This is a genomic window from Citrobacter sp. wls757 (genome assembly GCF_005280935.1).
In the GTDB taxonomy this organism is placed as follows: Bacteria; Pseudomonadota; Gammaproteobacteria; order Enterobacterales; family Enterobacteriaceae; genus Citrobacter; species Citrobacter portucalensis.
On the sequence record NZ_SZWU01000049.1, the window covers coordinates 31,447 to 89,041 of the forward strand.

A 57,595-nucleotide genomic window follows, 5' to 3' on the forward strand; every position below is an offset into this window, starting at 1 on the left:
CGCCAACCCCAGCAATCCATCCGCTCAGCGATTTATGAAATGAAAACAGAAATGCCAGAACCGCAGCCGCTGTAAACCAGGCTACGCCGCTGTTAATCAGTGAAATTGCGCTCATTTTGCATCCCCACTCTGAGCCTGCTGAAACAAGGTGAGATCGCCGAAATCGGTATTGAAAGTCAGCTCTCGCTTACGTTTGCTGGCGCGGGCGATATCCATGTTGCTCACCAGATGCAGGGCTTTGGTCGGACACATGCGCACGCAGGCAGGACCTTGCTCGTCAAAACTACACAGATCGCATTTCACCGCGATGGCACGAACGCCAGGAACCCAGTCCAACAGCGAACTCACGCGAGCAGGCGCTGGCGGAGCCGGAGGCGCTTTTGGCGTATTGGCGTTTGCCGGAATGTGTAGCGGACGGCTACCGGAAAACTCTATCGCGCCAAACGGACAAGCGATCCCGCACAGTTTGCAGCTTACGCACAGGCTTTCGTTCAGCTGTACGGCGCCATCAACGCGGTTAATGGCATTAACCGGACACACGGTGGCGCAAGGCGCATCTTCACACTGGTGGCAAAGCTGCGGCGCGGATTCTTTTTCATTTAACATCACTTTCAGGCGCGGCATTGACTGCAGGCCATGCTGGCGATGTGTCTCTGAGCAGGCGGCTTCACAGGTGTGGCAGCCAATACAAAGAGTGGAGTCAGCAATTACAAAACGATTCACCAGGCATTCCTCAGGTGATAGTCATTTTTGACGAAAACATGTCTACCAAATGTCATTTCGACATTTTTCGACATGCCCATTCCCTAAAACGTCGTGACGCAGTATGTAGACCGCATCATGACAAAGTGGGCAGCACCCGAGGCTTAAGCCGGGCTGTGTCCCTCAACCAGCTGGCTTAAATTCACCGGCATATTGTTCTCAACCGCGGTGTACAGGCTGTCGTAGACGGTGGCGATTTTTTCGAGATAGTGCTCCAGCACCTGCTCGCGATCGCGGTTGCTAATACGCTCATCGACCTTACCGTCGATAGTCAATTCTGCCTGTGCAATCAGCTGCTTATCATCACCGTCTTTCGTTTCGACGTAGTATTCGATGGTATGGCTATTAAAGCCGTCCGCCAGCGTGACGTAGATAGTGAAGTGTTCAAAAAGGACGAAGCAGAGATCCTTGTCCGGTGCGCAGCTCATCGCATGATGCAAACGCGCTTTTGACAGGGTGATCCCCTGAACCAGCGAGTTGCAGTAAATACGCCACTGGTCCTGTAGGCGACGATGCCGTTCAGCGATGTAATCGGCTTTTTCGCTTATTTCCCAAATAGTCATGTCAGGTTACCCGTTTAGCAGAGATGAACAGCCTTAAGCACATTTCATGCCAAAATTAAATTACTTAATTTTCATATAGATAAAAAATCAAAGGCGGGTGACGACATGTCATTTCGTCATCGTCGTCATTGTCACGAATGAAAAAATTCAACCTGGCATGCTTATTGCTTTTAATACGGCAACTTCACAGGAGGCGGTATGCACGAAATAACCCTCTGCCAACGGGCACTGGAATTGATTGAACAACAGGCCACGCAACACGGTGCTAAGCGAGTAACTGGGGTCTGGCTCAAAATTGGCGCATTTTCTTGCGTAGAAACCAGCGCTCTCTCCTTTTGTTTTGATCTGGTATGCCGCGGGACCCTTGCAGAAGGTTGTAAACTCCACCTCGAAGAACAAGAAGCCGAATGTTGGTGCGAATCTTGTCAGCAATACGTCACGTTACTGACGCAACGCGTGCGCCGATGCCCGCAATGCAACAGCGATATGCTGAGAATTGTGGCCGATGACGGCTTACAGATTCGACGTATTGAAATAGATGAAACTCCAGCGCCGGATGGCGACGCTTAAGCGTCTTATCCAGCCTACAGAAACAGCTCGTTTGTAGGCCGGATAAGGCAACGCAGCCATCCGGCAACAGATGTATCGCAAGTAAAAAGATCAGGAGTGAGCGATGTGTACGACATGTGGTTGCGCTGAAGGCAACCTATATATAGAGGGTGATGAGCATAATCCCCACTCGGCGTTTCGCAGCGCGCCATTTGCCCCGGCGGCTCGTCCGGCGCTGAATATTACCGGTGTGAAGACCTCAAATTTCACCCCGAGCCAGACTGAAGAAGGCGATTTGCACTACGGTCACGGTGAGGCCGGAACCCACGCACCAGGTATGAGCCAACGCCGTATGCTGGAAGTGGAAATTGACGTACTGGACAAAAACAACCGCCTGGCCGAGCGCAACCGTGCCCGCTTTGCGGCCCGTCAGCATCTGGTGCTGAACCTAGTTTCAAGCCCGGGCTCTGGTAAAACCACCCTGCTGACCGAAACGCTGATGAAGCTGAAAGATAGCGTGCCGTGCGCCGTTATTGAAGGTGACCAGCAAACGGTGAACGATGCCGCCCGTATTCGCGCTACAGGCACACCCGCCATTCAGGTCAACACCGGTAAAGGTTGCCACCTTGACGCACAAATGATTGCTGACGCCGCGCCGCGTTTGCCACTTGACGATAACGGTATTCTGTTCATTGAAAACGTCGGCAACCTGGTCTGCCCGGCCAGCTTCGACCTCGGCGAGCGCCATAAAGTGGCCGTGCTTTCAGTAACCGAAGGTGAAGACAAACCGCTGAAATACCCGCATATGTTTGCCGCCGCATCGCTGATGCTGCTCAACAAAGTGGATCTACTGCCGTACCTCAATTTTGACGTTGAAAAATGCATTGCCAGCGCCCGGGAAGTGAACCCGGGGATTGAGATTATCCTAATTTCCGCCACCAGTGGTGAAGGGATGGATCAATGGCTCTCCTGGCTGGAGACGCAGCGATGTGCATAGGTGTTCCGGGTCAAATCCGCACCATTGATGGCAACCAGGCCAAAGTCGACGTCTGCGGTATTCAGCGCGACGTCGACCTGACGCTGGTCGGTAGCTGTGATGAACATGGTCAACCGCGCCTCGGCCAGTGGGTACTGGTCCACGTCGGTTTTGCCATGAGCATCATTAATGAAGCTGAAGCGCGCGATACGCTCGACGCGCTGCAAAACATGTTTGACGTTGAGCCGGATGTCGGCGCGTTGCTGTACGGCGAGGAAAAATAAATGCGTTTTGTTGACGAATACCGCGCACCAGAACAGGTGATGCAGTTGATAGAGCACCTGTGCGAACGTGCCGCCCACCTCTCCTACACGGCTGAACGCCCGCTGCGGATCATGGAAGTTTGTGGTGGTCATACCCACGCTATCTTCAAATTCGGGCTCGACCAGTTGCTACCGGAAAACGTGGAGTTTATTCATGGTCCGGGTTGCCCGGTTTGCGTTCTGCCGATGGGCAGAATCGACAGCTGTGTAGAAATTGCCAGCCATCCAGAAGTGATTTTCTGCACCTTTGGCGACGCTATGCGCGTCCCGGGTAAGCATGGCTCCCTGCTGCAAGCCAAGGCGCGCGGTGCGGATATCCGCATCGTCTATTCACCGATGGATGCACTGAAACTGGCGCAGGAAAACCCAACGCGTAAAGTGGTGTTCTTTGGCCTGGGTTTTGAAACCACAATGCCAACGACCGCTATCACCCTGCAACAGGCAAAGCAGCGTGACGTGCAGAACTTTTACTTTTTCTGCCAGCACATCACGCTTATCCCTACGCTGCGCAGCCTGCTGGAACAGCCGGACAACGGTATCGACGCCTTTTTAGCACCGGGCCACGTCAGCATGGTGATTGGCACCGACGCCTATAATTTCATTGCTTCAGATTTCCATCGCCCGCTGGTGGTCGCCGGTTTTGAACCGCTTGATCTCCTGCAAGGCGTAGTGATGTTAATTGAGCAGAAAATTGCAGCCCAAAGCCAGGTAGAAAACCAGTACCGCCGCGTGGTACCGGATGCCGGTAACGCGTTAGCGCAACAGGCCATTGCCGAGGTGTTCTGCGTCAATGGTGACAGCGAATGGCGTGGTCTGGGCGTTATCGAATCCTCTGGCGTTCACCTGACGCCGGACTATCAGCGCTTTGATGCCGAAGCACATTTCCAGCCAGCGCCGCAGCAGGTGTATGACGATCCGCGCGCGCGTTGTGGGGAAGTGCTGACGGGCAGATGTAAACCACATCAGTGCCCGTTATTTGGCAAAACGTGTAACCCGGAGACCGCGTTTGGCGCCCTGATGGTCTCCTCAGAAGGCGCATGTGCCGCCTGGTATCAGTATCGTCAGCAGGAGTGTGAAGCATGAGCAGCGTACAACTCGCCCACGGTAGCGGCGGTCAGGCTATGCAGCAGTTGATCAACAGTCTGTTTATGGAGGCTTTTGCGAATCCGTGGCTGGCGGAACAAGAAGATCAAGCGCGTCTGGAACTGGCACAACTGGTGGCAGAAGGCGATCGTCTGGCGTTTTCAACTGACAGCTACGTTATCGATCCGTTGTTCTTCCCCGGCGGCAATATCGGCAAGCTGGCCATCTGCGGTACGGCTAACGACGTAGCGGTCAGCGGGGCTATTCCACGCTACCTCTCCTGCGGTTTTATCCTCGAAGAGGGTCTGCCGATGGAGACACTGAAAACCGTTGTTAACAGCATGGCAGCAACCGCGCGCGAAGCAGGCATCGCCATCGTGACTGGCGATACCAAAGTCGTGCAGCGTGGTGCAGCAGACAAGCTGTTCATTAACACTGCCGGAATGGGGGCAATTCCCGCCAACATTCACTGGGGTGCACAGACTCTCAGCGTGGGTGATGTGCTGCTGGTCAGTGGCTCTCTTGGCGATCACGGGGCAACTATCCTTAACCTACGCGAGCAATTGGGTCTGGATGGCGAACTGGTCAGCGACTGCGCGGTGTTAACACCTCTTATCCAGACGCTGCGTGATATTCCTGGCGTGAAGGCGCTTCGTGACGCCACCCGTGGCGGCGTGAATGCGGTCACGCATGAATTTGCCGCTGCATGCGGATTTGGTATTGAGCTGTCGGAAGCTGCTCTGCCCGTGAAGCCCGCGGTGCGTGGCGTTTGCGAGCTGCTGGGTCTGGATGCGCTCAACTTTGCTAACGAAGGCAAACTGGTGATTGCCGTTGAACGCCAGGCCGCTGAAACCGTACTTGCCGCGCTGCGCGCGCATCCTTTAGGGTGCGATGCTGCAATGATTGGTGAAGTGGTTGAACGCAAAGGTGTTCGTCTTGCCGGACTCTACGGCGTGAAACGAACCCTCGATTTACCACACGCCGAACCATTACCTCGTATATGCTAGCAGCCGGTTGGCAGCATGCTGTAGGCCGGATAAGACGCATTTGCGTCACTATCCGGCATTAACGCTGCATAACGCCTGATGGCGCTTTGCTTATCAGGCCTACGGATTGCGTGACCAGCGAGTTTGCGGTCAGCCATCCGGCAATAATTTACGACTTATACCTATAATTCATTTACCGTTTTCGCACCGTTCTGCGGTGCTTTCCCTGGAAAAGCAATATGTCGTATACACCGATGAGTGACCTCGGACAGCAAGGCCTGTTCGATATTACTCGTACATTATTACAGCAGCCCGATCTCCCGTCTCTTAGCGAGGCGCTTTCGCAGCTGGTCAAGCGTTCAGCGCTGGCCGACTGCGCGGCTATTGTCTTATGGCAGGCACAAACGCAACGTGCGCGTTATTTTGCAACGCGTGAAAATGGTAAACCCATCGATTATGAAGACGAAACGGTGCTGGCACATGGTCCGGTACGCCGTATTTTGTCTCGCCCTGATGCGTTGCACTGCAACTATCATGAGTTTACGGAAACATGGCCACAATTGGCTTCAGGTGGACTGTATTCTGAATTTGGCCACTACTGCCTGCTGCCACTGGCGGCAGATGGGCGCATCTTTGGCGGTTGCGAATTCATCCGTAACGAAGACCGTCCGTGGAGTGAAAAAGAATATAACCGTCTACAGACCTTCACTCAGATAGTCGGCGTCGTTGCTGAACAAATTCAAAGCAGAGTCAGCAACAACGTCGATTACGATCTGCTGTGTCGTGAGCGTGACAACTTTCGCATCCTGGTCGCCATCACCAATGCCGTGCTCTCCCGACTGGATATTGATGAGCTGGTCAGCGAAGTCGCCAAAGAGATCCACCACTACTTCGACATCGATGCCATCAGCATCGTGTTACGCAGCGATCGCAAAAATAAACTCAGTATCTATTCCACTCACTATCTGGATGAACATCATCCGGCACACGAACAGAGTGAAGTGGACGAAGCGGGCACGCTCTCTGAACGGGTCTTCAAAAGCAAAGAGATGCTGCTGATCAACCTGAGCGAACGTGACATCCTTGCCCCTTACGAACGGATGCTGTTCGAAACCTGGGGCAACCAGCTACAAACCCTGTGTCTGCTACCGCTGATGTCCGGCAATACTATGCTCGGCGTACTCAAGCTGGCACAGTGCGAAGAGAAAGTTTTCACTACCGCCAACCTCAAGCTATTGCGCCAGATTGCCGAGCGTGTGGCAATTGCCGTGGATAACGCCCTTGCCTATCAGGAGATCCACCGCCTGAAGGAACGTCTGGTCGATGAAAACCTGGCGTTGACTGAACAACTCAACAACGTAGAGAGTGAGTTCGGCGAAATCATTGGTCGCAGCGAAGCGATGTACAGCGTACTCAAGCAGGTCGAAATGGTGGCGCAAAGCGACAGCACCGTCTTGATTCTGGGTGAGACCGGAACGGGTAAAGAGCTGATCGCACGAGCCATTCACAACCTGAGCGGACGTAACGCCCGTCGGATGGTGAAGATGAACTGCGCGGCAATGCCTGCCGGATTACTGGAAAGCGATCTGTTTGGTCATGAGCGTGGCGCGTTTACCGGTGCCAGCACGCAGCGGATTGGTCGTTTCGAGCTGGCAGATAAAAGTTCGCTGTTCCTCGATGAAGTTGGCGATATGCCGCTGGAGCTTCAGCCTAAGCTACTGCGCGTTCTGCAAGAGCAGGAATTTGAACGTCTGGGCAGTAATAAGCTGATCCAGACCGACGTGCGCTTGATCGCCGCTACCAACCGCGATCTGAAGAAGATGGTTGCCGATCGCGAATTTCGTAACGATCTGTACTACCGGCTGAACGTCTTCCCGATCCATCTGCCGCCGCTGCGTGAGCGCCCGGAAGATATTCCGCTGCTGGTAAAAGCCTTCACCTTTAAAATTGCTCGTCGGATGGGACGCAATATCGACAGTATTCCTGCCGAGGCTCTGCGCACGCTGAGCTGTATGGAATGGCCGGGTAACGTGCGTGAGCTGGAAAACGTGGTAGAACGTGCGGTTCTGCTTACCCGGGGCAACGTGCTGCAACTATCCCTTCCGGATATTGCCCCTTTGACGCCGTCTACGCCTCCGGTGGCAACCGAAGTCGCGCAGGACGGTGAAGATGAATACCAGTTGATTATGCGCGTACTGAAAGAAACCAACGGGGTGGTTGCCGGTCCCAAAGGCGCGGCACAAAGGCTGGGGTTGAAACGTACAACGTTACTCTCACGCATGAAGCGATTAGGCATTGATAAGGATGCACTGGTTTAGCCAGTGTGGCTATACTGGGTGATATCTCAACGAAAGGAGGCAGTATGGCGGTATCAGCACGTAATCAATTAACCGGTACGGTGAGCGCAGTCGCTACGGGCGCAGTGAATGATGAAGTTGAACTGACGCTGGCTGGCGGCGCAAAACTGGTCGCGATTGTAACCCATAGCAGCCAGCAGGCGCTGGGTCTGGCGAAAGGGAAAGAAGCAATTGCCCTGATTAAAGCGCCATGGGTGACGCTGGCAACTGAAGACTGTGGTCTGAAGTTCTCTGCCCGCAACCAGTTTGCTGGCAGTGTTTCCCAGGTCACAGAAGGCGCAGTCAACGCCACGGTACATATCAAAACTGACGCAGGCTTCGAGATTGTTGCCGTCGTCACCAACGAAAGTCAGCAAGAGATGAAACTGAGTCAGGGAAGCCGTGTTGTTGCGCTGATCAAAGCCTCAGCTATTCTGATTGCCACCAAAGCGTAGTCGCCATTCATCACCACATGGCTAAGTTGCCCGATGGCGCAATGCGCATCGGGCCTACGCGACAGATGCACTTATTCTCTTAGGCCAGATAAGGCGCAGCCGCCATCCGGCGCACAGCGACCTTATTTTTTCCGCTGGTACTTCTCGGGTAACTCCGGCACTGGACGTTTGTCATCAATCAGGTGACGTACGGTCAGAATCGGGTGACGCCAGAGCATTCTCGGCCCAGCCCAACGCATAATTTGCTTCATCTCTTCGCGTTTAGCAGGTTGATAACAGTGCACAGGACACTGTTTACAGGCCGGTTTTTCCTCACCAAATACGCACTTGTCGAGGCGCTTTTGCGCATAGGCAAATAACGCATCGTAATGCCCCGGTTCGTCTGAAGCCTGCGGGCACTGGCTCTCGTAGAGCGAAATCATTCTCTGGATCGTCATTTTTTCACGTGCAATGCGTTTGCCGGACATGATGCCTCCACAATTAAGTTGCATAAATAATACACCTTAACTAAGCACAGAACTATTACCTGAAGGTGATACATCCTTAGCACCCTACGCAAATAAGAATTATTTTCATTTGTTTATGCCATGTGCTATATAACATAGCAAAGGCTATATTCGATGATAAATTAACCACTTTGTTGCGAGGGATACTATGCCGCATCTGCCCCATCTGAAGTCATTTCTCCTTGCCAGCGTGTTAACAGCGCTGACGCTGTCACCCGCCTGGGCGAAAGAAAAATTCAAAGTGGTAACCACCTTTACGGTGATTGCCGATATGGCAAGCAATGTAGCAGGTGACGCGGCGGACGTTAGTTCTATCACCAAACCGGGTGCTGAAATTCACGAATATCAACCAACCCCAGGCGATATTAAACGGGCGCAAGGCGCACAGCTTATTCTCTCTAACGGTCTAAACCTCGAACTATGGTTTTCCCGCTTCTACCAAAATTTGTCCGGCGTACCAGAAGTGATGGTCTCAAACGGCGTGCAGCCAATGGGCATCAGCGAAGGGCCGTACAACGGTAAACCAAACCCGCATGCCTGGATGTCAGCAGAGAACGCGCTTATCTACGTGGATAACATTCGCGATGCGCTGATCAAATATGATCCGGACAATGCCGCAACCTACCAGAATAATGCGCAGAATTATAAAGCGAAAATCCAGCAGACCCTGGCGCCACTGCATACAGAACTGGCAAAGCTCCCTGCTGATAAACGCTGGCTGGTCACCAGCGAAGGCGCATTCTCTTATTTAGCTCGTGATAACAATCTCAAGGAGCTGTATCTGTGGCCGATCAATGCCGATCAGCAGGGTACGCCCAAGCAGGTACGCAAGGTTATCGATGCCATCAGAGCGCATCATATCCCAACGGTATTTAGCGAAAGCACCGTGTCCGACAAACCAGCGCGTCAGGTTGCCCGTGAATCTGGCGCGCATTACGGCGGCGTGCTGTATGTCGATTCGCTCAGTGCAGCCGACGGTCCGGTACCGACCTATCTGGATTTACTGCGCGTCACCACGCAAACCATTGTTAACGGCATCAACAAGGGTCTGGAGAGCCAACCATGAGTCACTCTGCGATTACCGTAAATCAGGTTACGGTGACGTATCGCAACGGTCATACCGCATTGCGGGACGCCACTTTTCAGGTTCCGGGCGGCTCAATTGCCGCGTTGGTCGGCGTAAACGGTTCGGGAAAATCAACGCTTTTTAAAGCGCTGATGGGTTTTGTCCGCCTGGCGCAGGGGGAAATCTCAATTCTGCAACAGCCGGTAAATAAGGCGCTCAAACAGAATCTGATCGCCTATGTCCCCCAGTCAGAAGAGGTGGACTGGTCGTTTCCGGTACTGGTGGAAGATGTGGTGATGATGGGACGCTTTGGCCATATGGGCTGGCTGCGTCGACCAAAACAAATTGACCACGCCTGCGTAGATGCGGCGCTGGCGCGAGTTGATATGCTGGATTATCGCCATCGTCAGATAGGTGAACTGTCCGGTGGGCAGAAAAAGCGTGTTTTTCTGGCAAGGGCTATCGCACAGGACGGACAGGTTATTTTACTGGATGAACCCTTTACCGGCGTGGATGTAAAAACCGAGGCCCGGATCATCGACCTGCTGCGTGAACTGCGTGATGAGGGTCGAACCATGCTGGTCTCTACCCATAATTTGGGATCCGTCACCGAGTTTTGTGATTACACGGTGATGATTAAGGGCACGGTGCTGGCAAGTGGACCCACCGAAACCACCTTTACCCCCGAGAATCTCGAACTGGCATTCAGCGGTATACTGCGTCACGTTGCGCTGAGCGGCGGTGAACAGCACGTAATTACCGATGATGAACGCCCGTTTATTTCGCGACGCACGGCAAACGAGGGGGAATAACCATGAACTGGCTAACGGAGCCGTTTGGCTACCAGTACATGCTCAACGCCATGTGGGTCTCGGCAATGGTCGGCGGCCTGTGTGCGTTTCTCTCCTGCTATCTGATGCTCAAAGGCTGGTCGCTGATTGGCGATGCGCTGTCGCACTCTATCGTGCCGGGCGTGGCAGGCGCTTATATGTTAGGGCTTCCCTTCGCGCTTGGCGCATTCCTTTCCGGCGGACTGGCGGCGGGCAGTATGCTGTTTCTTAATCAACGTTCGCGCCTGAAGGAAGATGCGATTATCGGACTGATTTTTTCGTCTTTTTTCGGTATCGGGCTGTTTATGGTGTCGCTCAATCCGATGTCGGTGAATATTCAGACCATTATTCTCGGCAACGTGCTGGCGATTGCGCCAGAAGATATTCTGCAACTGGCCATCATCGGGGTTATTTCGCTAACCATCCTGTTTTTGAAGTGGAAAGATCTGATGGTGGTTTTTTTTGATGAAAACCACGCGCGCTCTATCGGTCTGAATCCGGGCCGGTTGAAGCTGTTATTTTTTACGCTGCTCTCCGTTTCCACGGTCGCCGCGCTGCAAACCGTCGGCGCATTTCTGGTGATTTGCCTGGTGGTTACGCCCGGTGCAACGGCCTGGCTGCTGACCGATCGTTTTCCACGCCTGCTCACTATCGCCGTAGCTATTGGCAGCCTGACCAGCTTTTTCGGCGCCTGGCTGAGCTACTGGCTGGACGGTGCAACCGGCGGAATTATTGTCATTCTGCAAACGCTGCTGTTCCTGCTGGCATTTGTCTTCGCACCAAAACACGGTCTGCTGGCGAATCGCCGCCGCGCCCGTCTGGTGAACAAGGAGTCAGTATGATCTTAACAACGCTGCTGGAACCCTTTCAGTTTGGTTTTATGGTCAATGCGCTGGTCATCTCCACCATTGTCGCCGTGCCCTGCGCGCTGCTGTCTGTATTTTTAGTACTCAAAGGCTGGGCGCTGATGGGCGATGCAATGAGCCACGCGGTTTTCCCGGGAATTGTACTGGCGTGGATTGCGGGCATCCCACTGGCAATTGGCGCATTTATCGCCGGGCTGTTCTGTGCGGTGGCGACGGGTTATCTCGACGATAACAGCCGCATCAAACGCGATACCCTGATGGGAATCGTCTTTTCTGGCATGTTTGGCGCAGGGCTGGTGCTGTACGTCTCTATCCAGTCAGAGGTCCATCTCGATCATATTCTGTTCGGCGACATGCTGGGCGTATCGTTCAGCGACATCATACAAACCGCGGTTATTACGCTTGGGATAGCGCTTATTATTGGGCTTAAGTGGAAAGATCTGCTGCTGCATGCGTTCGACCCGCATCAGGCAAAGGCCAGTGGGCTTAACACTGCACTGCTACATTACGGCCTGCTGTGCATGATCGCCCTGACGATTGTCGCCACGCTAAAATCAGTAGGGATTATTTTGTCGATCTCCTTACTGATTGCGCCTGGCGCCATTGCGATTTTAATGACACGGAAATTTTCCCACGCCTTGTGGCTGGCGGTGATTATGTCGGTCGTTACCTCGTTTATGGGCGTGTACCTGTCTTTTTTCATCGACAGTGCACCGGCCCCCACCATCGTCGTACTATTTTCGCTACTGTTTGTGATGACCTTTATTTATTCCACCCTGCGCGATCGTCGTTTAGAACGGCGACGCCAGCAATACGACCTCTAACGGAGTGGGCAGTGATATGCCCACTATCGTTATTAGAATACGTAATGACAATATTCCCAGCGTCCTGAACAAATGCCCCGTTCTGAAACCATGCCATATTTACCAGCGCTATTTAATAATCAGATAGTCACTATCACATTAGATAAAAATACAGGTAAATTTTATGAGCAAGATGAGCATGTCAGAAATCTATTCTGAACCAGAGGCCTATGGCTTACCACGCAAAGGTATAACACTTAATAATAAGGAAGCTGCGTTGGTGGTAGTCGATCCACAGATCGATTTTTTAAGTCCTCAGGGTATTGGCTGGGAGGTTTTTAAAGACAGCATTATTGAAAATAATACTGTAGAAAATCTCGAGACGTTGTTCAAAATGGCAAAAGAAGCACAAATGCCTGTTTTTATTTCTCCACATTATTACTTTCCGCACGACCATAAATGGCAATCTACCGCACCGGGAGAAACATTTATGCACGGCACTGGAATGTTCAGTCGTAAAGGTCCACTGACGATGGAGAATTTTGAAAATTCCGGCGCAGACTTTTTACCGCAGTTTAAGCCATATATTTATGATGGCGAAACGGTCATTGCCTCACCGCATAAGATTTTCGGACCAGAAACCAACGACCTGGTACTGCAATTAAGAAAACGCGGTGTCTCACAGGTCATTCTCGCCGGTATGGCTGCCAATCTGTGTATTGAATCCCATATGCGTGAATTGATTGAGCAAGGTTTTGAAGTTGTCGTCGTTAAAGATGCGACAGCGGGTCCGCGCATTCCGGAAGGTGACGGTTATCTCGCCGCTCTAACCAACTACCGCATCATTGCCAATGATTTATGGGACACCGACACCACGGTTGAAAAGGTAAAGGCAGCAGCTAAGTAATAGCTATGAGTACGGTTACCGAGGGTAATTGTATGTACAACATCGCTCATCCATTAGCCATCAAAATAAATTTCATTAAGCGCGGAGCTTTTCCATGAATCTTAAGTTAAAGGTTATTTCGGCATGTATTTTACTTTCCATGTCTGTTTCAGCTACTCAGGTATTGGCCGCTGCCAGTACAAATGAGACTACTTACTTAGTTAACCGTGGTGATCCACAATTAAAGGTCAACGGCAAATATATCGATCAGATCATTGCCGAGGTAATGGCGAAAAATAATCTGCCGGGTTTATCCATGGCGATTGTTCAGGCGCCTTATATTCCGCGCTCAGCGGGATACGGTCTGGCAACGGCAGCCAATGATGAGCTTGCTTCCACCAAAACCATGTGGGGAATTGGCCCTATCACGCAAGCTTTTACTGCAGTCGCAGTAATGCAACTGGTAGAGCAAGGTAAATTGGATCTTAATACTCCTGTGAGTGTTTATTTGCCTGGCCTGCCGGAAAGCTGGCATAACATTACGATTCTGGAATTAATGCAGCACTCATCCGGGATCCCTGATTTCAGATCTTTCGGCTATAAACAAGAGCAAAAATATACACCTGCGCAGCTGGTGGATCTTGTTAAAGATAAACCGCTCGAATTTAAAAACGGCACGGATATCAACTCCAGCGCAACTGACTTTATCCTGTTAGGTTTGGCTATCGAGAAAGTCAGCGGAATGAGTTACGTAGACTTCGTCAACAAATACCAAATTGCGCCGTTAGGTCTGCAAAGCACCATGTTCGCAAAAGACATGCCAACGAAAGCATTCCTTGATCGCCCGACGCCTGATAAGCAACACAATCAGCATTCGAAATTTAAGTCAGAAATTGACTGGATCAACCCTGTTGAGCCTGCAACAGGTTACGTCGCAGCGGGTGACAAACTGGCGCCTGTCAGCGCGATCGCCACTGATAATCTGTTCGCCTACGGTGGTCTGTGGTCGTCAGCGGAAGACATCAGTAAGTGGGATATCGGTCTTGCCGGCAGCACGCTGGTTAAAGACAAAAAGCTACGCGACATTATCTATAGCCCGGCAAAACTGAAAAATGGCAAAGTCGTGCCTGCCATGGCCGGCTGGGAATTTACCCGCCATCCTGGTTTTCTGGAAATCAAAGGAACCACAGGTGGCTTTAGTGCCTATCTGAGCCGCTTTACCGCCGGTGATGAACTGGTTTGCGTGACAATGCTGACCAACAAAGAAGGCGTAGACATGACTCAGGTGGCTCGTGATATCGCTGAAGCCTATAAAATCGGGCTGGGTTCTGGGTTAAATTCAGAGAAGATCAAAAACCAGGAAAGTAAATTCTCAGTCGATGAGACGGTCTCCCGACTGAAAGCCATTCTGAAAAGCGAAGGCGTTCCGGTATTCACCGAAATTGATCACGAGAAAAATGCCGAGGGCGCGGGAATGAACCTGAGGCCAACGAAAGTCCTGGTATTTGGTAACCCTAAAGTCGGCACAAAACTGATGCAGGATAAACAGGGTGTCGCGCTGGATCTGCCGTTACGTGTCTCCGTATGGCAGGATAAGATCGGGCGAGTTTGGGTCGGTTATGAAAACCTGGATGACGTAGCAAAAACCTACGATCTTCAGGACAAGCAGACCATTGATAAGATTGACAACTTTATGACTAAGCTGGTCAGTCGGGCTGTTGATGCTTATATCCAGTAACGGGATTTAGCACTCCCAGCCTTCTCATGCTGCGGGACCGTTAAAGCTCCCGCAGCGTGTCAGCGCCAGCTTAATAGCGGGCTAAACGCCTCACGTCCCACCAGGGCACGAAGCGCAGGCAGATGACAGTTACGCGCCAGAAGCGGAGGTACGGCAAAAATAATGTCGCCGGAGAGCATCACATTCTCAAGTTGTCCCCATAGGTACCAGCCGGTTTCAACGCCACTGTCCGGGACGCGTAAATGCAAATGCCATCCCTCCTGCGGCTCATCCGCAATCCCCAGCCACTGGCTAAATCGAGGGATTTCAGGCACAACCTGAGTCACTAACGAACACACACCAACCTGGTTTGCCGGTATATACAACGTTAGCGCTCCCAAAGTAATACGTACCGCCGCCAGATTAGTGGGTGCCGTCATAACCGCTGGTCTCCTGATAACGCTCAAAGACCAGATTCAGATCGAGCAGCGTGTACCAGGTTTCTATCACGTTAACCACCCCCACAGCGATGCTTTGTAACGCCGGGGGCAACGAATCTCCTGGCAAATGAATCTGGCTTTCGGCGACTTCCAACACATCAATCAGTTTATCTATCAGGATCCCACTTTGCATTTTCTCGGCGCAACCAATCAGAATAGTGCGCTTACCTGCCGAATTAACGGTAGGTTTATCGATCAGGCTGTCCAGTCTCATAACCGATTCCACCCGTCCACGATAGTTGATGACCCCTTCAAGCATTGGCGCGCAACAGGGAACCCAGGAGATCGGGCGCTCAGCAAGGATCTCTTTAATTTGCGCCCCATAGAAGGCAAAATTTTTACCCGCCAGTTGAAATAACACCAGCGTACGCTGGGGTTCATCAACGTTTTCACACTCCGGTTTTTCACCATGGTTCAGCGCAAGAATCTGCTCCAGCTGTTGGCTCATATTGACTCCTTTTACTCGGCAATGCAGAAAGTATTACGGCCATTTTGTTTCGCGGCATACAGCGCCTGATCGGCGCGTTCGCGTAGCGTTTCAATCCGATCGCCAAACTGCCACTGGGCAATGCCCGCGCTGAAGGTACTGTGAAAACTGGCGTCGTTAACGGAAAACGTGACCTGCTCGTAATCCCTGCGCAATCGTTCGACCACGCGCGCAGCCTTGTCACTGCTGGTATTGGGCATAATGATGACAAACTCTTCACCACCGTAACGGCCAACGATATCGGTGCTGCGTAATCGATGGGAGAACAACTGCGAAATACCGACAATTACCTGGTCACCGACCGCATGACCGTAGGTATCGTTAATACTTTTAAAGCGATCCAGGTCCACCATTACCATACAAAATGGGTTGCCGCTGTAGTTCGACTCGGTAATCGCGCTTTTGAGAAAATGGGTGGTCGTTGAGTGGTTATATAACCCGCTCAGACTGTCCTGCGACATGCGGGCACGCAGGACGCGCATTCTTTCCGCGCGAATCGATACGGCGCGGATCAGCTCCTCAGGGTCGCTCTGTTTGAGGATAAAATCCTCCGCGCCAATGCTCATTGCTCCCAACTGCGCATGCTTATTGGTCTCACTGGAGAGATAGGCGATAGGCAGGCCAATATGCTGCGGTATTTGGCGAATCAGTTTTGTCAGTTCCTCACCGCTGAACTCCGGCATGTGATAATCCATCAACACCAGATCGATCGGCTGCGCATTCAGTACATGCAGTAGATAGTGAGGTTTTTCCAGCACATGCACTTCCATACCCGCCATGCGCAGCATCTCTGCGTTGTATTCCGCCACCGCGGGTTCGTCATCAATCAACAATACCTGGTAAGGCTTTTTCAGCGACGGTTGAGTCAGGCGATGAAGTTCCTGGACTAAATCGGTGATAGACGCAGGCTTTACGTAGTAGCCATCACAGCCGGATTTGATGGCGTTGACGCGGGCATTGAAATCGCTATGACACGAGAGGAACAGTACAGGGAACGGTTTGCCCACTTTTTGTTTCAAATCCGACATTGCCAGCGGTCCACCGTAGGCGTTGTCCGGAAAGCTAACATCCATAATCACCACGGCGGGCGGTTGCGACAATACGGCCTGAGTGAAATCCTGCGTGTTCGCGAACACATGGCAGGTAAAACCAAAACAGCGCAGTTGGGTCGCGAGCAGCTCGACCTGGTCAATATCATCATCACACAGGTAGATAGGCTTACTGGCCCGCCGAACATATCCCTCTTCCGGGCGCTGCGCGGTGATCGGTAATGTGAACTCCGTATCGCTGATACGATGTTCAAGATTGAGCTGCTCCTGAGTCAGGGTGTACAACCACCTGATGATTCGCCGTAGCTCATCGTAATGCAATGTGCTTTGCTCTGTTTCCGGTTCTGTTAGTAAACGCTCACCTTCTGCTGAGGCATTCGCCAGCGGGCTAAAGCCAAAGGACCCTGCCGAACCGTGAATACTGTGCAGCAGGATATGTAGCTGTTTGCGACAGGCTTCGCTAGGCTCTGCGACCAGTTGAACGAGTAATCTTTCCGCTTGTGCCAGCATGTCGGGAATTCGGCGTAGAAACCCCTGCCGCAAACGCGCTATTTTTTCCTGCGCTGCCGCCATCGCTATATGCTTATTTTCTTGTTTCATCAAACACGTAGGCTTATTCAGTTAATCGCAGATGGTTGCAGTAGCGCATTGACAGCAGCCCCCAGATTTTCCGCGAGGTTTTCATCTTTTTTCACCCATCGGTCGTACAGAGCGTCGCTGCCCGTTACTTCATTGGCACTTAGTAAAATAAAAGGCTTAGCCCAATCCTGAGCGCGTAACAGCGCCAGCAAATCCAAACCACTGATCTCTGGCATATGCAGATCGCTAATCACCAGGTCGATGTTGTTATCCGAGTCCAGGCACGCCAGGGCGGAAATCGCGCTTTCCACAATCACCACATCGTAGCCGTCCATTTGCAAAAATATGGATGCCAGTTCAGCCGCAAAAAGATCATCATCAACTAATAAAATTCGCATTTTCTCTCTCGATTTTGCGCCATCAGCACAAAAGCATTTTTAATGTTTTTATCAAACTGTCCTGCTCGAAATCGCCCTTGGCGATGTAGGCATCCGCGCCCACCTGAATCCCCCGTCGCCGGTCCTCTTCCTTCGCGCGGGACGTCACGATGATGATTGGCGTATGCTGGTAGTTTTTCTCCCCACGCAACGATTTGGTGAAGGTGAAACCATCCATAAACGGCATTTCGACATCCGTCAGTACGGCATCAAACTGGGTCAGTTTCGCTTTTTGCAGCCCCGACAGCCCGTCTTCTGCCAGAGTCACCTGATAGCCGTGCGCTTCCAGCACGTTCTTTTCTATCTCACGGGTATTCAGTGAGTCATCAACCACCAGCACATGCCAGGCATCCTGCGTTACATTCGTGGCGGGCGCTGGTGTACTGGTTTGCCGTGATTGTTGCGCCATCGCCATCAGCGCAGGAACGTGCAGGATGCTGACCAGTTGGTTATCCGGTGTTTGTACCATCCCGGAGACCAGCGACTGCTGTTGCATATGCTTCGGTAACGGTTTAATCATCATCTTGCGTTCATCGAGGAGCTTATCCACTTGCAGCGCCATTTTGCTGTACTGGTTCTGCACCACGATTAATCGCTGTCCAGGCGTTGAAAAGCTACTCTGGCGTTCATGAATGCCCAGCAAGCTGCCTACGCAAACCACCGGGATAAACTCGTTATGCAAGATAATGGCAGGACGTCCGGCGATATCGCTGATCCCCTGTGGCGTGCATTCCACCACCTCAACCACATACTGTGCAGCCAGTCCAAACAGATGCCCCTGCTCTTCAAATTGCAGAATCCGCATCATGGTTAACGAAACAGGCAACCGCAGATTAAAGCTGGTTCCGACTCCCGGACGGCTATAAACCTGCAAATCGCCTTGCAGGTCGGTCACCACCGTTTTGCGCACCACATCAAGACCAACGCCGCGACCAGAAAGCTCGGAGACTATCTTGCTGGTCGAAAAGCCGGGATGAAAAATCAGCTCATTACATTCCTGCTCGGAGAGCTGCCCGGCCATTGAAGCGGGAACAAGACCTTTACTGACCGCCTTCGCGCTGATGGCCTCATAGTTCAGACCACGGCCATCATCTTCGATACGCAGTAGTATCCCGCTGCCGTCCTGCTGAGTAGTGATGGTAATCGTGCCGCGAGTGGATTTACCGAGCGCCAGACGTTCGTCGATCTCACCAATCCCGTGATCGACGGCATTACGCAGTAGATGCGTCAGCGACTCCGAAAGCCGATCAATGAGCTGGCGGTCGATTTCCACTTCTCCGCCAACAAAGCGGCACACCACCTGCTTGTTCAGTGTGGAAGCCAGTTCGCTGACCTGCAGCGAAATGGGTTCAAACAATGTTGAAAGTGGCAGCATACGGATCCGCGCCGCCACATCGTATAGTTCAAACATCTGCAAATGCTGGAGCTGAACGCTTTCTTTTAGCTGGGCGCTAAAGTCGTGGATCTGCTGGCGAAGCTGTTCAGCGCTTAATCCCGGTAACCGTGGTACCAGTTGACTCAGGTTTTGTATCTGCTGTTCCAGGCGATCATGTCCGGCGAGCACCTCCCCCAGAATGTCGATCAGGCCATCGAGCTTGTTCAGCTTTACCCGAACGAAATCCGCCTGCTTAATACCGGCATCCATGCTGGCTGGCGTCGCGGGCGCAGGGACTACCGGTTTTTCTGTTGCCCCGGCAGTTTCGACAGTCAGCGTGATATCCTCTCCCCGACTGGCGCGGGCAAGGCGTTCGCACAGCCCGGCATCCGCCGGTGGCAACTGATTATCCCCTTCGCTGACAAAAAGCTGGGTAAGCTGACCAGAAAGGTACTCCACAGACTCATGGATCAGATTGCCCAGCGACCTGTCCGGCGTCAGTTTGTTATCACGCAGTTCACTCAATACATCTTCAAGATGATGCGTGACATCGGCAATACTTTGCAGCTTCAGCATCCGCGCCCCCCCTTTCAGGGTATGCGCAGCGCGAAACATCTCACCTATCCAGGCGTCGGTATGCTCATCAGCGGAGAGGAGAAAAGCCCCTTCGCTGATCGTCTGCAAATGACCTCTCCCTTCATCAATAAAGCGCAGAACGAATTTTTTCAGATCGATAGCCATAATCGCTCTTATTAGCCACTTTGGTGGGCGAATTGCGCCAGTTGATGTTCACACAAGAAACGAAACGTATTGCCAGGAAATACCATTGGCAAACGCAGACGACAAACCGAGGACGGATTGTTTATCTCGTCGTTCAGTAACTGCATCACCACACGATAAGTCCGTTGAGCAGGCTGGTATAACTCGCTTTGCCGGTACATTTCAGCCAGATAATAGTGTGCAGGCCAGTAGCCAGGTTCCTGATAAACCACCTGTTTGAACCAGGCGATGGCCTGCTGGGTCTGGTGTTGCCACATCATCGCCAGGCCGAGCAGCATTTTGGCCTCTGCCGACCACTCATCCTGCGCGAGGATCTGCTGTGCGTTTCCGGCTGTTTGAGAAAATTCACGCTGCTCGAGGGCAATAACGCCCTGGATCAAAAGCGCATCCTGATTACGGGGATCGTCACGTAACACACAGGCGATACACTTTTCAGCTTCAGAAAAACATTTTTCATCCAGGCTGGCGCGTGCTTTCTTCAGCCAGTCATTACTCTGCTGCGCCGTGGGCACCAGAGGAACCTGTTCAACCACCGCTCTCGACTGCGGAATGCGCACCGCAACTCTGGGGACAGGCACAACCCTTGCCGCTTCACGATGGTGGCAAAAATAGAAAATCCCCTCTTCCTGCTCCAGCTTCAGAATGTCGAAATTGTTAGCCAGCGTTTCCGCATTGCCAAAAAATAAGGCTCCCTGCGGTTGCAACATCTTCAGCAAATTACCGTGCAGCTCGCGACGCGTTGGCGTATCAAAATAGATGGACACATTGCGCAGCAAAATGATGTCCACTTCCGGAAGTAACTGTTCTTTTATAATGTTGGTGCGATGGAAGGTGACCTTCTCACGGATCTCATCATGCAGCCGGTAGAGGTTTCCCGAGCGGGTAAAGTAGCGTTGCTGAATACTCGGGTCGACGCCACGAAACGAGTAGCTTGAATAGCAGGCGTTGCGGGCTTTTGCCAGGATTGCCGGGTCAATATCACAGCCGTAAATTTCAATGCGCTGGGCCATCCCGCCGAGGTATTTCTCATGCAGCTTGATCGCCAACGAGTAGGCTTCCTCTCCGGAAGAGCATCCGGCACTCAGAATTCGCACCGGGCCGCTGCGCTGTTGCAACAGACGCGGGATCCATTTATCGCAGATTAAATCCAGCGTATCGCTTTCACGGAAAAAATAGGTTTCGTTAATCGTAATCAGCGTGATGAAACTATCAAACTCATTCTGCGAGCTACGCAATTGTTCATAGTATTCATAGTAATCATTGATTTTTCGCTCGGCCATTCGCCGACCCAGCGCCGTTTTCAGCAATGCTTCCATGGCGTTATCGAAGTGCAAACCGACCCGCTCTTTGATCAGGCGAGCATAGTCAGGAAGATTAGGGATCATGGCAATTTACTCTCAACATGCCCGTGGCAAGCCATCGAAAGCAGTACTGCAGCAAGACCATCCAGGGGGATCGTGCGGTGTATCAGTTGCTTGTCGATCGCGTTCTTATTCATACCGAATACCACCGAACTTTCTTCGTCCTGCGCCAGCGTTGTTCCGCCACGGCGGACAATAAGCTCAATGCCGCGGCAGCCATCGCTGCCCATGCCGGTCATAATCAGTCCGACGGCTTTTTCGCGAAACACCTCAGCCACTGACTCCAGCAACAGGTTGCAACTGGGATGGTAAACATCGCTTTCCTGTCTTGGGATCGCCGCTAAACGCTGGTTGCTTTTGACGATCAGGTGCTGCTCCGGCGGCAATATATACACATACCCCGCTTCCACCCGATCGTCCTCCTGCGCCAGTCGCACCTTCAGATCGGTCACGCTATCCAGCCAATGCACCATATTTTTCGCGAAGCCATCGGCAATATGTTGGGCAATAAGTACCGGGCACGGGAACGTACCGGGCAGCTTCTGTAACAGTTTACTGAGCGCCTGCGGCCCACCCGTCGAGCAGGCAATCGCCAGCACAAAAGGCCAGTCCTGTGGCGTTTTTACAACGTCTGTCATCGGTCGTGCAGTGGGGATTACCGGTTCGCCTGGGTAGCGTAATCCCTTGATATGTCGAATGACTTTTACACCGACCAATAATTCTACTTTACGATGCAAGGCATCCGTTGAGAGTGGTGAATCACTGCTATGGTGCAACACCGCCAACGCACCACGGGAAATGTAGTCATCATCCCATTGATTCTCTGGATAAAATCTCATGACAAGGATCGGGATTGCGCTGGTTGCCATGATCGTTTCCACGATCTCGACGTTATCGGCGCTCGAAATATCCAGCGTCAGAATCAGCAGATCCGGCATCAGCTGTTGCAACAGTCGGATCGCCTGTCTGCGATGGGCTGCTTGCCCCACCACCTTAATGTGCGGGTGATCCTCCAGTTGCCTGACCAGCTCATTACGCGATGCGCTGCCCAGGTCGAGGATCAGCACCCGAATGTTGCTGCTATTCATGCATCTGTTTCCGTCAGTGTGAATGAGGACGAAGCCTCTTTCAGCGCTTTCGACAGTTGTGTCATATCCTGACTGACAACCAGAATGTCTTTGATAGATTGCGAGGTATAGTTACTGGCAACAACGATCTCACGTAGCGCCATGACCACCTGATTACTCGCCGTTTTCTGTTGCTGTGTTGATAGCGATATTTGTAGCGCCGCCGTCGAGGTTTGCTCAGCCGTAACAACGATATCGTTCAGATGTTCAGCACTGACTTTACAGGCTATTGCGCCCGCTTTAATGCTCTCGCCGCCTTTTTCCGCGTTCAGCACCAGACGATTAATCGCGTTTTGGATCTCGTTGATCTTATTTTCAATTTCAACCGTCGATTCCGTCACCGAATCCGCCAGACGGCGGATTTCAGCCGCCACCACCGAGAAACGCTTACCGGCTTCCCCGGCGCTGGCAGCTTCGAGCGCTGCGTTAAAGGCGATAAGTTTCGTCTGATCCGCGACGCTGTTAATGATCACCATCACGCGACTGATTTCCGTCGACTTATTACCAAGCATCATGATTTCACGCATATTTTGCTGATTGTCGGTATCAATATCCGTCATACGCATCAGCAATTGCGACATCGACTCGGAGCCTTTATTGCAGTCCTCGAGCGTCTGGTTGGCAATATCCACAACCGCCCGTGAGTGTTCGGCTATCTGTGTCGATGAGGCAGACAGCTCTTCCATGGTGGAGGTAATTTCAGCCACTGAAGATGAGGTTTCCACGCTGGTTGATGCCTGCCCATCGACCGCTTCGGTAATATGCAAAGATGCCTGATGTACCGAATTTGCATGAGAAACCATACCGCCTACCAACGAGTGCAGACGCTGACGCATCATCTCCACCGCACTCAGCAGTTCGCCGATCTCATCGTGGTGATCGACCTGAACATCCACCGTTAAGTCGCCTTCGGCAATGGTTTGTGCAATCCCCAGGACACGATTTAAGCGCCGGGAAATCAGGAAACGGCTGGCCACAGCAATCAGCAGTAAAATGATGGGCAGCAGCAGCGCGGTAAACAGCAGCAGACCGTTACGCACCAGATTGCTGCTCTTGGCGACATCATCAACATAGTTGGTGGTGGCGATTATCCAGTTTATCCCTTCAACGTATTCATAAACGGCAACTTTGGTCTTCGGCAATGCGCCATAACCGCTCACCCAGTTGTAGTAAGTGATGCCATTCTTGTGTTCGAGCATGTCGGCAAACAGCTTAAAACCATTGGCATCGGTAATATTAATTGCCTGCTGGTTGCTCAACGAGGGGTGGACCAACATACGACCAGGTTCAAATCCGGCATCCAGCACATAGGCGTAGCCATCTTTACCAATATGCACATTCAACAAACGCTGAATGATCGGTTGCAAACTCTGTTTGACGTCGAAACCCACCGCGACGGCCCCCACGACCTGACCATATTTGTCGGCAATCGGTTCGTAGTGACTAATAAACTGTTTACCGAACAGTGTGACCACACCGGAAAAGGGTTTATTTTTCAAAAGCAGCGGCAACGCAGGATTATCATGCCCTAGCGCTGTTGCTGTTGCCGTATTGCCTGAACTCGCCAGTAACGTACTGCTGACACGTACAAATTGCTCGCCTTGCAGAATAAACGTACTGGCAAATACGCTGGTTAATTCGGTGAAGTGCGCGTTGGTGTTCGGGTTGCTCAGCACCGCTTTTAATTCAGTAGAGTCCATATAACGCAGCGGTTTATTGGCAACGTTTTGATAATTATTAATATAAACATTGCTGTAATGTTCCGCATCACGAGTCACACGCTGAAACTCGTTAGAAATACTGTTGTGGAATATCCGCGTGTTGGTTTTAATCATCTCCAGCGCATTGACCTGCAATTCTCTGGAAAGATACGACGATAATATAAAAGAGGCGCCAATCAGCAACGTTGCGATACAAACAACCAAAATCATACCGAGCTTCATCGCCACACCGGGATGGATGTTGTGCAGCCAGGACAATAGTCGAGCGCGCGGTCCCTCACTGGTGGTATTCGCCGTTCGATTTTTTACTTTAATAATGTCACTCATGATTTTTATTCTCTACCTGAGAAGAAATTACTCTTTTTTTGGTCATCAGGAGCTAGCGCCCTGTGATTCGAGCGTGAACAGCGGCGTAGGTTTGCCAATGTGATATCCCTGTAACCAGCCCACATTCATTTTTTCCAGACAGGCCTGAATAGTGGCGTTCTCGACAAATTCAGCGACCACCTGCATTTTTTTCATTTCAGCAACGCGGCAGAATGACTCAACGATGTAGTAACTAATTTCACTTTCGGTAATCCGTCGAATAAAAGAGCCATCTATTTTCAGGATATCTGCTTCGATGTTCATCAAGCGCGCATGACTCGCAAACCCGGTGCCAAAGTCATCAATTGCCACCCGACATCCCAGCTGACGTATTAAACGTAGCGTTTCCACGGTTTGTTCTTTGTCTGATAACGTATCTGCTTCCGTTATTTCAAAAATAATCCGCTGTGGCTCCACCGCGTAGTCGTGCAGGAGTTGGGTGATCTTCATGACAATATTTGAACGACACACCGTCACCGGTGCCAGGTTAATAGAAAAACAATGCTGTGGGTGGTTACGCATAAATTTGAGGGTATTTTCGATAACCCAGAGATCGATATCCGGTGCCAGCCCCGCATCATGAGCAACCGGCAGAAAACTGTTCGGTGGAATAAATTCTCCCCGTTCGTTAAGCATACGGATCAATATTTCATGATACGGCGCTTCACCGTGGGTACTGACAATCGGCTGTGCCATCAGGACAAACGCATTGTTATCCAGCGCATTTTGCAGCGCAGTGCGAATTTCCGTTTTATCAACAATGTGGTTGCCAAGGATCCGGCTATGCTGCGCCTCAAGGTTTTCCGGCCTGCCGTTGGTGAGTGATAAACCCGCCACCATGCCCAGTTTCCCCACCAACTGATAAATGTCATCGCTCAGATCGTTAATCAGGCAATAGCCCAAACCACTGCGAAAACCCAACCGATGGTTGTTGTAAAAGAGACGAAAACTGTTGGCGGCCTGATACAGATCGCATAGCCGCTCCCAGGTGCCATTTTCCAGCCGGATGAGCAGATCATAACCCGCGTGGTAATAGACTTTCTCGCTTTTCACCAGATGTCTGCGCAAATGCTCAGCAAGGATCTTCTGGTAGCGGGCGCGGAAATGAAAACCATAACGACGCGAAAAAAGCTCCAGCTCGGGGATCTGTATCAGACATACAGTCGCGCGTTCAGTGGTAAATAGCTCCGTCTTCAGCGCCCGTAAATTTGCCATGCCTGTCATCGGGTCAGTCAGCCCCAACAGCAGCGCCTGGTTAAAGCGCTGACGGGTAAATTTTGCCAGTACCCCCATGATCACAATGGTGAGTGAAAAGACAAAGATCAACGTCGAAACTAGCGCCTGATGCAGCATGAAGTTAACATCGCTGGCGATATAGCTGTCGTTATGTTTGCCTAAGATGATTAATACGATCGTCCACACCAGCATTGTGAACAAGTGGCCAATCTTGATTGCTCCCCACAACATCAACGGAAATAACAGGATCAGGCTATAGATAGAGAAAAAAACATCCAAATTATCCGGTGATGTTAAGAAGAACATCAGAAAAAACAGCAAGATGCACCAGGATATAACGCCGTAGACACCGATATTGCCTTTACACTGTTCGGCAATGGCCCGCAGAAAGGTCAGCAGGAAAGACGGTCGACGAATGATGCGGTAAATCTTGTAAAATAAAGGGATCCCCGTCAGGCAACCGTTGATGATCCCCTGAATACGTACCAGCATGCCCAGACTCAACGCCGGAATGTTATCCACATCGGGGCGTTGTCCGTGGGCGACAAACATTGCAAAGAGTTTGCTGAACACCAGATACAGCAGGACGTTGTAGCCACAAAGCCAGAGCAGACGATTAAAGCTAATTTTGATGCGACCAAAGCTAACGCAGCTGCGTCTGCCGGTGAATTTGCGGTACGCGGCATAACTTAAGGTCGACGCGATGATCAGGCACAACGCATCTACCCGTTCATTTTGCGGACCGACCACAAACATGACCGTCAGGAACAGAAGAAACCCCGGCAACACCCGAAAACCAAACAAGACCAATGCGGCAGAAAATACGGCTAGCTTGAGATCGTAAACTGTTAAAATAGTATTATTGAGAATGCTATAACCGTTAAGATATTGTGCCAGCGGGTAAAAAAGGCCAGGTAAGACAAGTGGCAGGCACCATTCCCGAATGTTTTTTATCGTGTTTGAGTTTATTATTGCGTCCAAATCAATTTATCCGCTATGCACTATACCAATAGGACTTTAATCCAGACTCGAATGTCACAAACAAATCCTTTTGGGTCAGCCGATGAACCATAGCAAAATTGTCAACATTGACCGCGCACTGAGAAAATAAAATAAGGTTCTATAATGAAGAGAGCATGTTATTCATATCAAATCAGGAAATAAATACCCATTTATAGACAAAAATGGACATCCGGTGGGGATGAAATCACTAAAATGCCTGTCCAAAAAACTGCTAATTCATTGATGTTTAGTAAAAAACAAAAAAGCCTTTGTCAGTTTCCCAACACCTCCAACCAGTACGTATAAAAAATCTTCTCAAGCACCATGAATGTCAACATTAATATCCTGAAAGGGGCATTCAGAAAATGTATTTTTATGTACACTTTTGCCTATTGACGAAAAGAGCAGCGTTATCTATATTCGCATACCGTTATTTTTGTCATTACTCACCATGGTTCAATGTTAGTTATTTGTTACGTCATTACGTTTCACGTCTTTCATCTACTTATTTGCAACAATAATATTCCATCAAGTAATAACAGAAATTAATTTTAGCACCGAACAATCTTTTCAGGAATTAACATAATCCGTGGCAAAGTCTCTGTTTTCCCTTAAAGCAATAAAAGGGTGGCAACATTCAATCACTGGCAAAATAACGCAATTCTTGCTGGCGGGTATCGTTATTGCGTTTAGTGCTGGCGCGTTTACCAACTGGAGCCTGATAGATAACTTTTCTTATCAGCAGTGGGTACAGCGGGCTGAAGCGAATGCACAGATTATGACCTACATCATCCGCAACGTGTATACCACCGTTTCGGTCGAAACCAGCGATGCAGGGCAGATATCCCGCATTGTCTCCGACAGACAGATTGGTGACACCGACTCTATTATGCAAACCGGTTATAACCCGGTTGACGTTCTGGCACTGGCATCAGTACAGACCCATAGCCCCACCTGGTTGTTTCTGTATACGCCGGAGAAAGGGTTTGTTGGCATCAACAACAAGTCAGAAGAGGGTGATGGGATCATCTCTTTCCCCGGTCGTCTGCCGCGCGATGTGCTGGGTAACTACTATGTTGGCTTCGCCCAAATTAATGGCGAAGAGTGCTTTATCAGCGCCGTTCCTATTTTGACGCCTTCAGGTGAGATCCTCGGTAGCCTGATTAGCAGCATTGGAAAAAAAAGCGATCTCTACGCCACCTACGATGCGATGCTGAAAAAAAGCAGTATCATTTTTGTCCTGATTTTGCTGGTAACGCTGGCACTGGTCACGATGTTTATGCGCCGTTTATTCCGTCCGGTTCCGCTGCTGATTAACTCCCTTACCCGCATCGCCCATGAAGAGACGGACTGTATAACGCCCTATCTTGATCAGGACGATGAGATTGGACATCTGGCCGGGGCGATTGAAAAATTGCGCGTCGCCATGAAAGAACGCGGCTATCTGCAACGAATGCATGAAATGTCGCAAAAGATGGAGCATATGGCCCATCATGATTCACTGACCGGATTGCCCAACCGCGTTTCGTTTGGCCAGGCGTTAGATAAACGCGTCAGTGAAATCCATCAGGACGAAAAACCATTTAACCTGCTGTTGATTGACCTCGACAACTTCAAACCAGTAAACGACACCTTTGGTCATAAAGCGGGCGATGAGCTGTTAATCAGCGTTGCCCAGCGCCTGCAGCTCTTGCTGGGACCTAACGATATCGCAGCGCGTCTGGGCGGTGATGAATTCGCCATTCTGCAACATGTCAGCGATAACTCCATCAAAGAAGCGAATCGGCTGGCGAAGCGGATTATTCGTGCGCTGAGCACCCCGTTTACCTGGAGTACGCATACTTTTTCCATCAGCTGCAGTATCGGTATCACCACCGCGCCGTATCAGGGCAATAATACCTCGACGTTGATGATCAATGCCGACCTTGCCATGTACGCCTCAAAACATCATGGCCGGGGTTGCTTCCATTTCTTCGAAGACGGCATGGTGATGAAGCATACCCACAGCCTGTTTATTAATCAGGAAATCATCGATGGTATTGATAACAAGGAATTCGAGCTTCATTACCAGCCAATCATCAATCTGGAAGATGAAAGCGTATATGGCTACGAATCGCTGATACGCTGGAATCATCCCACCAAGGGTCTGATTTACCCTGATTATTTTATCAACATCGCCGAGAACTCCGGTCTGATTGTCCGTTTGGGCGAATGGATTATTCGTCAGTCCTGTGAAGCCGCTGCCAAATGGCCGGAGCGTATCAGGGTAGCCGTCAATATATCGGCCTACCAACTGCACAGCCCAGGACTGGTTGACGTTATCAAAGATGCGTTACGCATCAGTCAACTTTCAGCCGAGCGCCTTGAAATAGAAATTACCGAATCCGAAAAGCTGGATAAGTCGATTGCCTTGCCCGTGCTGCAAGAGATCCGCTCACTGGGCATTGAAATCGCGATGGATGATTTAGGCACCGGCTACGCGGCGCTGGATTATCTGCTGATCTATCCTTTCACTCGCATCAAGATTGCGCGCACGCTGGTCGATAAGCTCCAGCAAGATAATGCCAGTCAGTATTTGATTGTGATGCTGATTCAGTTTGCCCATAAGTACAATATGTCGGTCACCGCTGAAGGGGTAGAAACCGCGCAGCAGCGTGACATTCTGCGCGACATTGAGTGCCAGAATGTTCAGGGCTATTTCTTTAGCTATCCGCTGCGCGAGCGTGAAGTGCTTTCCGCATTTGCCAAAGAGGTCATTGAAGAAGGACTGTGCAATGTCTGACTTCTTTCGCCCGGTAAAGCGCATGCTGACGATTTTTGCCCTGTTAATTGTTTCAGCAACGCCATGCTTAGCAGGCTCAGCCCTGCCGTTGCACACGCTGGAGCAAATCGCCAGCAAGAAAAGCATTACCCTTGGTTATCAGGATGATGCGTTTCCTTTCTCCTGGCAGAATGGCAACGTACCTGCCGGCTATTCCATTGATATTTGCAACAGTATCGTCAGCGCGCTCAAGACAAAACTTCAGCTTAAAAACCTGAAGGTCGAGTGGGTAAAAGCTAACTCGGCCTCGCAGTTTGTCCTGATTAAAAATCACATGGCAGACATCATGTGTATCCCGGCCTTTTATTCGAAAAGTCGCCACAGCATTAGCGAGTTCTCGCTGCCGTTTTATTTTTCAAGTACCCGCTTCGTCATGCGTAAAAATGAAAGCAACGACAATCTGGCAGAGCTTTCCGGACATAGCGTACTGGTAAAAAGCGGCACGATTTACGTTGAGCAACTGCAAAAAGTGAATGCCGCCAATGACCTGGATATTAATATTCAACTCGATACCAACAACATTACCGCCTTTAATGAACTGAAGAATGGTGAGTATTCTGCACTGATCTCCAGTACGGTTTTACTCAAAGGGATGATCGCGCAAACGCCTAATCCTGAAGACTATAAACTTTCCGACATTGCGCTCAGCGCCCCGCTACCGGCCGGCTTGTTACTCCCGTTACACGATAAAGAATTTAAAGAATTTGTTGATGACACTCTCTCCTCGCTGATGGCCAGCAACGAATTTACTGTGCTGTACAATAAATGGTTTCAGTCACCGATCCCGCCGAAAGCCATTAATTTAAACATTCCCATGTCAGATAACCTGAAAGCATTAACGTCTGCTAAAAAGAAGATCAGTTTTGATTATGAAAAATATAATTAATCGTGAGATGACAAGGGTGAACCGCATAGTGCAATGGCTGTTTTTACTGGCAGGCATCGGTATCACCCCCGCGCTGATGGCGCAGCAGAACGCCGCGACGCTCGATCATATTCAGAACAGCAGCGTGCTCAACGTGGGTTATCGCCAGCTGCCACCGTTTTCTTTTACTGACCACAATGGCAAAGTCACGGGTTATACCATCGCGGTATGTAACATGATTGCCGATAAGTTGCGCCAGTATTTGAAGCTCAACAGCTTAACCATTCATTATATTCCCGTGAATTTTGCAGAACGCTTCTCCGCATTAAACACACGGAAAATAGATATGGACTGTGGTGTAAATACTAACGCACCGGAGCGGACCTCCAGCGTTTCATTTTCGCTCAACTACTACACCGCGAAAATGCGCATCATCTCTTTGCGTAAAAATAATATAAATTCAATTGCCGATCTAAAAGGACGCACGGTAAGTCTGACCGGTAGCTCTAAAGATTTGCTGGAATTTAATAAAGCCAACAGAGAGCAACACCTTAATATTTCAACGATTACCACCACCACTATAAACGGCGCATTTGAGAAAATGGCGCATAATGAATCCGCCGCTTTCTTTGTCGATGACATTCTGGCCTGGCCGCTGATTAATCATAGCGAGCAACCTGAACTGTTCAGCGTCTCTTCTGAGAGCATCGGTAATGATATGCACTATGCCATTATGATGAGGAAAAACGATCCGCAGTTTGTGACGTTTGTTGACAGTACGCTGAAAGATTTTTTTGCCTCGCCGGCCAACGTGCAATTACGTAAAAAGTGGTTGTCTCCCTGGTCCTGCGAAAAGCTGAAAAACCCGTCACCGGGCAGTTGTCAGCATAGCCATTGAACATTATCCGCCGCTGCTTACGCCACCGCCTGCTACGCCTATGGAAAATCCCCGGGGCGCTGCTGCTATTGCTGTCAGTCCATTCGCTACGCGCGGCCTGGGATTTTGCCAATATTCAACAAAAGTCCGATGCGCTATATGGCCCGGCAACACCAGAAGCACAGCAACGGATCCGCGCCTGGCAACAGCTTCTGCTCCAGTTGCGTAATGCTGACGAGCAAACGCAATTACGCGCTGTAAACCAATTCTTTAACGAGAAGATCCGCTATACCGAAGATATTGATGTCTGGCATAACGTCGATTACTGGGCGACCCCTATCGAGTCGCTGCGCAAAGGTGAGGCGGATTGTGAAGACTACGCAATCGCCAAATATTTCACCCTCCGCCAGTTGGGCGTGTCAGAAGACAAACTTCGCATCACCTACGTTAAAGCCCTGCGTTTAAATCGCGCGCATATGGTGCTCACCTGGTACGCCACCCCTGGGGCGATTCCTCTGGTGCTCGACAGCCTGACCAGCACCATTTCGCCTGCTACGCAGCGCATGGACTTATTACCCGTCTACTCCTTTAACAACACTGGCCTTTGGCTTCCCGGCAATCAAAACAATAAACGCGTTGGGGACAGCAAGAGGCTTTCTCGCTGGCAGCAAGTTTTCACCAAAATGCGGGAAGAAGGCTTCCCGATGGATAAATAGGAATCGCCCGTGTCTCTTTTTAAACAGTTACTTCTGGCAATCTCTCTCTTTATGATGGTTGTGTTCAGCGGCAATTTTATTGTGACGCTGGAGAGTTCTCGCAATCAGTCCAATAACCAACTCCTTTCACATGCCCAGGATGCCGCAACGGCGCTAGGCGTTTCGCTGACGCCCAACGTCAACGACCCGGCAATGATCGAGCTGATGGTCAGTTCCATTTTCGATAGCGGTTACTACAAAAAAATCCGCATCGTCGATCTGGCAAACGGCAAAATAATGCTTGAGCGTAGCGCGGTAGCGACAATTCCCAACGTTCCCGGTTGGTTCGTCGATCTGGTGGATGTCACCCCGCAAACCGGTGAAGCAACGATTATGCGCGGCTGGCAGCAGGCAGCTCGCGTGGAAGTGACCAGCGATCCTATCTTTGCCGTGCAGCGTCTGTGGGACAATACCTTAGGCAATCTGTTGTGGATGCTGTCCTGTAGTCTTGCCTGCTTAATCGCCGGTATTCTGCTGCTGCGCAAACTGCTGCGCCCACTCAATTACATGGCAAAACAATCCGAAGCTATTACCCGTCGCGAGTTTCTGACACTCCACGAGTTACCCAAAACGCCGGAATTACGCCGCGTTGTAGGCGCCATGAATTTAATGGCAGCTAAGCTTAAATCGTTATTTGAAGAACAAGCTATCTACAGCGAACGCCTGCACAATGAAGCTTATCTCGACAGCCAGACCGGGGTAGCCAACCGCCGGGCATTCGATATGCAGCTCCAGGCGCGACTGAGTGATGCCGATACGGCACCAGGATATCTGATGCTGGTTCGCGTTCAGGATTTAGGTGGCCTGAATCAGCGCTTTGGCGGACCGCATACTGATAAGCTGTTACTCAACATCGCCAACCTGCTGAACGCGCACAGAGAAAAGTATGCCCCTCTCGACAGCACGCTCGCCCGCATTCGCGGCGGTGAATTCGCCCTACTCTGCCCTGGCGTGACGCACGGAGAAATGCTGGAGCTGTGTAATTCATTGTCTCAGAAACTCACGGCCTTTTACGCTACTGGAATGTCAGACCAACAGCCGGTTGCCTATACCAGCATGGTGCCATTCAGCGCCGGAGAAAATGCCCAGTCATTGCTGATCCAGGCCGATCGCCTGCTGGTTGAAGCGGAAACACACACCAACCATCAGGTCGTTCCTACCACCGAAATACCTGCAGCTACAGAAGATCAGCATTTGTGGTTTGTTCGTCTGGAGCATGCGCTGACAAATCAACAGTTTCAGTTGGTTTATCAGCCGGTGGTCGATTGCCGCCAGCCGGACAAAATCCTGCATTACAAGGTACTGTCGCGCATTATTGATGAGCAGGGTAACGCCATTACCGCGGGGCGGTTCTTGCCCTGGATCCACCGCTTTGGCTGGAGTCATCGACTCGATAAAGTCATGTTGAAGCTCACATTGAACCAGTTGAAAACCGCGCCGGGAAAACTAGCGTTGAGTATTTCTGGCAGTTCTGTCGCCAGCGCTACCGCCATTGCAGACCTGCTCAATCCGTTACGGTACTCACCGAAATTAGCCAGCAAGCTGATTCTGGAACTGGATGAAAATCAGTTACCAGGCCCCCATCAGATGGCGGCATTTGTTAAAGCCGTAGGTCAGCATCGCTGCGCGCTGGGACTGCAACACTTCGGTAGCCGTTTCGATATGATCGGTCATCTGTCGCAATGGGGTCTTGCCTATCTGAAAATCGACAGCAGCTATATCCGCAAAATTGATGAGGAAAATGATAAGCGTTTGTTTATTGAAGTATTGTGCAGTGCCACGCGCAGTATTGATTTGCCGCTCATTGCCGAGCGAGTTGAAACGGAAGGTGAGCTTATGGTGCTGCAAGAATTAGGGATTGATGGAGCAATGGGGCAATTATTAGGTGAGCCCGCACCATTGTGATAAAACTGGCGTCTTGATACGCCTTTGTATAGCCGGATGGCGCTACGCTTATCCGGCCTACAAACTGCCTGCATCAGCTAAAATATACGATCATCGTTGCCAAGCAGTTGTTCTAACCCGCCAAGTTCCTGGCGCGCGTTCGCGCGATTCATTAATTTAACCTGCGCCATCGCTGGAAGATCGGTAATAGCAATCACGCCTTTACGGATCAACAGGTAAATCAAATCGTCGAGCACGCGAACCATCTCCAGGTCGCTTTTTTGCAGCATCGCTAAAGCCTGCTGGTTGTCATTTTCAGGACTTTTTGCCACGCCTTCTGTCTGCACGTTTGCAGCAGATGAATCAGAGTTCATATCAGTGCCTTTTCATTTTGCATGATGCTGCTGCCCTGTTTACACAGGGCAGCAGGCAATCGTTAGTGAGTGTGGTTTTGATCGGGTTTAGCAATCAGGTGATCCAACGAGTAGGTCGGAGAATGCAGATCGCCGCTTGCCGGAGTAGACAGCGCGGTATCTATTCCATGCGCCACTTTTGCCGGACTGGCGATCAGGTGATGATCGCCGCCACTTTGAATGTACTTCGCAATATCCACACCTTCATGCAGTTCACGCGCCAGATCGCTGAGATCGACTTTTTCAAGCACCCCCTTCGCCTTATCATCGGCGCTGAGTACCGCTGTCGCCTGACCGTGTCCGGTCGCTGCTGGTGCATAAGACAGAGATAATGCGTTGTCGTCGAACAGGTTATGCAGCGCATGCTGCATCGCAGCATGATTCCCTTTATCCACCGTATGCCCTTTCACTGGTGCAGGATCGTCCATCGTCACGTTCAACGTTTGGCTATAAGGCGTAATATTACCGTGGTTATCATGCGCCTCGACCAATACGTTCACGCGGTTATGACCGGCACGGAATGCGGAGGTATCGGCCTCAATGTCATAGGTCAACCCATTAATGCCCTGATGAAGAATGGCATCGTACTGATGACCATTTACCAGCGCTTTAATATGATCGCCATCATTCACATCACCGCTCACGCTGCCGGTAATATGCGTGACGGCATCGTGTGATTCGGCACGCGAGATGTGGTTATCACCGGCGATCTTATCTACCACGATACTGGCGTCAGCGTGTGTATCAAGGACGATGGTTTTGTGATCGCTCACATCGATTGTATTACCCGCGTCGTCGTGTAACGTCGTTTTCACATCAATATCATTGATACCTTCCTTCAGATATGCGCTCTGGACAGCAACCTGATAAACCGTTGATGATCCAGGTGCCAGCGTAGCCTTCATAAGGTGACCGTTGATATTCACTTCAACAACATCGGTAGAATGGGTATCCCCAGAGACCGTAAAGCGAATCACTGTGTCTGACTGCGATTCTTTCAGGTTAACGACGTTATCTGCTGCGATGCCGTCATTGATAGTAATCGCACCATCGGCATGAGTATCCAGCACCACGTTTTTCTGATCGTGCACGTCTAACGTATTCCCTGCGTCATCGTGTAACGTCGTTTTCACCTCAATCTTATTATCGCCCTCATTCAGATACGTTCCCGGAACCGCAACCTGATAAACCGTCGTGGAACCAGGCACCAACGAAGCCTTCATGTTGTTGCCGTTGACGCTAACATCAACGACATCGGTCGGGTGCGTGTCGCCGGAAACCGTAAATTTAATCACCGTGTCTGACTTCGATTCATTCAGGTTAACGACGTTGTCGCCTGCGATGTGGTCATTAATGGTAATTGCACCGTTGGCCTGCTCATCAACGGAATAGGTATGTGTCGATTTTGCGGTGAACGGGTTCCCCGGTGCGTCATGGCCGGTAAGCTCAACGTCAATAACCTTGTGCGCATCACTACGTAGAACCGCCGAATCCACGTCAATCTGATAGCCCAGACCGCCGCCGCTCAGGGTGATGACGCTCCCTTGATACTTATGCCCGCCGATGGTCAAGGTAACCGGATCATAAAGCTGCGCGTCACCGCCGACATGGCCGGTGATGGTCACCTTCTGCCCCGACAGCTCCTGGTGGTTGAGGACGTTATCCGCCGTGACGCTGTCAATGTCGACGGTACCTGAAGCCACGCGGTCGATGAGGATCGTCTTATCGGTATCAATCTGCTGGCGGTTACCGGCATCGTCATGGGCGACGACATGGGCAGTAATATGCTGGTCATGAACCAAATCAACCGTACTGACTTCAACGCGGAACACTTTCTTACCACCGCTGTCGGAGACTATCGCTGGCAGGTCTTTGCCATTGACGGTGACGGTAACCTGATCGCCGACCTCAACGTCGCCGGTCACAGAACCGGTGATGATGGTGGTCGGCTGCCCGGCTTCAACGTTATTCAGCACGTCATCATTGGACACTGGGTCCAGGACAATTGTCGCATCCACGCGCTCGTCAATTATCACGATTTTGTCATACGTCGCAGTCTGGATATTGCCTGCCGTATCATGACCCGTCACGCTGACATGAATAGTCGGATCGGCCTGAAGATCCGTGGTACTCACGAATGCTTTATACCCCAACTGCCCGTTCATATGCGGCAGCTCAATGACAGTGGCCTCAACCTGGTTGCCATTAACGGTGATATAGACCTTGTCGTTTTTGTGTACGTCACCATCCACGGTACCGCTGACTTCGACCGTACCGGCTTTTATCTCATCAGCATTGATCACATCATCGCCGCCCACGGTATTAACCGTTACCGCAGCCGTCGCGGTGGTATCAACAGAAAACGCTTTGGTGATACTGGTGTCCTGGACGTTGCCGTGATTATCGTGGCCAGTCACCGTAGCCTCGATGGAATGGTCAGCCACCAAGTCTGACGTATTTACATCAACTGTGTAGTGATTACTTGCATTAATAACGGCATTGTAATCATGACCATTGACCGTCAAGGTCACGTTTTCACCGGGTTTAACATCGCCGGAAACGGAACCACTCACCGTGGTCTTTGCTTGTCCAACTTCTTGCGAGTTCAGTACGTTATCAGTGGTGATGTCATCTACCGTAACGCCCGCATCGGCTTTGAGATCGACTTCAACGTGCTTCGACGTCGAGTCAGTACCAGTGTTTCCGGCAGCATCGGTAGCGCTTACCGACGCGGTAATGTCCGGGTTATTACGCAGATCGTTGATGCTGACATCCTGCGACCAGACCCATCCCGTGGTGCCTGCATGTACCACAGCGGTTAAAGTATTACCATTCACCTGCAGCGAGACTACGCTACCGTCATGGATACCTTCGCCGCTGACCGTACCGCTGATCGTTGTTGTGCCGCTTTTCGCTTCCGAACCATTGATAACGTCATCACCGGCGACATTGTCCATGGTGATGTGGACTGGGTTATCGATATCGACCTGAATGGTTTTCAGCACGCTCGAGGTGTCGCTACCCGCGGAGTTACTGACGGTAATTGATACCTCAAATGTCGGGTGCGCCTTAAGTACGTCGGTAGGAACATCAACCTGATAGCCTAATTCACCCGGCAGGCCAGGAATCGCGATCATTTTGCCAGGGTATTGATTGCCGTTAATGGTGACAATAACCGTATCATTGACGCTTACATCCCCAGTTATCAGACCACGAATCGGCGTAGTGGATTTACCCTCTTCAACTTGGTTGATTACATCATCGCCCGTCACCGGATCGACGGTGAGGTGGACATGCGGTTTCTGTGGCAGCGAGGTTCCCGTGCCGGTTGTAGATGTAGTGATTGGCGTCAAATTGGTATTAAAACTGCTACCGCCAGCAACAGGAATTTGTGCTACCCAAGGTAGGTCATAATATTGATGTGCCACCGCCATAGCGACATTGCCATGATTGTCGTGGCCAATGACAGTTACAGTAATATTGCCGTCATCATCCCAATAATCAGTGCTAATGTTCAGTGTGTATCCCAGCTTCCCATCCGGTAAGGTGATAACAGTGGTGTCCAATCTGTTTCCATGACCTACGTCAATATGGATAAGATCGCCGAATTGCGCATCATGATCAACATGTCCCACAACCGTCACATAATCAGGTCTGGCTCCAGCAGCAAGGTCTTGCGGAACCCAGTTTTTAGCTGAGTCAATAGTGATGCCAATCTGAGCAACGGTATCAATCTCCACCGGCCTATCATCATGCCCGTACGCAACGTTGCCAGCCGCATCCTTTGCCGTCACCTCGGCATGGATATTCGGATCCATCAGCAGATCGAGCGTTGAAACCTGAGTGCTAAACACGTGCTGACCGTTGCTGCCATCCTGCACCGGGGCATAGTAGGTCTGATGGTTGATGGTCAGTTCAACCAGATCCCCCACTCGTACATCGCCACCCACGGTACCGGTCACGGTGGTCAGCGGGTTATGCGCATCTTTGTAGCTGATAACATCATCATTATGATCCGTCACCAGCGGGTCAATATGGACGATAGCCTCGGCGCGATCGTCTATTTTCACCGTGCTTGTCGCATCCGCCGTCGCGGTATTTCCTGCGGCATCATGGGTGGTAATCGTCGCCGTAATATTTGGATCGTTTTTCAGCCACTGGGTATCAACCTCGATGCTATAGCCCAGCGCCCCCAGCTTCGGCAGTTCAACAACCGTCGCATCGACTGCATGGCCGCCAATCACCAGATGAACGATATTTCCCTTGTGCGCGTCGCCGCCCACCGTGCCGCTGATGATCGTTTTCGGTGCCTGCAGTTCAGTACCGTTCAGAACGTTATCACCCGTCACGCGATCGATGGTGATCGCAGCAAAAGCCCGGTCGTCCAGATTAACGTCATGGTGCGCCACCACGTGCGCATGGTTCTTCGCCGCATCGGTAACGTCCATGGTGACTTCAATATGCGGGTTGGCGACCAGATCGGCGGTATTGACGATAATACGGTAGCCCAGATGACCACCGATATCGTCCACCGACCCCTTATAAGTGACGCCGTTGATCGTCATGACCAGCGGGTCACCTTTGTGAACTTCACCGGTCACGGTGCCGGTCACGACGGTGGTGGTCTGATGCTGCTCGTCATAATTCAGCGTGTTGTCTGGCGTAACGGAATCAATCGTAATTGTCGCGTCGATGAGGGTATCGATCACCACCGTTGTCTGAGCATTGGCCGTTGCCGGGTTACCCGCAACATCGGTGGTGCTAACAGTCGCCGTTAAATGCGGGTCGGACAGCAGATCGGCAGTACTGACTTTGATGCTATACCCGAGATGCCCACCCTGATCGATGACTTTCCCGGTCAGAGTGTGACCATTGACGGTCAGATACACGATGTCGTTCACATGCACATCACCGCCGACTTTGCCAGTCACATAGGTGAACGGCTGGCGGGATTCATCGCCGTTAATCATATTGTCACCGGTGACAGGATCGATAGTCAGGGTCGCCTCCGCCAGGAGGTCAACCTGCAAATTTATACCCATCAGACCATCCTGGGTGTTGCCAGCAACATCCTTACCCACCACATGCGCAGTAATATGTGGGTTGGCGACGAGATCGCTACTCTGAACATCCAATTTATAGCCCAGCGCGCCGTTATGCTCAGGCAGGTGCTGAACGGTGGTTTCGTAGGTTTTACCGTTGACGATAACCTCAACTTTAAAGCCGACATCCACATCGCCGGAAACAGTGCCCATCACCTCGGTATTCGGCTTAACGGACTCGGCGCCGTTAATCATATCGTCGCCCGCCACGGTATCGATGGTGATCGCCGCCACCGCATGGTTATCAATATGAACTTTATGGTCAGTGTGTTTGATGACCTCATTACCTACGGCATCATGCGAGACGACCGTGGCTCTGAATGTCACATCTTTATCCTGGTCACCCTGATTATCGCTGAACGCCGACGAGTCGACCGGGATTTGATAGCCCAGTTTACCGTTAATCAGCGTGATGACTTCACCTGTAAACGTGTGGCCATTAATCTCAAGGCTGACAGCATCGTGAACTTTCGCATCACCGCCGACGGTGCCGGTGATGATTTGCTGAGCCATATTCAGTTCACTATGGTTCAGTACGTTATCAGCGGTGACCTTATCAATCGTAATGCTCGCCTCAGCGTGCAGATCAATATGCACCATATGGTCATGCGTTACCGTTGATGGGTTGCCGTGTTCGTCAACGGTTGAGATGGAGACATGGACCTTCTGGTCACTGCCATCTTTCAAGTTATCGGTGCTGACTTCAATGCTGTAGCCCAGCGAGTGGTCAGGCAGTTCGAATACCTTGCCCTGATAGGGTTTGCCATTGAAGGTCAAGGTGACGATATCATCTTTCTGCGCATCGCCGCCGACCGACCCTGTGATGGTTGTCTTATGCAGGTCGGACTCGGCTTTACTGATAATGTCATCACCGGCGACGGTATCAATGCCGATAGAGGCACTGGCGTTAAGATCCAACCCAACGCTGCGTTCCACGGTTGCCGTGGTTTCGTTGCCATGATCGTCCGTGGTATGAATGCTCGCGTGAATCACCGGATCGTTGACCAGGTTCTGGGTATCAACCGGGATATGGTAGCCCAAGCCACCGTTCGCCAGCTTCACCACCTCACCAGAGTACGGATGACCATCAATCACCAGCTCAACGGTATCGTGCTCTTTCGCATCGCCGCTCACCGAGCCACTGATGGTGGTCTTACCGTTATTGTCCGTCGATTCCTTGATGTTGATGACGTTATCAGCCGTCACGCCATCAATGGTGATATGCGACTGCGTGTACATATCGCTACTGATGGTTTTCGTCTCTGAATGCGTGACGCTGTTCCCCGCCACATCGGTGGAGGTGACAGACACGGTTATTTGCGGATGGGTCATCAGCATATGAGTATTGACCGGGAAGCTAAAGCCCAGCCCGCCGCCCGCCAGCGTGATAACGGCACCTTGCATCACCGTAACACCATCCAGCTTGAGGATCACCGTATCACCCACTTTCGCATCCGCGCCAGTCACGGTGCCAGTGATTGGCGTCATGCCGCCGTTGGCGGAAAACTCCTTGATATTGATAACGTTGTCGCCAGCGACAGTACCAATATGCACTTGGTTTTCGGCGTAGTTATCGATATGCACGTTGTGGCTGCTGGTCGCCGTCACTTCGTTGTCTACCGCATCATGCGAGGTAACCGTCGCCTTGATGTTGACATACTTATCCTGGTGGCCCTGGTTGTCACTGAATGCCGACGAGTCGACCGGGATTTGGTAGCCCAGTTGACCGTTATTCAGCGTAATGACTTCACCCTTAAACGTGTGGCCATTGATCTCAAGGCTGACAACGTCGTGAAGCTTCGCATCACCATCGACGGTGCCGGTGATGAGTTGCTGAGCCATATTCAGTTCGCTATGGTTCAGGGTGTTATCGGCGGTCACCTTATCAATCGTAATGCTCGCTTCCGCGTGCAGATCGATATGCACCATATGGTCGTGCGTTACCGTTGACGGGTTACCGTGTTCATCGACGGTTGAAATGGAGACATGGACCTTCTGGTCGCTGCCATCTTTCAGATTATCGGTGCTGACTTCAATGCTGTAACCCAGCGAATGGTCAGGCAGTTCAAAGACCTTGCCGCTATAGGTTTTGCCATTGAAGGTTAAGGTGACAACATCGTCTTTCTGCGCATCGCCGCCAACCGGCCCCGTGATGATCGTCTTATGCAGGTTGGACTCGGCTTTACTGATAATGTCATCACTTGCGACGGTATCGATGCCGATAGAGGCGCTGGCGTCCAGATCCAGCCCAACGTGGTGTTTCGTCACCGCCGTCATTTCGTTGCCATGCTCGTCCGTGGTATGGATGCTGGCATGAATCACCGGGTTGTTGACCAGGTTCTGGGTATCCACCGGGATATGGTAGACCAGATTGCCGTTCGCCAGCTTCTCCACTTCCCCCGAATAGTGTTGACCATTAATCACCAGCTGAACGGTGTCATGCTCTTTTGCATCTCCGCTCACCGTGCCACTGATGGTGGTCTTGCCGTGATTGTCCGTCGATTCCTTGATGTTGATAAAGTTATCAGCCGTCACGTCATCAATGGTGATATACGACTGTGTATACAGATCGGCGCTGATGGTTTTGGTTTCAGAATGCGTGACGCTGTTCCCTGCCGGATCCGTAGAGGTAACAGAAACCGTAAATTCCGGATGAGTTACCAGCTTATGGCTATTTACCGGGATGCTATAGCCCAGTCCACCGCCCGCCAGCGCGATAACCACACTGTGAATCACCTCGCCGCCCTTCAGTGCCAGGGTAACCGCATCCCCCATCTTCGCATCCACGCCGGTTACGGTACCGGCGATCTGCGTAAAGCCGCCGTTCGCGGAAAACTCCTTAATATTAATAAGGTCATCACCCGCGACGGTATCGATATGTACCGTGTTTTCCGCGAAGTTGTCGATATGCACATCATGGCTGCTGGTGGCAATCGCCAGATTGCCCGCCGCATCGTGGGAGGTGACGCTGACATGGACCGTCACCTCTTTCAGCACATGACCGACGTTGTCAGAGAACGCCGCAGAATCCACCTCGATGCGATAACCGAGGGTATTTTTCCCGGTATCAATCACCTGGCCGTGATACTGGTGGCCGTTAATCTCCACCAGAACCGGGTCGCCCGCTTTCGCGTCTTCCCCGCGCACGTTTCCGGCAATCGTCTGCTTCGCCGCCGACAGCTCAGTAAAGTTCAGGGTGTTGTCGGCAGTGACATCATGAATATTGACGGTGTTATGCGCTTTAGTGTCCAGCACCACGGTACGGTGCGCCAGCGCGGTCACTTCATTACCCACCGCATCGTGGCTGACCAGCGTCACCACCACCGCATTTTTACCTTCCTTCAGCGTGCCAACCGGCACTGCCACTTCGTAGCGCAGTTCGCCGTTATCATCGACCACCGTTCCGGTAAAATTCTGCCCCTGTACACTGACGGTAACGGCATCCCCCGCTTTGGCATCGCCGCCTGCCATGCCGCTTATCAGCGTGGTCATGCGGTTTTCAATGGCGTTGACCACATTGTCGTTCGCGACGGTGTCGATATGTACCGTGTTTTCCGCGAAGTTATCGATATGCACGTTGTGGTCGCTGGTGGCGATCGCCAGGTTGCCCGCCGCATCGTGGGAGGTGACGCTGACATGGACCGTCACCTCTTTCAGCACATGACCGACGTTGTCAGAGAACGCCGCAGAATCCACCTCGATGCGATAACCGAGGGTATTTTTCCCGGTATCAATCACCTGGCCGTGATACTGGTGGCCGTTAATCTCCACCAGAACCGGGTCGCCCGCTTTCGCGTCTTCCCCGCGCACGTTTCCGGCAATCGTCTGCTTCGCCGCCGACAGCTCAGTAAAGTTCAGGGTGTTGTCGGCAGTGACATCATGAATATTGACGGTGTTATGCGCTTTAGTGTCCAGCACCACGGTACGGTGCGCCAGCGCAGTCACTTCGTTGCCCGCGGCATCATGGCTGACCAGCGTCACCTGCACATCATTTTTACCTTCGCGCAGCGTGCCGACCGGCACCGCGATTTCATAGCGCAGCTCGCCGTTAACATCGACGACTTTGCCGGTAAAGTCCTGACCCTGCACGCGGACGGTCACGGCATCATTGACCGCCGCATCGCCGCCTGCCACGCCGCTAATCAGCGTCGTCATGCGGTTTTCAATGGCGTTAACCACATTGTCGTTCGCGACGGTGTCGATATGCACCGTGTTTTCCGCGAAGTTATCGATATGCACGCTGTGGGTATCGGTGGCGATCGCCAGGTTGCCCGCCGCATCGTGAGAGGTGACCGTTACCTTCACGTCCATATAACCATCGACTTTTGCAACGTTGTTGGCAAAATCGGCAGCGTTCACCGCAATACGATAGCCCAGCGTGCTATTGCCGAGATCGATGATCTGACCGTTGTACTGGTGGCCATTGATCTCTACCAGCACCGGGTCGCCCGCTTTCGCGTCTTCCCCGCTGACGGTTCCGGAAATCACCTGGTTACGCATATACAGCTCAGCACGATTCAGGGTGTTATCTGTCGTGACATCATCAATCGTGAGGGCGTTATGTGCCTGGGTGTCCAGCACCACGGTGCGGTGCGTCACAGCAGTGGCTTCATTACCTACTGCGTCATGGCTTACCAGCGTCACCTGCACATCGTTAGCCCCCTCTTTGAGAGTTGCGGAAGGCACAACGATTTCATAGCGTAGCTGGCCATGATCGTCGAAAACCGTGCCGTGAAACGCTTTGCCCTGAATGGTCAACGTGACCGGATCACCCGCTTTCGCATCACCGCTGGCAATGCCAGAAATAATGGTCGGCATACGAAACTCATTAGCGTTGACGACATCATCATTCGCCACCGTTCCAATGGTCACGGCATTTTGCGCATACAGGTCGTTATCGACATGATGATCCGTGGAAACAATGGTGGTATTTCCTGCGTCGTCAGTAGAGGTTAACGTGGCGTGGATGTTCGGGTCATGCAGTAACCCCTGGGTCAGTACCGGGATGGTATAAGTCAGAGTCCCATTTCCGGGGTCGGTAACAACACCGGTATATTCTTTACCATCAACCAATAAAGTAACGATATCGCCGGGTTTAGTATCGCCGCCGACCGACCCGTGGATCAGGGTTTGCGGTTGACGCGACTCTTCGTAGTTAATGAGGTTATCCGGCGTGACGTTATCAACGGTAATGTCGATGTGTGGTCCGGTAATATCAATCAGCGCATGATCAAAACTTTCTGCCGTTCGTCCCGTCACATCGGTGGCTATTGCCACCACTGTTACATTTCCCGGGACCAGTCCCCCCAGATCGGTATCAATATTCCAGTGCCCGTTGCTCACCGGAACAGTAACGGTGAATGTGTTTTTTTGGCTATCGGTGAAGGTGAGTGTGATGTGATTTTGATTACTGGTGCCGCTTAAATGGGTCTGATGGAATTCGCTTTTGTTAATGAAACCGTCGTTGCCGGCAAACTCGGTAATTTGTACCTCAGGCGGGAAAACACTCGCGGAACCTGCGGTAACTCCCCCTATCGGCAGATTGATATCCCAGTTCGGGCTTCCCAGACCTTTGGTGTTAAAACCTGCTGTCGGATCAACCACCTGCCCGGTCAATTCAAGCTGAACCAGAGTGTGCCCCCCGCCGCCACCTTCTAATGTTACCGGTGCTTCATTACCCGCCGCGGTGGCTTCCAGCACCTGCGTCGGGTCAGCGCCATCGGCAATGGCCTTTTGTGCGGCGGCAATATCCTGAGCACTACTTTCCGGATGATGGCTGACCTGTAGCCCGTGCTCACCCCAATGGCTATTACGGCCTATATCCAGCGTTTTTCCGTCTGGTAAAGAGATACTTACCGCGCCGCTGGCACCGGTCACAATTTCTTCACCGCTATATACCCTGTCGCCTTCATGAACCAGTCGTTGTGCACCATTGGCATCAACTACGTAAACCTGTCCAATAATTGCTTTGATCACACCGAGTAATTTGCTCACCGTAACCTCACTTAATTACCATCATTATTTTTATAAACTCGTTAATATATTAACGAACAAATATCACATTCAATTAATGTAAACATTAATATCTCAATGTAGAAAAAAACACATTTTATAGAATGCAATTACATGAGACTTGACTGGCAAATGAATATAATAAAAAATAACCAAAAATAAAACACGATGTGACAAAACATGTCGCTGAATAGCTGATTACAGTCATCAATTAAGACAATTCATATTTGTTAATTAATATAACGTGTTTGTAAAAATGGATGATAGCGACGACACCTGGATGTCATAACCGTGAGATATAGGGCATTCATGTCATGAAGAAGTTTTTAGTTTTTCTGCTTTCATGTTTTTCAATAAATGCAGTAAACGCAGAAGACTTACAAAATACCGTTAAAGATGCATTAGCGAATCATCCTGAAGTTAATGCTGCAATAAATAGCCGTTATTCCTCGGAGCAAGATCTGCGGGCGGCACAAGGTGGCTATTTGCCATCACTGAATTTAAATGCCGAGGCCGGGCGCAAAAATGTTGATGATGCAACTACCCGCGCTACAGGGCGCAATAACGGTCTGACTCAATCACCTAACGAGGCGACTATCAGCCTCGAGCAGAATGTGTTTAACGGCTTTGCGACCAACAGCGAAGTGGCGCGACAAAAAGCGACCGTTGACTCACGCGCCTATGGTGTGATGAACACCAGTGAAAGCACCGCTTATGCGGTGATTCAGGCCTATTTCGACGTGCTGCAACGCGAAGAGTTTGTTCGCCTTGCTGAAGACGATCTGGCGAACCACGAGCGCATTTACGACCAGATAAAACTGCGTACCGATCAGGGCGTTGGGCGCTCCGGGGATTTTATGCAGGCCGAAGCGCGTCTGGCGCAGGCGCGAAACAACCTGCTGACCGAGCAGACTAACCTTGAAGACGCGAAAACCACCTTTGTCAGCGTGACGGGCATGGATCCGCAGGGCTTAAGCCAGCCAGAAAGCATTGACTCTCAGCTGCCAACCTCGCTGGAAGATGCCAAAAGTCGGATGGAAAAAAATAATCCATTACTGAAGTCTGCCAATGCGGATATCGAAGCTGCGCACCAGCAGTATGAAGCGTCGAAATCAACCTTCTATCCACGTGTAGACGTTGAGCTTTCCCGCGGGATTAGCAACAACACCGATACCACTCGCGCACACACCGAAGAGTGGGAAGCGATGGTAAAACTGCACTACAACCTGTACCAGGGCGGCAGCGACAAAGCCAACATGAACTCCCGCGCTTATCTGCACAAGCAGGCTCAGGATGTACGTAATAACACACTGCGCCAGCTGAATCAGGAGCTGCGCCTGGCCTGGACCGCACTGCAAAACGCACGCGCTCAGATTCCTTCGGCGGAAGAATACGCTGACCGCAGCGTCAAAGTACGCACGGCTTATCAGGATCAATTTAGTCTTGGCGAGCGTACGCTGCTGGATTTACTCGATAGTGAAAATGAAGTGTTCTCCTCTAAACGCCGTCTTGTTGAATTACGTTATCTGGCCATGACCAGTGGCTATCGTATTAGCGAACGCACCGGGGAATTAATGAATATTCTAAAAATCACACCGCCGCCTTCGGGGCAACCGGTAGATTCAGCAGAAGAAAATAGCTTACCGGAACTTCATTAATAATTATTAATCCCCAATAAATCCCTGACCTGCACGCTTATAATTAGCTTGCTATTATTTAACCGTGCACGGTCAGAATGGTTGCGAAAATGAGTGCACAAGCCGAATTATTAAATGACGTCCCTGAGAATTACGCTCGTCCTAATTCTCAACATCACGACCCACGTAGCCATAATGACGACCCGTTATTAGATAGCTTACTGATTCTGTGTTCTCTGCACGGTAAACCGGCGAGTCGTTCAACATTAAGCAGTGGCCTGCCATTAGAAAACGATCGGCTCACGCTGAATATATTTCCACGCGCAGCGGCAAGGGCCGGTTTAAAGGCGCGAGTCGTCACGCGCACGCTCGATAAAATTCCGGCAATGTCTCTGCCTGCTGTCTTGTTATTGAACGCAGGGGGAACCGGGGTGTTGTTGGCATGGAACGATGACGGCAGCGCCCGCTTTATGCCCAGCGAAAGCGAAGGTGGGGAAATTTGCGTTGATGCCGCCACGCTTGAGCAAAACTATGCGGGCAAAGTCATTTTTGCGCATCCGCGCCACGAATTCGATTTGCAGGCAGAGGCCTTTCTGCCGCGTACCAAATCCTGGTTTAAAGACACGCTGAAGCTGTCACGTTTTCTGTATATGGATGCGGTATTGGCCAGTCTGTTAATCAACCTGATTGCGCTCGGCACACCGCTCTTTACCATGAATGTGTATGACCGCGTCGTGCCAAACCAGGCAACGGTCACACTATGGGTGCTGGCAGTCGGCATCTGCCTGGCTTTTGTCTTTGATCTGATTTTAAAAATGCTGCGCGGTATCTGCCTTGATATTGCAGGTAAGAAAAGCGATCTCATCATCTCTTCAACCCTGTTTGAGCGCATTGTCGGTATGGAGATGAAAGAGCGCCCGGCACGCGTGGGCAGCTTTGCACAAAACATTCACGAGTTTCAGTCACTGCGTGATTTCCTCTCATCCCTCACTTTGACGACGATTATCGATTTGCCCTTCACCCTGTTACTGCTAATTGTTATTGGCATTATCGGCGGCGCGCTGGCATGGATCCCGGTACTGACATTACCGATTGCCCTGTTGTGCAGTTGGGCACTACAAAAGCCGGTCAACGCTGCTGTGGCAAAAACCATGAATCTCGCCAGCGAACGCCAGGCGCTACTGATTGAAACCCTGAGCAGTCTGGATGCCATCAAAGTGAATAATGCCCAAAGCGAACGCCAGTTCCAGTGGGAACAAACGCTGGGCAGCCTGAGCCGTCTCGAACTGCGGGTGAAAACCTTGTCCAGCCTGGCCAGCAACCTCACCGGCTGGTTCCAGCAAATTTCAGGCGTGGTGATGATCATCGTCGGGGTGTACATGATTATCGACGGCAAACTGAGTATGGGTGGCTTGATCGCCTGCTACATGCTCAATGGTCGCGCCTTGATGCCGCTGGGTCAGCTCACCGGCCTTATCGCCCGCTATCAGCAGGCGAAGCTGACCATCAAAAACACTGAGAAAATGATGTCGCTGACACAGGAGCGCCGTGCGGATGAAAACCCACTCAAGCGTGAACAGTTACAGGGCAGTATTGAATTTCGCGATGTGGATTTCAGCTATCCGGAGCAACAAAACCTGTCGCTGCACAAAATTAACCTGACCATTCAGCCCGGTGAGCGCATCGGCATTATCGGGCGCAGCGGTTCCGGTAAAAGTTCGTTGAGTAAACTAATCGTCAATTTATACCAGCCGAGCGCCGGGAACCTGCTGATCGATGGTATCGACTCTCGTCAACTGGATGTGAACGATCTGCGCCACAGCATCGGCTACGTGCCACAGGACATCCAGCTATTCAACGGCACGCTGCGCGATAACCTGCTGTGCGGAGCGCGCTATGTCGATGACGAAACCATGCTGCGAGCGGCAGAACTGGCTGGCGTCAACGAATTCGCACGCCTGCATCCCGACGGCTATAACCTGCAGGTAGGCGAACGCGGCTCCCAGCTTTCCGGTGGGCAACGGCAGGCGGTGGCGCTCGCGCGCGCACTGTTGCTTGATCCCCCTCTCCTGCTACTGGATGAACCCACCAGTTCGATGGACAACACCAGCGAAGAGAAGATCAAACACGCGCTGGCCCCCTGTATTGCGGGAAAAACGTTATTACTGGTCACGCATCGCGCTTCCATGCTGTCGCTGGTTGACCGTCTGATTATTGTTGATAAAGGTCGCATCATCGCAGACGGTCCGAAAGGGGTAGTGATGGATGCGTTGAAAAAGGGGCAAATTAATGCGTCTCGCTGATCTCCTGACTCGTGCCCACAGCTATATGCAGCACTATTTTCGCGGTCGTGATGAAAATCAAACCGACAGTATTAATGAGGTTAGTCAGGCCATAATTGATGACGCCCCAAGAGTGATACGACTGACGTTGTGGGTGATCCTCGCGCTGGTGGTGCTGTCCTTCATCTGGGCTGGTTTTGCAAAAATTGATGAAGTGACACGCGGTGAAGGCAAAGCGATCCCTTCATCAAAACTGCAAAAAATCCAGAACCTGGAAGGGGGAATTGTCACCGAGCTGTACGTGCATGAAGGGCAAATCGTTAACGCCGGAACTCCACTACTGCACCTAGATGACACGCGCTTCGCCTCCAACGTGGGTGAAACTGAAGCCGACAAACTCGGTCTGCGCGCCAAGGTAGAACGCCTGACGGCTGAGGTTGAAAACCGGGATTTTGTGATTTCACCCGAGATAGCCAGCCAGGCGCCGGAAGTCGCCCGGGGAGAAACCGAGCTGTACAACAGCCGCCGGGAACAATTTCACAACGAAATTTCCGGGCTCGAAGAACAGCTGGTGCAGAAAAAACAGGAACTGCGCGACTTTGAGTCAAAGGAGGATCAGTTTAAGCACAGCCTCGGGTTAATCCGTCAGGAAATCAAAATGTCCGAGCCGCTGCTCGCTTCAGGCGCCATTTCAAAAGTCGAACTGCTGCGACTGCGTCGTACCGAAGTGGAAACCGCCGGGCAGCTCAATTCTATTAGCCTGTCGCTGCCCAAGGCTACGTCAGAAATTAAAGAGATTGAGAATAAAATCGGTGAAAGCCGTGGCCGTTTCCAGAGCGATGCGCTGGCCCAACTCAATGAAGCTCGCACCAATCTGAGTAAAACCCAGGCAAGCGTTAAAGCACTGGAGGATCGGGTGAACCGTACCATGGTCACCTCACCGGTGCGGGGTATCGTCCAGCAGGTGATGGTGAATACTATCGGCGGCGTCATTCAACCGGGCAGCGATCTGGTGGAAATCGTTCCGCTGGATGACAAACTGTTAATCGAAGCCAAAATCCAGCCGCGCGATATCGCCTTCCTCCATCCGGGTCAACATGCGATGGTGAAATTTACCGCTTACGATTACACCATTTATGGCGGTCTGCAAGGCGAAGTAGTGCAGATAAGCCCGGACACCGTTACCGATAAGCAGGGGCGAAGCTTTTATATTGTGCGTTTGCAGACGGATAAAAATTACCTGGGAACAAAAGAGCATCCGATGCTGATCATTCCCGGCATGGTGGCGAGCGTCGATATTCTCACCGGCAAGAAAACGATTCTGAGCTACCTGTTAAAACCGATTATTCGCGCACGCGCGGAAGCACTCAGAGAACGTTGATCGGTTGCGCTCCCTTACATTTTGCCGGGGAGCGCATGAATTTATAACGGCGTGCAAAAAGAGAGCTTTCCACGATTCAGGGTGATTTTCCCGTCATTAACCAGCTCCTGTAACACCTTATGGATGGCACTACGTGAAATATGGTTACGGGTCAAAATAAAAGTATACACGGATGTTTTCTCGCGAACCTCTGGCTCCATCGACCAGATATATTTTACGTGTTCAATTATCTGCTCACGAATAGTACGGTGCGACTGCAACGCTTCACGCTGAAAATAACGTTGAAGATGATGCGTTAAGATATCAAACGCCTGCTTCCATAAGTTTTTGGTCGTAAACAGGTGATCGGCATTTTGGACGCTCATCGCCCACATTTCACAATCGGTATCACAACGCAAATAGTGGCCAGCCACTTCCGTACGCATTTGTGGCAGGCCGAGAATAGCAGGTGCAGAAATACTCACCGTGACTAAATCGTTTTCCACACGATAAACAGAGACAGTCCCTTTCTCCAGAAATAAGATTTGTCCATCGGTCTTCAAATCAATACGCTGACGTTTTTTACGTAACGACAGCCAGGCATTATCCGACTTCTTCATTTCATCGCCAACGAGCACTACAGCATTTTCAATTTCTTTCTGGAACATGGGACTCTCTACCGCAAATTATGGCTTAGTCAAAAAGATGGTTAAATTTACTCGGCACTAAAAATAAATGTCAGCTCGCAAACAAGCTGACATTTATTCCCATCTACATCTACCACCGGCATTCCCTGGTGCCATTGACGCGTTAAGGTTCATGCTGTTTTCGCGTGGTGGTGTCAGGCAGTATATGGCGCTGTCCATAAAGAATTAATGGCAATCATCTTTGTCGACATTTTTTCATCTTTCTGTTCTTTGCAGAGTAGCCAAAAAGATACAATCAATTGATTTTAATGGGTTTTATTTTCATTAAAAAGTTATCATTCTTGTTATATCATGATACCAAATTGCAACACTTCGCGGTTCTCGCTGTGGGATCAGGTCCATGCTGGTGGTCTTTATAGGCTCAGTGGTATCATGACTAAACGACCACTAGACGCATCATCAAGAGTAGAGACAATATGTCTGAGACTGGCAATGTCAGTTATCTGATTGAAAATAGAATAATATTTACGCCAGCCACACAATGTCTGGCGCGGGTAGATCACCCCAATCAGCGGATAAAACTCAAACACTCAGCGTCGTTATGTCTTTTATTACTTATTCAACATCGCGGGCAAGTGGTTTCTCAAAACGAATTGCTGGAATTCGGTTGGGGTAAAAATCACCGGCAGGTGAGTTTCAACGCCTTTTATCAAAGCATTCTCTCGTTGCGTAAAAGCTTACTGCAGCTGGAGCTTGAACAACCGCTGATCACAACGATCCCCCGCAAAGGGCTGATCATTCAAGAAGAGTTTGATATTCAGGTCATTGAAACACCGGAGGAAAACTCTGCTTCTGCTGAAGAATCCTTAGCGCCAGATGCCACCATTGAGGAATTTTTGGCTGACACACCGCGTCAACCTTTGATAACGGCTGCAGAAACAGTAATGTTGGCACTTACCCTGATAATTTGTGTGCTTATATTATATCCGTGGCAAGCCAGCGATGATTATTTCTCCGGCTATATCGCTGCGGATAAAGCACCCACTGGCTGTCAGTATTATTTCAATAACGATGCCAGTAATTTCTCCCGGCATACCGCGTTTATCGACAAAAACCCAGGACTGTGTCAGAGCCATAAATTTATCTATATCACGACCTATCCTGAGTCTAAGAAACTGTCCGTACTGGTGTGTCGCTCACCGATAAAAGCCAGGCAAGAAAATGCCTGTCAGTCGGTATATTACCCACGGTATGATAGCTAATGAACTTATATCCCCGAACGTCCCGCATCCAGACAGGTATTATCCTGCTGCTTTGTTTTGCTGCGCTTATTCTTACTGTCGTCTATCGGTACAGTAAGAACAATGGCGAGTTACATGATCTCACCTGCCGCTCTGCCATCGAAATTGTACGCAATACAAGCTCGTTCCGAGGGATTATTGATATTAAAACCGGGGGCAGTAAAGGTATTGTGAATATTGATGGTATTATCAAAGATGCCGAAAATAATGAGCAAACCGTGCAACGCATGGTACTTTTTACACAATCCAGCTACGGCTCAAGCCCGGTTTGGATTTCACAGAAAATCCAAATTTCCAATCGCGAAACGGCTCCCGCCAGCCTTATTCAGGAACTCCTCCCCGATTTTTTCCTGACCAACACCAGCGTATCCAACGTCGATTTTTTTGCGCTGAACAGCGAGACATACCTGATTACCAAAGAGGGGATCCCCTATCTGTACTGCCAGAATTATTCATTGCCGGAAAATCAATAATCCGTCAGCACCCTGGCGGCAAAACCTACGGATGAATCTCGGTCGTTGTCGGTGATAAGATAGACCATTCAGGTAGAGCCAACGCTCGTCGTTACTGCCCATCAGGCGGCTTTCGAATGACAAATTTGTGGGTTTATGTGAGTTTCCAGGGGCTCACGTGAGACTGCCCAGGTCCCCAAAAAGATTAAAAAAAGAGCAAAAGCGATATGAAAGAGTCACTTGATACGGACTTCACGAACCACACCCCAATGATGCAGCAGTATCTCAAGCTGAAAGCCCAGCACCCGGAGATACTGTTGTTTTACCGCATGGGCGACTTTTACGAACTTTTTTATGACGATGCGAAACGTGCTTCTCAGCTGCTTGATATCTCCCTGACCAAACGCGGCGCGTCTGCGGGCGAGCCAATCCCGATGGCGGGCATTCCTCACCATGCGGTAGAAAACTACCTCGCCAAGCTGGTCAACCAGGGTGAATCCGTCGCTATTTGTGAACAGATTGGCGATCCGGCGACCAGCAAAGGTCCAGTTGAGCGCAAAGTGGTGCGTATTGTCACGCCAGGCACCATCAGTGATGAAGCACTGTTACAGGAACGCCAGGACAACCTGCTGGCCGCTATCTGGCAGGACAGTAAAGGTTATGGTTACGCAACGCTGGATATCAGCTCCGGGCGTTTTCGTGTTAGCGAACCCGCCGACCGCGAGACCATGGCCGCAGAATTGCAGCGCACCAATCCCGCTGAACTGTTGTATGCCGAAGATTTCGCTGAAACTTCACTGATTGAGGGACGTCGCGGATTACGTCGTCGTCCGCTATGGGAATTTGAAATCGATACCGCTCGCCAGCAGCTAAACCTGCAGTTTGGCACGCGGGATCTGATTGGCTTTGGCGTAGAAAACGCCCCGCGTGGATTATGCGCGGCTGGCTGCCTGCTGCAATACGTAAAAGATACCCAGCGTACCTCGCTACCGCATATTCGTTCCATCACCATGGAACGTCAGCAGGACAGCATCATTATGGATGCCGCCACGCGCCGCAATCTGGAAATTACCCAGAACCTGGCGGGCGGTGTTGAAAACACGCTGGCTTCAGTACTCGACTGCACCGTGACGCCGATGGGCAGCCGTATGCTCAAACGCTGGCTGCATATGCCGGTCCGTGACACCAGAGTCCTCACTGAGCGCCAACAGACCATCGGCGCGCTACAGGATTCCACCGGTGAATTGCAACCCGTGCTGCGTCAGGTCGGCGATCTTGAACGTATCCTTGCACGTCTGGCCCTGCGTACCGCGCGCCCGCGCGATCTGGCCCGTATGCGTCATGCATTCCAGCAATTACCGGAACTGCGCGCACAACTGGAAAGCGTAGACAGTGCCCCCGTACAGATGCTGCGCGAGAAAATGGGTGAGTTTGCTGAGCTGCGTGAATTGCTGGAACGTGCCGTAGTGGAAGCTCCACCTGTGCTGGTTCGCGACGGTGGCGTCATCGCCCCGGGCTATAACGAAGAACTGGACGAGTGGCGAGCGCTGGCTGATGGCGCAACTGACTATCTGGACAGACTGGAAATCCGTGAGCGCGAGCGCACCGGCCTTGATACGCTGAAGGTTGGGTTTAACGCCGTTCACGGCTACTACATTCAGATCAGTCGCGGGCAAAGTCATCTGGCGCCGATTAACTATGTGCGTCGCCAGACGCTGAAAAACGCCGAACGCTACATTATTCCGGAGCTGAAAGAGTACGAAGACAAAGTTCTGACATCAAAAGGCAAAGCGCTGGCGCTGGAAAAACAGCTGTACGATGAGCTGTTCGACATGCTGCTGCCGCACCTGGCTGATTTGCAACAAAGCGCCAGTGCGCTGGCAGAGCTGGACGTACTGGTCAACCTTGCGGAACGCGCTTATACCCTGAATTACACCTGCCCGACCTTCACCGACAAGCCTGGTATTCGTATTACCGAGGGACGTCATCCGGTGGTTGAACAGGTGCTGACCGAGCCGTTTATCGCCAACCCACTTAACCTCTCGCCTCAGCGACGGATGCTGATTATCACCGGCCCGAACATGGGGGGTAAAAGTACCTATATGCGCCAGACTGCGTTAATTGCGCTGCTGGCCTACATCGGCAGCTACGTTCCGGCGCAGAAAGTGGAGATCGGGCCTATCGACCGCATCTTTACCCGCGTGGGCGCGGCGGATGATCTGGCCTCCGGTCGTTCCACCTTCATGGTAGAAATGACCGAAACCGCCAACATTCTGCATAACGCCACCGAGAACAGCCTGGTGCTGATGGATGAGATTGGACGCGGCACCTCCACCTACGACGGCCTGTCGCTGGCGTGGGCGTGCGCGGAAAATCTGGCCAATAAAATCAAAGCATTAACGTTGTTTGCCACCCACTACTTCGAACTGACTCAGTTACCGGAGAAAATGGAAGGCGTAGCAAATGTGCATCTTGATGCGTTAGAGCACGGCGATACCATCGCCTTCATGCACAGCGTACAAGATGGTGCGGCGAGCAAGAGCTATGGTCTGGCAGTAGCAGCCCTGGCAGGCGTGCCGAAAGAGGTTATTAAACGCGCGCGGCAAAAACTGCGCGAACTGGAAAGCATCGCGCCGAATGTTGCTGCGACCCAGGTCGACGGCACACAGATGTCGCTCCTGTCAGCTCCGGAAGAAACGTCGCCCGCCGTTGAAGCACTGGAAAATCTCGACCCGGATTCGCTAACGCCTCGCCAGGCGCTGGAGTGGATCTACCGGTTGAAGAGTCTGGTGTAACGCCGTAATGCCCGATAGTGATACGCTTATCGGGCCTTCAAAATATCGCTATATGTAGGCCGGGTAAGGCAAAGCCGCACCCGGCGAGTTGTATTAGCGCTTATCTTCTGCCAGCAGCGGTGGAATACTCGGCACCATCGGTGCGTCATCAATATCCTTCTGCGTCATGCGAAACGCTTGCGGGTAGTGCTCGCGGCTGGTACGGCGTAGCGGCTCAGTATCACGCCAGGTGTATAGACAATGCTGGCACTGATATACCGCCCAGACACCTTTTACCGGCGAGTTTGCCATCACTTCAATATGTTCATCGGCACAACGTGGACAAATCATCTGCTACTCCTTATTTACGGTTGGCCAGCATGGCGGTCAGTTTTTCTGCCCAGGCTTTCGTTTCCGGTAAATCGCATACCGGCTGGCTATAGTGCCCACGGTTATCCGGCGCAACCGGCGTGGTCGCATCAATAATTAACTTGTCGGTAATCCCCGCCGGACTGGAACCCGGATCAAGCTCCAGCACCGACATATTCGGCAATTGCACCAGATCGCCCGCCGGATTGACCTTCGAAGACAGCGCCCACATCACCTGCGGCAGGTTGAACGGATCAACATCCTCATCAACCATAATCACCATTTTCACGTAACCCAGGCCATGCGGCGTCGTCATTGCGCGCAGCCCCACCGCGCGGGCAAAGCCGCCGTAGCGTTTTTTGGTGGAGATAATTGCCAGCAAACCGTGGGTATACATGGCATTCACCGCCTGCACTTCCGGGAATTCGGCTTTCAACTGTTGATACAACGGTACGCAGGTTGCCGGCCCCATCAGGTAGTCAATCTCCGTCCACGGCATCCCCAAATACAGCGATTCAAAAATCGGTTTGGTACGATAAGAGACTTTATCGATACGCACGACCGTCATATTACGTCCACCGGAATAGTGCCCGGTAAACTCGCCAAACGGCCCTTCGATTTCACGCTTACGACCTTCAATGACCCCTTCGAGGATCACTTCTGAACCCCATGGCACGTCAAAGCCGGTGAGCGGCGCGGTAGCGATCGGATACGGGCTTTCACGCAGTGCTCCCGCCATTTCGTATTCCGACTGATCGTACTTCAGCGGCGTGGCCCCCATCAGGGTGATGATCGGATCGTTACCCAGCGTGATGGCAATCGGCAGATCTTCACCGCGCTCTTCGGCTTTATGCAGGTGCAGCGCGATATCGTGCATCGGCACCGGCTGCAGGCCAAGCTTGCGTTTGCCCTTCACCTCCATACGATAAATGCCGACGTTCTGTTTGCCAAAGTTGTCCGGATCCAGCGGATCGCGCGACACCACGCAGGCTTTATCAAGATAGAAACCGCCGTCGCCATCGTTCAGGCGAAACAGCGGCAGAATATCAAACAGGTTGATCTCATCACCATCAACACAGTTTTCGGCCCACGCCGGATTGGCGCGACGCTCCGGCGTAACCGGAAATTTATCCCAACGGCGAATAAACTCATCAATCTGTTTTTTCACTGGGGTATTTGGCGGCAGGCCTAAAGAGATGGCGTGATTCTGCCACGAACCAATAGTGTTCATCGCCACGCGGGCATCGGTAAAACCACGAATATTGTCAAACCACAGCGCTGGCGCACCGTCACCAATGCGCCCGGTCGCATTGGCTG

Annotated in this window: 42 protein-coding genes; 24 read left to right on the forward strand and 18 right to left on the reverse strand. The window is 51.3% G+C overall.

Annotation, left to right across the window (positions count from 1 at the left end; genetic code table 11):
- The 3 genes from FDW94_RS24205 to hycA all read right to left on the reverse strand — a co-directional run.
- Window positions 1-115, reverse strand: a 115-nt coding sequence (locus FDW94_RS24205; protein ID WP_249358494.1) for a hypothetical protein, incomplete at its 3' end; no start/stop codon positions are given.
- Window positions 112-723 carry a formate hydrogenlyase subunit HycB gene (gene hycB, locus FDW94_RS12540; protein ID WP_003825909.1) on the reverse strand — a complete coding sequence of 204 codons (612 nt, stop codon included), beginning with the start codon at window positions 721-723 and terminating at the stop codon, window positions 112-114. The genes hycB and FDW94_RS24205, both read right to left, overlap by 4 nt.
- A gap of 143 nt (window positions 724-866) precedes the next feature.
- Window positions 867-1,325, reverse strand: coding sequence for a formate hydrogenlyase regulator HycA (gene hycA / locus FDW94_RS12545; protein WP_008785633.1), 459 nt, complete (start codon window positions 1,323-1,325; stop codon window positions 867-869).
- A gap of 198 nt (window positions 1,326-1,523) precedes the next feature.
- Between hycA and hypA the strand changes: the two genes are divergently transcribed.
- From hypA to FDW94_RS12580, 7 genes are all read left to right on the forward strand, one after another.
- Window positions 1,524-1,895, forward strand: coding sequence for a hydrogenase maturation nickel metallochaperone HypA (hypA, locus tag FDW94_RS12550; protein ID WP_008785634.1), 372 nt, complete (start codon window positions 1,524-1,526; stop codon window positions 1,893-1,895).
- Window positions 1,896-1,998: 103 nt separating this feature from the next.
- Window positions 1,999-2,871 carry a hydrogenase nickel incorporation protein HypB gene (gene hypB, locus FDW94_RS12555; protein ID WP_003037409.1) on the forward strand — a complete coding sequence of 291 codons (873 nt, stop codon included), beginning with the start codon at window positions 1,999-2,001 and terminating at the stop codon, window positions 2,869-2,871.
- Window positions 2,862-3,134, forward strand: a complete 273-nt coding sequence (hypC, locus tag FDW94_RS12560; RefSeq protein ID WP_003037411.1) for a hydrogenase 3 maturation protein HypC — start codon at window positions 2,862-2,864, stop codon at window positions 3,132-3,134. The genes hypB and hypC overlap by 10 nt, the downstream gene beginning before the upstream one ends.
- The gene (gene hypD / locus FDW94_RS12565) at window positions 3,135-4,256 is read left to right on the forward strand and encodes a hydrogenase formation protein HypD (protein WP_137377673.1); all 1,122 of its coding nucleotides are present in this window, start codon (window positions 3,135-3,137) and stop codon (window positions 4,254-4,256) included.
- Window positions 4,253-5,263, forward strand: coding sequence for a hydrogenase maturation carbamoyl dehydratase HypE (gene hypE / locus FDW94_RS12570; protein WP_032944749.1), 1,011 nt, complete (start codon window positions 4,253-4,255; stop codon window positions 5,261-5,263). The genes hypD and hypE overlap by 4 nt, the downstream gene beginning before the upstream one ends.
- 218 nt (window positions 5,264-5,481) lie before the next feature.
- Window positions 5,482-7,560 carry a formate hydrogenlyase transcriptional activator FlhA gene (gene flhA, locus FDW94_RS12575; protein ID WP_032944751.1) on the forward strand — a complete coding sequence of 693 codons (2,079 nt, stop codon included), beginning with the start codon at window positions 5,482-5,484 and terminating at the stop codon, window positions 7,558-7,560.
- Window positions 7,561-7,604: 44 nt separating this feature from the next.
- Window positions 7,605-8,033 (forward strand): TOBE domain-containing protein, encoded by a 429-nt coding sequence (locus FDW94_RS12580; RefSeq protein ID WP_003825890.1) that lies wholly within the window; start codon window positions 7,605-7,607, stop codon window positions 8,031-8,033.
- Between the two features lie 122 nt (window positions 8,034-8,155).
- Here the strand turns inward: FDW94_RS12580 and FDW94_RS12585 are convergent, their stop codons facing one another.
- Window positions 8,156-8,500, reverse strand: coding sequence for a nitrous oxide-stimulated promoter family protein (locus FDW94_RS12585; RefSeq protein WP_003825888.1), 345 nt, complete (start codon window positions 8,498-8,500; stop codon window positions 8,156-8,158).
- 187 nt (window positions 8,501-8,687) lie between these two features.
- Between FDW94_RS12585 and FDW94_RS12590 the strand changes: the two genes are divergently transcribed.
- The 6 genes from FDW94_RS12590 (at window position 8,688) to FDW94_RS12615 (ending at window position 14,728) form a co-directional block, all read left to right on the forward strand.
- On the forward strand, window positions 8,688-9,605 hold the full coding sequence (locus FDW94_RS12590; RefSeq protein WP_137377674.1) for a metal ABC transporter substrate-binding protein: 918 nt from the start codon (window positions 8,688-8,690) through the stop codon (window positions 9,603-9,605).
- Window positions 9,602-10,417, forward strand: coding sequence for an iron/manganese ABC transporter ATP-binding protein SitB (gene sitB, locus FDW94_RS12595; protein WP_137377675.1), 816 nt, complete (start codon window positions 9,602-9,604; stop codon window positions 10,415-10,417). The genes FDW94_RS12590 and sitB overlap by 4 nt, the downstream gene beginning before the upstream one ends.
- A 2-nt stretch (window positions 10,418-10,419) precedes the next feature.
- Entirely contained in the window at window positions 10,420-11,277 is an 858-nt protein-coding gene (gene sitC, locus FDW94_RS12600) for an iron/manganese ABC transporter permease subunit SitC (protein WP_057068097.1), read from the forward strand.
- Window positions 11,274-12,125, forward strand: a complete 852-nt coding sequence (gene sitD, locus FDW94_RS12605) for an iron/manganese ABC transporter permease subunit SitD (RefSeq protein ID WP_032944764.1) — start codon at window positions 11,274-11,276, stop codon at window positions 12,123-12,125. The genes sitC and sitD overlap by 4 nt, the downstream gene beginning before the upstream one ends.
- Before the next feature lie 163 nt (window positions 12,126-12,288).
- Window positions 12,289-13,011 (forward strand): cysteine hydrolase, encoded by a 723-nt coding sequence (locus tag FDW94_RS12610; protein ID WP_008785644.1) that lies wholly within the window; start codon window positions 12,289-12,291, stop codon window positions 13,009-13,011.
- Window positions 13,012-13,105: 94 nt separating this feature from the next.
- Window positions 13,106-14,728 carry a serine hydrolase gene (locus FDW94_RS12615; RefSeq protein ID WP_137377676.1) on the forward strand — a complete coding sequence of 541 codons (1,623 nt, stop codon included), beginning with the start codon at window positions 13,106-13,108 and terminating at the stop codon, window positions 14,726-14,728.
- A gap of 59 nt (window positions 14,729-14,787) precedes the next feature.
- Here the strand turns inward: FDW94_RS12615 and FDW94_RS12620 are convergent, their stop codons facing one another.
- The 9 genes from FDW94_RS12620 to FDW94_RS12660 are packed head-to-tail and all read right to left on the reverse strand — an operon-like array spanning window position 14,788 to window position 26,706.
- A complete protein-coding gene (locus tag FDW94_RS12620; RefSeq protein ID WP_003825861.1) occupies window positions 14,788-15,147 on the reverse strand; it encodes a hypothetical protein in 360 nt (119 codons plus the stop codon).
- Window positions 15,131-15,655: a chemotaxis protein CheW gene (locus tag FDW94_RS12625; RefSeq protein ID WP_008785646.1), complete on the reverse strand. Its 525-nt coding sequence runs from the start codon at window positions 15,653-15,655 to the stop codon at window positions 15,131-15,133. Before FDW94_RS12625 ends, FDW94_RS12620 begins: the two co-directional genes overlap by 17 nt.
- Before the next feature lie 11 nt (window positions 15,656-15,666).
- Complete coding sequence (locus FDW94_RS12630) at window positions 15,667-17,343, reverse strand: diguanylate cyclase (protein WP_137377677.1); 1,677 nt, start codon at window positions 17,341-17,343, stop codon at window positions 15,667-15,669.
- Between the two features lie 17 nt (window positions 17,344-17,360).
- Window positions 17,361-17,720 (reverse strand): response regulator, encoded by a 360-nt coding sequence (locus tag FDW94_RS12635; protein ID WP_008785648.1) that lies wholly within the window; start codon window positions 17,718-17,720, stop codon window positions 17,361-17,363.
- Between the two features lie 22 nt (window positions 17,721-17,742).
- Window positions 17,743-19,875: a response regulator gene (locus FDW94_RS12640; protein ID WP_137377678.1), complete on the reverse strand. Its 2,133-nt coding sequence runs from the start codon at window positions 19,873-19,875 to the stop codon at window positions 17,743-17,745.
- A gap of 11 nt (window positions 19,876-19,886) precedes the next feature.
- Window positions 19,887-21,299: a protein-glutamate O-methyltransferase CheR gene (locus tag FDW94_RS12645; RefSeq protein WP_103014832.1), complete on the reverse strand. Its 1,413-nt coding sequence runs from the start codon at window positions 21,297-21,299 to the stop codon at window positions 19,887-19,889.
- Window positions 21,296-22,363 (reverse strand): chemotaxis protein CheB, encoded by a 1,068-nt coding sequence (locus tag FDW94_RS12650; protein ID WP_137377679.1) that lies wholly within the window; start codon window positions 22,361-22,363, stop codon window positions 21,296-21,298. Before FDW94_RS12650 ends, FDW94_RS12645 begins: the two co-directional genes overlap by 4 nt.
- Window positions 22,360-24,450, reverse strand: coding sequence for a Cache 3/Cache 2 fusion domain-containing protein (locus FDW94_RS12655; RefSeq protein WP_008785652.1), 2,091 nt, complete (start codon window positions 24,448-24,450; stop codon window positions 22,360-22,362). Before FDW94_RS12655 ends, FDW94_RS12650 begins: the two co-directional genes overlap by 4 nt.
- Before the next feature lie 45 nt (window positions 24,451-24,495).
- Entirely contained in the window at window positions 24,496-26,706 is a 2,211-nt protein-coding gene (locus FDW94_RS12660) for an EAL domain-containing protein (protein ID WP_008785653.1), read from the reverse strand.
- 610 nt (window positions 26,707-27,316) lie between these two features.
- Here FDW94_RS12660 and FDW94_RS12665 point away from each other — a divergent pair.
- Genes FDW94_RS12665 through lapD form a run of 5 tightly spaced genes read left to right on the forward strand, consistent with a single transcriptional unit; the run spans window position 27,317 to window position 33,950 of the window.
- Window positions 27,317-29,509 carry an EAL domain-containing protein gene (locus tag FDW94_RS12665; protein WP_137377680.1) on the forward strand — a complete coding sequence of 731 codons (2,193 nt, stop codon included), beginning with the start codon at window positions 27,317-27,319 and terminating at the stop codon, window positions 29,507-29,509.
- Window positions 29,502-30,434, forward strand: a complete 933-nt coding sequence (locus FDW94_RS12670; RefSeq protein WP_137377681.1) for an amino acid ABC transporter substrate-binding protein — start codon at window positions 29,502-29,504, stop codon at window positions 30,432-30,434. The genes FDW94_RS12665 and FDW94_RS12670 overlap by 8 nt, the downstream gene beginning before the upstream one ends.
- Window positions 30,418-31,311, forward strand: a complete 894-nt coding sequence (locus FDW94_RS12675; protein ID WP_137377682.1) for a transporter substrate-binding domain-containing protein — start codon at window positions 30,418-30,420, stop codon at window positions 31,309-31,311. Before FDW94_RS12670 ends, FDW94_RS12675 begins: the two co-directional genes overlap by 17 nt.
- Window positions 31,308-32,006, forward strand: a complete 699-nt coding sequence (gene lapG, locus FDW94_RS12680; protein ID WP_050592543.1) for a cysteine protease LapG — start codon at window positions 31,308-31,310, stop codon at window positions 32,004-32,006. Before FDW94_RS12675 ends, lapG begins: the two co-directional genes overlap by 4 nt.
- 9 nt (window positions 32,007-32,015) lie before the next feature.
- Complete coding sequence (gene lapD, locus FDW94_RS12685) at window positions 32,016-33,950, forward strand: cyclic di-GMP receptor LapD (RefSeq protein WP_008785657.1); 1,935 nt, start codon at window positions 32,016-32,018, stop codon at window positions 33,948-33,950.
- A 77-nt stretch (window positions 33,951-34,027) separates the two neighbouring features.
- On the opposite strand, the gene FDW94_RS12690 is transcribed toward lapD, so the two are convergent.
- Window positions 34,028-34,303, reverse strand: a complete 276-nt coding sequence (locus FDW94_RS12690) for a hypothetical protein (RefSeq protein WP_048236656.1) — start codon at window positions 34,301-34,303, stop codon at window positions 34,028-34,030.
- Window positions 34,304-34,365: 62 nt separating this feature from the next.
- On the reverse strand, window positions 34,366-45,438 hold the full coding sequence (locus FDW94_RS12695) for a retention module-containing protein (RefSeq protein ID WP_137377683.1): 11,073 nt from the start codon (window positions 45,436-45,438) through the stop codon (window positions 34,366-34,368).
- 332 nt (window positions 45,439-45,770) lie between these two features.
- On the opposite strand from FDW94_RS12695, the gene FDW94_RS12700 reads away from it, so the two are divergent.
- The 3 genes from FDW94_RS12700 to FDW94_RS12710 all read left to right on the forward strand — a co-directional run bounded on the left by FDW94_RS12700 (window position 45,771) and on the right by FDW94_RS12710 (window position 50,756).
- The gene (locus FDW94_RS12700) at window positions 45,771-47,114 is read left to right on the forward strand and encodes a TolC family outer membrane protein (protein WP_137377684.1); all 1,344 of its coding nucleotides are present in this window, start codon (window positions 45,771-45,773) and stop codon (window positions 47,112-47,114) included.
- Window positions 47,115-47,203: 89 nt separating this feature from the next.
- On the forward strand, window positions 47,204-49,396 hold the full coding sequence (locus tag FDW94_RS12705; RefSeq protein ID WP_249358472.1) for a type I secretion system permease/ATPase: 2,193 nt from the start codon (window positions 47,204-47,206) through the stop codon (window positions 49,394-49,396).
- Window positions 49,383-50,756 carry an HlyD family type I secretion periplasmic adaptor subunit gene (locus FDW94_RS12710; RefSeq protein WP_137377686.1) on the forward strand — a complete coding sequence of 458 codons (1,374 nt, stop codon included), beginning with the start codon at window positions 49,383-49,385 and terminating at the stop codon, window positions 50,754-50,756. Before FDW94_RS12705 ends, FDW94_RS12710 begins: the two co-directional genes overlap by 14 nt.
- 41 nt (window positions 50,757-50,797) lie before the next feature.
- Here FDW94_RS12710 and FDW94_RS12715 read toward each other — a convergent pair whose 3' ends face one another.
- Window positions 50,798-51,403, reverse strand: a complete 606-nt coding sequence (locus FDW94_RS12715; protein ID WP_008785664.1) for a helix-turn-helix domain-containing protein — start codon at window positions 51,401-51,403, stop codon at window positions 50,798-50,800.
- 455 nt (window positions 51,404-51,858) lie between these two features.
- On the opposite strand from FDW94_RS12715, the gene FDW94_RS12720 reads away from it, so the two are divergent.
- The 3 genes from FDW94_RS12720 to mutS all read left to right on the forward strand — a co-directional run bounded on the left by FDW94_RS12720 (window position 51,859) and on the right by mutS (window position 55,930).
- Window positions 51,859-52,644 (forward strand): winged helix-turn-helix domain-containing protein, encoded by a 786-nt coding sequence (locus FDW94_RS12720; RefSeq protein WP_137377687.1) that lies wholly within the window; start codon window positions 51,859-51,861, stop codon window positions 52,642-52,644.
- Window positions 52,644-53,156 (forward strand): hypothetical protein, encoded by a 513-nt coding sequence (locus FDW94_RS12725; RefSeq protein ID WP_137377688.1) that lies wholly within the window; start codon window positions 52,644-52,646, stop codon window positions 53,154-53,156. Before FDW94_RS12720 ends, FDW94_RS12725 begins: the two co-directional genes overlap by 1 nt.
- A gap of 206 nt (window positions 53,157-53,362) precedes the next feature.
- Window positions 53,363-55,930 carry a DNA mismatch repair protein MutS gene (mutS, locus tag FDW94_RS12730; protein ID WP_048236664.1) on the forward strand — a complete coding sequence of 856 codons (2,568 nt, stop codon included), beginning with the start codon at window positions 53,363-53,365 and terminating at the stop codon, window positions 55,928-55,930.
- Window positions 55,931-56,023: 93 nt separating this feature from the next.
- Here the strand turns inward: mutS and FDW94_RS12735 are convergent, their stop codons facing one another.
- Complete coding sequence (locus tag FDW94_RS12735) at window positions 56,024-56,260, reverse strand: non-oxidative hydroxyarylic acid decarboxylases subunit D (protein ID WP_137377689.1); 237 nt, start codon at window positions 56,258-56,260, stop codon at window positions 56,024-56,026.
- A gap of 10 nt (window positions 56,261-56,270) precedes the next feature.
- The coding region (locus tag FDW94_RS12740; protein WP_249358475.1) for a non-oxidative hydroxyarylic acid decarboxylases subunit C at window positions 56,271-57,595 on the reverse strand (1,325 nt) is incomplete at its 5' end.

Coding starts and splice junctions, on each gene's coding strand:
- hypD (WP_137377673.1), top strand. CDS start 3,135: ATGCGTTTTGTTGACGAATACCGCGCACCAGAACAGGTGATGCAGTTG.
- FDW94_RS12675 (WP_137377682.1), top strand. CDS start 30,418: ATGAAAAATATAATTAATCGTGAGATGACAAGGGTGAACCGCATAGTG.
- hycA (WP_008785633.1), bottom strand. CDS start 1,325: ATGACTATTTGGGAAATAAGCGAAAAAGCCGATTACATCGCTGAACGG.
- FDW94_RS12690 (WP_048236656.1), bottom strand. CDS start 34,303: ATGAACTCTGATTCATCTGCTGCAAACGTGCAGACAGAAGGCGTGGCA.
- FDW94_RS12655 (WP_008785652.1), bottom strand. CDS start 24,450: ATGAGTGACATTATTAAAGTAAAAAATCGAACGGCGAATACCACCAGT.
- FDW94_RS12585 (WP_003825888.1), bottom strand. CDS start 8,500: ATGTCCGGCAAACGCATTGCACGTGAAAAAATGACGATCCAGAGAATG.
- FDW94_RS12610 (WP_008785644.1), top strand. CDS start 12,289: ATGAGCAAGATGAGCATGTCAGAAATCTATTCTGAACCAGAGGCCTAT.
- FDW94_RS12580 (WP_003825890.1), top strand. CDS start 7,605: ATGGCGGTATCAGCACGTAATCAATTAACCGGTACGGTGAGCGCAGTC.
- sitB (WP_137377675.1), top strand. CDS start 9,602: ATGAGTCACTCTGCGATTACCGTAAATCAGGTTACGGTGACGTATCGC.
- hypE (WP_032944749.1), top strand. CDS start 4,253: ATGAGCAGCGTACAACTCGCCCACGGTAGCGGCGGTCAGGCTATGCAG.
- FDW94_RS12710 (WP_137377686.1), top strand. CDS start 49,383: ATGCGTCTCGCTGATCTCCTGACTCGTGCCCACAGCTATATGCAGCAC.
- FDW94_RS12620 (WP_003825861.1), bottom strand. CDS start 15,147: ATGACGGCACCCACTAATCTGGCGGCGGTACGTATTACTTTGGGAGCG.
- FDW94_RS12630 (WP_137377677.1), bottom strand. CDS start 17,343: ATGAAACAAGAAAATAAGCATATAGCGATGGCGGCAGCGCAGGAAAAA.
- FDW94_RS12640 (WP_137377678.1), bottom strand. CDS start 19,875: ATGGCTATCGATCTGAAAAAATTCGTTCTGCGCTTTATTGATGAAGGG.
- hypB (WP_003037409.1), top strand. CDS start 1,999: ATGTGTACGACATGTGGTTGCGCTGAAGGCAACCTATATATAGAGGGT.
- FDW94_RS12590 (WP_137377674.1), top strand. CDS start 8,688: ATGCCGCATCTGCCCCATCTGAAGTCATTTCTCCTTGCCAGCGTGTTA.
- hypA (WP_008785634.1), top strand. CDS start 1,524: ATGCACGAAATAACCCTCTGCCAACGGGCACTGGAATTGATTGAACAA.
- FDW94_RS12645 (WP_103014832.1), bottom strand. CDS start 21,299: ATGATCCCTAATCTTCCTGACTATGCTCGCCTGATCAAAGAGCGGGTC.
- FDW94_RS12720 (WP_137377687.1), top strand. CDS start 51,859: ATGTCTGAGACTGGCAATGTCAGTTATCTGATTGAAAATAGAATAATA.
- FDW94_RS12705 (WP_249358472.1), top strand. CDS start 47,204: ATGAGTGCACAAGCCGAATTATTAAATGACGTCCCTGAGAATTACGCT.
- sitC (WP_057068097.1), top strand. CDS start 10,420: ATGAACTGGCTAACGGAGCCGTTTGGCTACCAGTACATGCTCAACGCC.
- sitD (WP_032944764.1), top strand. CDS start 11,274: ATGATCTTAACAACGCTGCTGGAACCCTTTCAGTTTGGTTTTATGGTC.
- FDW94_RS12635 (WP_008785648.1), bottom strand. CDS start 17,720: ATGCGAATTTTATTAGTTGATGATGATCTTTTTGCGGCTGAACTGGCA.
- FDW94_RS12670 (WP_137377681.1), top strand. CDS start 29,502: ATGTCTGACTTCTTTCGCCCGGTAAAGCGCATGCTGACGATTTTTGCC.
- FDW94_RS12625 (WP_008785646.1), bottom strand. CDS start 15,655: ATGAGCCAACAGCTGGAGCAGATTCTTGCGCTGAACCATGGTGAAAAA.
- mutS (WP_048236664.1), top strand. CDS start 53,363: ATGAAAGAGTCACTTGATACGGACTTCACGAACCACACCCCAATGATG.
- FDW94_RS12700 (WP_137377684.1), top strand. CDS start 45,771: ATGAAGAAGTTTTTAGTTTTTCTGCTTTCATGTTTTTCAATAAATGCA.
- FDW94_RS12615 (WP_137377676.1), top strand. CDS start 13,106: ATGAATCTTAAGTTAAAGGTTATTTCGGCATGTATTTTACTTTCCATG.
- hypC (WP_003037411.1), top strand. CDS start 2,862: ATGTGCATAGGTGTTCCGGGTCAAATCCGCACCATTGATGGCAACCAG.
- FDW94_RS12650 (WP_137377679.1), bottom strand. CDS start 22,363: ATGAATAGCAGCAACATTCGGGTGCTGATCCTCGACCTGGGCAGCGCA.
- FDW94_RS12735 (WP_137377689.1), bottom strand. CDS start 56,260: ATGATTTGTCCACGTTGTGCCGATGAACATATTGAAGTGATGGCAAAC.
- FDW94_RS12725 (WP_137377688.1), top strand. CDS start 52,644: ATGAACTTATATCCCCGAACGTCCCGCATCCAGACAGGTATTATCCTG.
- flhA (WP_032944751.1), top strand. CDS start 5,482: ATGTCGTATACACCGATGAGTGACCTCGGACAGCAAGGCCTGTTCGAT.
- FDW94_RS12715 (WP_008785664.1), bottom strand. CDS start 51,403: ATGTTCCAGAAAGAAATTGAAAATGCTGTAGTGCTCGTTGGCGATGAA.